Source organism: Streptomyces xylophagus (assembly GCF_000716435.1).
Classification (GTDB): Bacteria; Actinomycetota; Actinomycetes; order Streptomycetales; family Streptomycetaceae; genus Streptomyces; species Streptomyces xylophagus.
The window spans coordinates 229,765-283,174 of record NZ_JNWO01000010.1 but is presented as its reverse complement, the minus strand read 5'-3'; the positions used below and the strand labels follow the sequence as shown (position 1 = coordinate 283,174).

Here is a 53,410-nt window from a genome sequence, read left to right as displayed (position 1 = left end):
CGGCCATCCAGAGGTGTACATCATCGCCCTGCCGTTCTTCGGCATCATCTCCGAGGTCATCCCGGTCTTCTCCCGCAAGCCGATGTTCGGCTACATGGGCCTGGTCGCGGCCACGATCTCCATCGCCGGCCTCTCCGTGACCGTGTGGGCCCACCACATGTACGTCACCGGCGGAGTGCTGCTGCCGTTCTTCTCCTTCATGACGTTCCTCATCGCCGTGCCAACGGGCGTGAAGTTCTTCAACTGGATCGGAACGATGTGGAAGGGGTCCTTGAGTTTCGAGACCCCGATGCTCTGGGCCACCGGCTTCCTGATGACCGGCAAGATGCTCGACGAGCGCCTCGGCAAGATCACCTTCTGGACGCTGTTCATCGGCTTCCACGGCACCTTCCTCGTCCAGCACTGGCTGGGTGCCGAGGGCATGCCCCGTCGTTACGCGGACTATCTCGCGGCCGACGGCTTCACCGCCCTGAACACGATCTCGACGATCAGCTCCTTCCTGCTCGGCCTGTCGATCCTGCCGTTCCTCTACAACGTCTGGAAGACGGCCAAGTACGGCAAGAAGGTCGAGGTCGACGACCCGTGGGGCTACGGCCGTTCGCTGGAGTGGGCGACATCCTGCCCGCCCCCGCGGCACAACTTCCTCACGCTGCCCCGCATCCGCAGCGAATCCCCGGCGTTCGACCTGCACCACCCGGAGATCGCCGCTCTCGACCAGCTCGAGAACGCGCACCACGCTGACAAGGCCCTCGCCGGCGGCAAGGAGGCGGGCAAGTGAAGGTCCAGGGCAGGATGTTCATGTGGCTGGCCGTCTTCGTGCTGGTCATGGCGATCGTCTACGGCGTCTGGTCCAAGGAGGCGGCCGGTACCACGGCCCTCTTCATGGCCTTCGGCCTGTGCATCATGGTCGGCTTCTACCTGGGCTTCACGGCCCGGCGGATCGACACCCTCGCACAGGACAACAAGGAGGCCGACGTCGCGGACGAGGCCGGCGAGGTGGGCTTCTTCAGCCCGCACAGCTGGCAGCCCCTCGCCCTCGGTGTCGGTGGCGCACTGGCCTTCCTGTCGATCGCGATCGGCTGGTGGCTGCTGTACTTCTCCGCCCCGATCATCATGATCGGCCTGTACGGCTGGGTCTTCGAGTACTACCGCGGTGAAGACCGCACCCAGTAGCACGTGCTGAGCGCTCGCGAGCCCGGACACTCCGTCAGGAGGGTCCGGGCTCGTGCTTTTGCCGCAACGTGGGTCCCTCGTCCGAGTTACCCACCGCGCCGAGCTTGACGAAGCTTCATAGCCTCACCTCATGAGCCACACTCCGCGCACCCGCACCGTCGTCGGCTGCACCCTGCTGGTGATCTCGCTCGGCGCGGGCTTCACCGCCTGCGGGTCCGACGGCGGCAACCCGCTGTCTGCCAAGCCGTACGACGCGGCGGGGCAGATCTCCTTCAACGGCCCGTCCGGCAAGGGCAAGAAGGCCGACCCCGACAAGCCCCTGGTGGTCACCGCCTCCGGTGACGACGGGCGCATCACGGACGTCACGGCCATGGACGCCACGGGACGCTACGTCACGGGCGAACTCGCCGCCGACGGCAGTCGCTGGCACAGCACCTCCCCGCTGGCCGCCAACGCCCACTACACGGTGCGGGTGAGCACGGAGGACGAGGACGGCGCCCCCGGCCGCAAGGTCCTCACCTTCGACACCACCAAGCCGACCTCGAAGAAGAGCCTGACGGTGAAGTTCGGTCCGGACGCGGGCAAGTACGGCGTCGGCCAGCCGGTCACCGCCGAACTCAGCAAGCCCGTCAAGGACAAGGCACAGCGGGCCATCGTGGAACGCGCCCTCAGGGTGGACTCCACGCCCGCCGTGGAGGGCGCCTGGCACTGGGTGGACGACGAGACACTCCACTACCGCCCCAAGGAGTACTGGCCCACCCACGCCACCATCCAGGTCCACAGCGACCTCGACGGCGTGAAGATCAGCGACCGCCTGTGGGGCGGCAGGTCCAAGCCGCTCAAGCTCACCACGGGCGACAAGATCATCGCCGTGACGGACGCCTCGTCCCACTCGATGACGGTCTACAAGAACGGCGAGGAGATCAACGAACTCCCCGTCACCACCGGCAAGCCCGGCTTCGAGACCCGAAACGGCGTCAAGGTCGTACTGGGCAAGGAGTACTTCGTACGGATGCGCGGTACCACCGTCGGCATCTCCGAGGGCTCCTCGGACTCGTACGACCTCCCCGTGTACTACGCGACCCGCGTCACCTGGAGCGGCGAGTACGTCCACGCCGCCCCCTGGTCCGTCGGCTCCCAGGGCTCCGAGAACGTCAGCCACGGCTGCACCGGCATGAGCACCAGCAACGCCGAGTGGTTCTTCGACACCATCCACGAGGGCGACGTAGTCAAGGTCGTCAACTCCAACGGCGACGAAATGGAACCCTTCGGCAACGGCTTCGGCGACTGGAACCTAGGCTGGAAGAACTGGCGAAGCGGCAGCGCGCTGGTAGGGGGGACCCCTGACGGTCCCAAGCCTGAAGACGCGGCACGCTTGCGGCCAGAGTCCGTGTGAAGCGCGCCCCAAAGGGGCGCGGGGAACTGCGCGAGCAACCACAACCGGCCCGCAGCCGCAAAGCTACGGGCCGCCCCACCCCACTAGGCGCTCAAAGCAGGCTTCTGACGCAACAGGGCAGCCAGCGACGCCGCGAACTCGACAGGGTCAACCGGCAACGTCACAGCAGCATCCGCACGGCTCCACGTGGCCAGCCACGCATCCTGAGGCCGCCCAATAAGGACAAGCACCGGCGGGCAGTTGAACACCTCGTCCTTCACCTGCCGGCACAACCCCATGCCACCCATCGGCACGGACTCACCGTCGAAGACACAGACGTCGATCCCACCCCGGTCCAGCTCCTTGACGACCGCCGCCTGCGTCGCACACTCCAGGAACTCGACCAACGGCGCGTCCGGAGCCGGCCGGCGCCCCGTGGCAAGCCGCACTTGCTCGCGGGTGTTGGAGTCATCGCTGTAGACCAGCACCGTGGCGGTCGGCTGCATGCTTCCTCCGAAGGTCCGTTCCAAGGTCCGTTGCGCGGATGCTACTCCCTTGAACACCCCGTCAACACCTGTTGGAACACCCCTGCGATGGGCCATACGGGCAGTACACACGCTGCGAACACTCCGAACGGCACCCCCCGGAGTGAGGGCGGGATAAGCGACCGACATAATGTCGGTCGTGGCGACAGCAACGACAGTAGAAACCGGGCACGCGCACCCGTCGGTCAACCGGCCGAACCTCACCAGCGTCGGAACCATCATCTGGCTGAGTTCCGAGCTGATGTTCTTCGCGGCCCTCTTCGCGATGTACTTCACCCTGCGATCGGTGACCGGTCCGGATCACTGGAAGGAGATGGCGAGCCATCTCAACCTTCCGTTCTCCGCGACCAACACCACGATCCTGGTGCTCTCCTCCCTCACCTGCCAGCTCGGCGTCTTCGCCGCCGAGCGCGGGGACGTGAAGAAGCTCAGGGGCTGGTTCATCATCACGTTCGTGATGGGTGCGATCTTCATCGGCGGTCAGATCTTCGAGTACACGGAGCTGGTGAAGAAGGACGGCCTGTCGCTGTCCTCCGACCCGTACGGCTCGGTGTTCTACCTGACCACCGGCTTCCACGGCATGCACGTGACGGGCGGCCTCATCGCCTTCCTGTTCGTCCTCGGCCGCACCTACGCGGCGAAGAGGTTCACCCACGAACAGGCGACCGCGGCCATCGTCGTGTCCTACTACTGGCACTTCGTCGATGTCGTCTGGATCGGCCTCTTCGCCACGATCTACTTGATCAAGTAGTCGGGCCCGATCCCGCGCGCGCCCAAGAAGCGCACATTCCAGAAGCATCGACGCAGAAGATCCTGACACCGGGGTAATCCGTGAAAAAGCTCTCCACACGACGACGCCATCCGCTGGCGGCGGTCGTCGTACTCCTCCTCGCGCTGGCGGCAACTGGGGGGCTGTACGCCGCGTTCGCGCCCGCGAGCAAGGCGCAGGCCGACGAGTCCGCCCAGTCCCTCGCCATCGACGAGGGCAAGAAGCTCTACGCCGTCGGCTGCGCCAGCTGCCACGGCACCGGCGGTCAGGGCTCCTCCGACGCTCCGAGCCTCGTCGGCGTCGGGTCCGCGGCGGTCGACTTCCAGGTCGGCACCGGCCGGATGCCGGCCCAGCAGCCGGGCGCTCAGATCCCGGCCAAGAAGGTCATCTACTCGCAGGCCGAGATCGACCAGCTCGCGGCGTACATCGCCTCGCTGGGCGCCGGTCCGGTCATCCCGACGAAGAACGAGTACGGGCCGGAGGGATCGGACATCGCCAAGGGTGGCGAGCTGTTCCGCACCAACTGCGCCCAGTGCCACAACTTCACCGGCAAGGGCGGCGCGCTGACGCACGGCAAGTTCGCGCCGAGCCTTGAGGGTGTTGCCCCCAAGCACATCTACGAGGCCATGCAGACCGGCCCGCAGAACATGCCTTCCTTCCCCGACACCACGCTGTCGTCGAAGAACAAGAAGGACATCATCGCGTACCTCAACGCGGTCAACGGCGACAACACCGAGAGCCCCGGCGGTCTTGAGCTGGGTGGTCTCGGTCCGGTCAGTGAGGGTCTCTTCGCCTGGATCTTCGGTCTGGGCGCGCTGATCGCGGTAGCCGTCTGGGTCGCCGCTCGGACCGCAAAGGCCAAGAAGTCATGAGTAGCCAAGACATTCCAGAAGAGAACCTGCCCGCTGAGCAGGACGCGCACGGCGCGGTGTCGGTCGCGGACGAGCACGACCCGTTTGCCGACCCCGGCCTGCCGCCGCACGAGCACCGTGTCCAGGACATCGACGAGCGGGCCGCCAAGCGGTCCGAGCGCGTCGTCGCCTTCCTGTTCACCGTGTCGATGCTGGCCACCGTCGCCTTCATCGCCTCGTACGTGGCGATCCCGCACGACAAGGCGATCTTCGTCTTCCCGATCGGTCACATCAACGCGCTCAACTTCGCGCTGGGTCTGACCCTCGGTGTGGCGCTCTTTACCATCGGCGCGGGCGCGGTCCACTGGGCCCGCACCCTGATGTCCGACGTGGAGATCGCCGACGAGCGGCACGCGATCGAGGCGCCCCCCGAGGTCAAGGCCAAGGTTCTGGCCGACTTCAAGCAGGGTGCCAAGGAGTCGGCGCTCGGCCGTCGCAAGCTGATCCGCAACACGATGTTCGGCGCGCTGGCCCTGTTCCCGCTCTCCGGCGTCATGCTGCTGCGCGACCTGGGCCCGCTGCCGGGGACGAAGCTCCGCCACACCCTGTGGTCCAAGGGCAAGCTCCTCGTCAACATGAACACGAACCTGCCGCTGCGTCCCTCGGACGTGGCCGTCGGCTCGCTCACCTTCGCCAAGCCCGAGGGCCTGGAGGAGACCGACGAGGAGTTCCAGACCGAGATCGCCAAGTCGGCGCTGATGATCGTCCGGCTGCAGCCGGACAACATCAAGGACAAGCGCGAGCTGGAGTGGGCGCACGAGGGCATCGTGGCCTTCTCGAAGATCTGCACCCACGTGGGCTGCCCGATCTCCCTGTACGAGCAGCAGACGCACCACGTGCTGTGCCCGTGCCACCAGTCCACCTTCGACCTCTCCGACGGTGCCCGAGTGATCTTCGGCCCGGCCGGTCACGCCCTGCCGCAGCTGCGCATCGGCGTGAGCGACGAGGGCTACCTCCAGGCGCTCGGCGACTTCGAGGAGCCCGTCGGTCCTGCATTCTGGGAGCGCGGATGAGCACTACGACGAACACAGACTCGCGTGCGCGCGAGAAAGCACCGGCCGGCGAGAAGATCGCCGACTGGGCGGACGGACGGCTCGGGATCTACTCCCTCGCCAAGTCCAACATGCGCAAGATCTTCCCCGACCACTGGTCGTTCATGCTGGGCGAGGTCTGCCTCTACAGCTTCATCATCATCATCCTCACGGGTGTGTATCTGACGCTGTTCTTCCACCCGTCGATGAACGAGGTGACGTACCACGGCAGCTATGTCCCGCTCCAGGGGCAGCTGATGTCGGAGGCGTTCAACTCGACGATGCACATCTCCTTCGATGTGCGCGGTGGTCTGCTGATCCGTCAGATCCACCACTGGGCGGCGCTGATCTTCCTCGCCGCCATGTTCGTGCACATGATGCGCGTGTTCTTCACGGGTGCGTTCCGCAAGCCGCGTGAGGTCAACTGGCTGTTCGGCTTCCTGCTGTTCGTCCTGGGCATGTTCACCGGCTTCACCGGTTACTCGCTCCCGGACGACCTGCTCTCCGGCACCGGTGTCCGCTTCATGGAGGGCGCGGTCCTGTCCGTGCCGATCGTCGGCACGTACCTGTCGTTCTTCCTCTTCGGCGGCGAGTTCCCGGGCGGCGACTTCGTCGCACGGTTCTACTCGATCCACATCCTGCTGCTGCCGGGCATCATGCTCGGCCTGGTGGTCGGCCACCTGATCCTGGTCTTCTACCACAAGCACACGCAGTTCGCGGGCCCCGGAAAGACGAACAACAACGTCGTCGGCATGCCGCTGCTGCCGGTCTACATGGCCAAGGCCGGAGGCTTCTTCTTCCTGGTCTTCGGTGTCATCGCGGCCGTCGCGGCGATCGCCTCGATCAACCCGATCTGGGCCATGGGTCCCTACCGTCCCGACATGGTGTCCACGGGCGCGCAGCCCGACTGGTACATGGGCTTCTCCGAGGGCCTGATCCGTGTCATGCCGGGCTGGGAGATCAACGTCTGGGGTCACACGCTCGTCCTGGGTGTGTTCATCCCGCTGATCATCTTCCCGCTGGTCCTGGTCGCGATCGCGGTCTACCCGTTCATCGAGTCCTGGGTCACCGGCGACAAGAGCGAGCACCACATCCTGGACCGCCCGCGCAACGTCCCGACCCGTACGGCCTTCGGTGCCGCGTGGATCTCGTGGTACTTCGTCCTGCTCGTCGGTGGCGGCAACGACATCTGGGCCACGCACTTCCACCTGTCGATCAACTCGATCACCTGGTTCGTGCGCGTCGGCTTCTTCGTGGTGCCGGTGCTGGTGTTCATCGCGACCAAGCGGGTCTGCCTCGGCCTCCAGCGTCGCGACCGGGACAAGGTGCTGCACGGCCGCGAGTCGGGCATCATCAAGCGCCTGCCGCACGGTGAGTTCGTGGAGATCCACGAGCCGCTCAGCCAGGACGCGCTGCACACGCTCACCGCGCACGAGCAGTACGTCCCGGCCGCGATCGGCGCGACCGTCGACGAGAACGGTGTCGAGCGCAAGGTGAAGGGTTCCGAGAAGCTGCGCGCCAAGCTGAGCGAGGCGTACTACGGCGAGGACTCCCAGATCCCCAAGCCCACCGTCGAGGAGTACAAGGAGATCACGAGCGGCCACGGCCACCACTGATCGCTGAGGCGTCGCCACGCCGCGGTCGAAGGGCCCCGTCCGAACACCGGACGGGGCCCTTCGCCGTGCCTGCGGCTGGATAGGGTGGGGGAGGTCTTTCGAACCATGGTTTCTACGACACTCAGGAGCGGCCGTATGAGCGCTGTGACCCCCGCTGGAGGCGACACCGCGGCGGCCCGTTCCTGGCCCGACGTACTGAGCGCGCTGCTGGCCGGACAGGACCTGAGCACCGCCGGCACGGCGTGGGCGATGGACCGGATCATGAGCGGGGAGGCGGCGGACGCGCAGATCGCCGGTTTCCTGGTGGCGCTGCGGGCCAAGGGCGAGACGGTCGAGGAGATCACCGGTCTCGTCGAGGCGATGTACGCCCACGCGAAGCCGCTGGACATCCCGGGACCGGCCGTCGACATCGTCGGTACGGGCGGCGACCGGGCCAAGACGGTCAACATCTCGACGATGTCCGCGATCGTGATCGCCGGGACCGGCGCGAAGGTCGTCAAGCACGGCAACCGCGCCTCCTCCTCGGCGAGCGGCTCCTCCGACGTCCTGGAGAAGCTCGGCATCAACCTCGACCTGCCGACCGAGCAGGTGGCGCGGGTGGCGGAGGAGGCCGGGATCACGTTCTGTTTCGCGGCCAAGTTCCATCCCGCGATGCGGTTCGCCGGCGCGGTCCGGCGGGATCTGGGCATCCCGACCGCGTTCAACCTCCTCGGCCCGCTCACCAACCCGGCCCGGGTCACCACCTCGGCGGTCGGCTGCTTCGACACCCGCATGGCCGGGCTCATCGCCGGAGTGCTCGCCGAACGTGGCTCCTCCGCGCTGGTGTTCCGCGGTGACGACGGCCTGGACGAGCTGACGACCACCGCGACCTCACGGGTGTGGATCGTCCGCGACGGCAAGGTCACCGAGGAGTCCTTCGACCCGAGGGACGTCGGCCTCGAACTGGTCCCCGTGGAGGCCCTGCGCGGTGCAGACCCCGAGTACAACGCGGGCGTGGCCCGTCGTCTCCTGGACGGCGAGACGGGCCCGGTACGGGACGCCGTACTCCTGAACTCGGCGGCTGCCCTGGTGGCGCTTGAGGCGGGTGACGGGCCGCTGGCGGACCGGATCAGGGCCGGGATGGCGAAGGCCGCGGAGTCGATCGACTCGGGTGCGGCCAAGCGGACGCTGGAGCGCTGGGCCGCCGCCACGCACGCGTAGCAGGTGTCGGTCGTCGTCCCGCGATCCGGACACGGGTTGCGGGGCGACGATCACATCGCGTAGGTTTTTGGACCAGGTCATGAGTGACAGTCATGAGGCCCCGGCCGACTGTCCGGCAACCCTCCGTCCGTGGCGGGGTGCCCCGGGTGAAGACCAGGCCGTAGGCAGCGAGGTCTACGGCAAGCGCGGGCCCCTCGAAAGACACCAGGGGTCCTGGTCATCGAGGGAGCCCTCTGTGAGCAAGCGAATGCGATAGGGCGTCGAGCCCCGCCTCCGCATACCCCCTTTCACCCCCTCCGTGCTGGAGCCGTTCCCGCTCGCACGGCGGAACCGCCTTGCCTCTCACAGGAGTTCGCCATGTCTGTCTCCACCGCTGCCGCCGCCCAGACCATTTGTGCCCAGCTGCCCGTTCTCGGCCGGGATGTCACCGTCCCGCTCGTCACGGGCGGCGAGGTCACCTACGCGGCGCTCGACTACGCGGCCAGCGCCCCCGCCCTCCAGCGCGTCTGGGACGACGTGGCGGCCTACGCCCCGTACTACGGCAGCGTCCACCGAGGCGCCGGCTACCTCTCGCAGCTCTCCACCGACCTCTTCGAGAACGCCCGCAAGACGGTCGAGGAGTTCCTGGACTGCCGCCCGGACGACCAGCTGATCTTCACCCGCTCCACGACGGACTCCCTCAACCTCCTCGCCGCCGCGCTCCCCGCCGACTGCCAGGTCTTCGTCTTCGAGACGGAGCACCACGCGTCCCTCCTCCCCTGGAAGGACGCCCAGGTCACCTACCTCAACGCCCCGCGCACCCCGGCCCAGGCGGTCGAGACCCTGGAGCGAGCCCTCGCCGCCCGCGACCCCCAGGGCCCGGCCCTGGTCTGCGTGACGGGCGCCTCGAACGTCACCGGTGAGCTGTGGCCGGTCCGCGAACTGGCCGCCGCGGCTCACGCCCACGGCGCCCGGATCGTCCTGGACGCCGCCCAACTCGCCCCGCACCACCCGGTGTCCGTCCAGGATCTCGACGTCGACTGGATCGCCTTCTCCGGCCACAAGCTCTACGCCCCCTTCGGCTCCGGCGTCCTCGCCGGCCGCGCCGACTGGCTCCAGGCGGCCGACCCCTACCTCGCGGGCGGCGGCGCCAGCCGCAAGGTCACCCGGCGCGAGGACGGGGGAGTGGACGTGGAGTGGCACGACAGCGCCGCCCGGCACGAGGCAGGCTCCCCGAACGTCATCGGCGCCTACTCCATCGCGTCGGCCTGCAAGGCCCTCACGGAGGCGGGCTTCGACACGCTGGTCGCCCGCGAGCAGCACCTGATCGAGAAGGTACGGGCGGGCTTGGCAGAGGTTCCGGAGGTGCGCGTGTTGTCGTTGTTCGGCGACGACGCCCCGCGCGTGGGCGTGATCTCCTTCGTCGTCGACGGCTGGAACAGCTCCCACTTCGCCGCCGCCCTCTCCGCCGAGTACGGCATCGGCGTCCGCGACGGCCTCTTCTGCGCCCACCCGCTGGTCCGCACCCTCCTGGGCAGCGACCCCCAGACCCAGGGCGAATGCGGAGCCCCCGAGGCGGCCCCCGGCGAAAAGTCCCTCAACGCGATCCGAGTCAGCTTCGGCGCGGGCACCCCGGACGAGCACGTCGAGCGCTTCGTAGGCGCGGTACGCGAACTGGTGACCAAGGGCGCCAAGTGGACCTACCACACGGAGAACGGCCGCTGCGTCCCGGCAGTGTGAGGTAAGCGCGGTCCGATGCAAATGCCCTTCGGGGCAGCACCCTCAGGGGCGCGGGGAACTGCGCGACCAGCCACGACGGACCGAAAGTCGCAGTCCATCCGCGCCCCGCAGACGATTAGGCGCTCAACCTCACGAGTCCAACCCGATCGCAAAAGCCGCCTCAAGGTCATGCTGCGAGTAAGTCCGAAACGCCACGTGCGTATCCGTCCCCTCCACCCCGGGGATCTTGGAGATCCGCCCAGGGATCACCTCGGCCAGATCCTCGTGCTGCCGCACACGCACCATCGCGATCAAGTCATACGTACCGGTGACGGAGAAGACCTCGCTCACAGATTCGAGCGCGGCGATCGACTCGGCGATCTCGGGGATCCGGTCCACGCTGGTCTTGATGAGGACGATCGCGGTGATCACGGCTGGTTCTCTCCCTCGGGGACCTGTGCTGGGGCGGGTTTCACTCTAGTCGCACGACCGAACCGCACCCACGCGTAGCCGAACCCCAGCGTGAAGCCGACGAGGTGGGCGAGGTACGCCACCCCCGGCCCCTGTGCGGCCTGGCCCGCCGCCAGCCACTGCAGGGCGGCCCAGAAGGGCAGCACGACCCACGCGGGGAAGCGCAGCGGCAGGAAGAAGAGGAAGGGCAGGAGACTCGTCACGCGGGCCCGGGGGAACAAGTACAGGAACGCCCCGAGGACCGCCGAGATCGCCCCGGACGCGCCGACGAGTGACTGTTCGGAGTCGGCGTTGGCGGCCGCGTAGCCCAGCAGGGCCAGGTAGCCGCAGACCACGTAGAACAGGGTGAACTCGACTCGGCCCAGCCGTTCCTCGGTCATCGCTCCGAAGACGTAGAGGAAGAGCATGTTGCCGAGGAGATGGATCCAGCTGCCGTGGATGAAGAGGGCGGTGACCGGAGTCAGCGCCTCCCGGGCGGGGGCGGCGAACAGGTCGGCCGGCACCACGCCCCAGCGGCGGAAGTACGCCCGCTGCGCCACCAGCAGCGCGTCCCCCGTGCCGTAGGACGGGACGAAGCCCGAGGCCGGGCCGAGGACGAAGATCAGACAGCACAGGCCGATCAGGGTGTACGTCATGGGCGCCGAGGTGCCGCGGAACGTCCTGACGAGTGCCGAGCCCCAGTTGCTGATCATGGACACAGAGCATGACGTAACGGGACGCAGCAGCACAGACCGCCTCGCCGCCGGAGGGGCCCTGTGGACGGCCGAGCGGCGAGTACCCGCCAGGCCGTAGGGTTACGAGCCACACTCGCCGGGGAAACCGGCGATCACGGAAACTGGAACAAGAAGGAAGCGAACAGCCACGATGACGGTTCCCCTGCCGACTGCCTCCACGCGGTGGCGCTGCACCCTCTGCGGCAACCTCACGCGCTTCGACGTGACGCGTTCGTCGAAGGTCGTGGAGTACCTCCACCTGGACCTGGCCGGTGAGCCGAAGGTGGAGGAGCGCGAGGTGGTCAGTGAGACCATCGAGTCGGTGCGCTGCCGCTGGTGCAACGCCGTGGATCAGGTGGAACTCGTGGACAGGCCGGGCGCCGGCTCCTGAGAGGGAGTGGCCCCGCACAGGTATTGGGGTGTGAGGGATGGTGGAGAACTCAGGCGGGGGGCCGGGCGACGGCGCCGCCGAGGTGCTCGACCGCCCGCTGCCCGACGGCGTGCGGAGAAGAGTCGTACAGATCGTGTCGGACGGCTTCGGCGGTCTCACGGTCGCCGAACTGCCCCCGCAGCTACGACAGTACGCCCGCTTCGCCCCCAACCGGCGCGCCAAGTTCGCCGGCAACGCCATGGCCGCCGCCCTGGAGACCGATCCGCTGTTCCGGCAGCGGATCGGGGAGAAACTGAGAGAGGCCCAGGCGGAACTCGCGGGCGCCGTCGACTCCGGCTCGCCGCCCCCGGCCGCGGATCCGCTCGATGTGGCGGCCGCGGCCTATGTTCTGCGCCCCACCGGCTGGGTGAAACTCGTGACCGCCGCCGGCGAGGAGGCGCTGCGCGCCGACGCCGAGCGCGCCGACGAGGAGAACCGGGCCGAACTGGAGCGGCTGCGCGAGGAGTTGGCCCAGGCGCGGGACGCCACCCGGACCGAGACCGAGCGGCTGCGCACCGAGCTGGACGCGGCGAAGAAGGAAGCGGAATCGCTTCACCGCAAGCTGCGCTCCGCCCACAGCGACATCAAGCGCGGCGAGGCCGCCCTGCGCAAGCTGCGGGCCGAGACGGACGCCGCGCGCGCCGAGGGGCAGACCCAGCTGTCCGCCGCCGAGAGCGAGGGCCGACGCCTCAAGGCGCGGCTCAGCGAGGCGGAGGCGTCCCTGGAGGCCACCCGCAAGGCGGCCCGCGAGGGGCGCAGCGTCGAGGACATGCGGGTACGGCTGCTGCTCGACACCGTGCTGGAGGCGGCTCAGGGGCTGCGCAGGGAACTGGCGCTCCCCCCTGTCTCCGTACGGCCCGCCGAGACCGTGGACGCGGTCGAACCGGGACGAATGACCCCGAAGGACATCGCCGCGCGGGCGCTGTCGGAGAACGACCCCGCGATCCTGGACCAGTTGCTCGCGCTGCCGCAGGCCCACCTGGTCGTCGACGGCTACAACGTCACCAAGACCGGCTATCCCCAAATGCCCCTGGAGAAGCAGCGGTTGAGGCTTCTGGGGCAGCTGTCGCAGCTCGCCGCGCAGACCGGGGCCGAGGTCACCTGTGTCTTCGACGGGGCCGAGCTGGCCGCGCCCGTGCTGCTCGCGCCGCCGCGCGGAGTGCGGGTGCTGTTCTCCAAACCGGGCGTCACCGCCGACGAGTTGATCCGCCAGCTGGTGCGCGCGGAGCCGCCGGGCCGGCCGGTCATCGTCGCGTCGACCGACCGCGAGGTCGCCGACGGCATCGCGAAGGCGGGCGCCCGGCCCGTCGCTTCTGCGGTACTCCTCAAGCGACTGTCGTGAAGGTCAACGTACAGGTTTAATGCCGGAATTGACCGAACCGTCACGCAACGTAGCGTCAATCGACCATCACTGCATGTTGGTTATGTGCAAAGAATGCTTTGAGTGACGGCATTTTTTCGTGTGAGGATTTGAACTGATCACAGGAACGTCACTAGGGTCATGCCTCGAACCTCCGAACGGGTGATCACTCAATAGAAGGAGCTCGACTCCGTGGCGTCCCATCGTCGACCGAAGCAGCCGAGCCGCACGCGTGTCACCGTGCTGACCACCGCAGCCGCTGCCGCCGTTGCCTTCAGCGCTCAGGCGGCCAATGCCGCGCCGAGCGAGAAGCCCAGCAAGGACGAGGTCAAGGCGAAGGTCGACGCCCTCTACGAGCAGGCCGAGCAGGCCACCGAGAAGCTCGACGGGGCTCAGGAGAAGCAGGACAAGCTCCAGAAAGAGATCTCGACCATCCAGGACAACGTCGCCCGCGGCCAGGAGGAGCTCAACAAGCTCCGCGACGGCCTCGGCACGATGGCGAGCGCCCAGTACCGCACCGGTGGCATCGACCCCTCGATCCAGCTGTTCCTGTCCTCGAACCCGGACGACTACCTCGACAAGGCGTCCACGATGGACCAGTTGAGCAGTCAGCAGGTCGAGGCGCTCACGAAGATCCAGGGCAAGCAGCGCGAACTCGCCCAGGAGCGCGCGGAGGCGAGCAGCAAGCTCAAGGACCTCTCCGCGACCCGCACCGAGCTCAAGAAGAAGAAGGACGAGGTCAAGACCAAGCTGGCCGCGGCCCAGAAGCTGCTCAACACGCTGACGGCCAAGGAGAAGGCGGCCCTCGACGCCCAGCAGGCGCAGGCCGCCAACCGCTCCAGCTCGCGTGTGAACCTCGGCAGCACCGGTTCCGCCTCCAGCCGTGCCGCAGCGGCCTTCGCCGCCGCCCAGTCGGTCCTCGGCTCCCCGTACGTCTACGGCGCCTCCGGCCCGTCCTCCTTCGACTGCTCCGGCCTGACCTCCTGGGCCTACGCGCAGGCGGGTGTCTCCATACCCCGCACGTCCGAGGCGCAGGCGAGCGCCGGCACCCGGATCTACAGCGAGAGCGACCTCAAGGTCGGCGACCTCGTCATCTTCTACGGCGACTACCACCACGTCGGCCTGTACGCGGGCAACGGCCAGGTGCTGCACGCCCCGCACACCGGTGCCGTGGTGCGCTACGAGTCGATCGGCAACATGACGTTCGAGTTCGGCGTCCGGATCTGATCCGTCCTCGTCCGGTCCCCTCCGGTCGTTCTCCGGCCCTTGTGCACCGCCCGAACGGGCGAATTGCGACACACCAGGCTGACTCCACGCCCCGCCGATGACCTGCGTCATAGGCGGGGCGTCACGTTGTGTGCCCGCGCCGGTCTTTGGCCCGCACCCCTTCACAGAGCTACTGTCTGGCGCGTTTCCCCGCACCGGGGGAGCGGTCCGTGTCAGCCAGCGGAAGGAAGTGCGGCTTCCCGTGGGATCCCGTCGTCGCCCTGCACCGTCCGGGTTCGACCGAGGCGCCAGTGCCGCGGTCTGCGTCTTGAGCGCCGCCGCGGCCGCCCTCGGCGCCCTGCCGGCCGGCTCCGCCGTGGCCGCGCCGCACGACGACAGCCGGGCCGAGGTGGACCGGCTCTACCAGGAGGCCGAGAAGGCGACCGAGGCCTTCGACAAGGCCGACGAGCGCGCCGGGCAGCTGCACCGGCAGGTGAGCGACGCCCAGGACCGCATCGCCCGGCAGCAGCAGCGCATCAACACCATGCGGGACGCGCTGGGTTCGCTCGCCGGCGCCCAGTACCGCTCCGGCGGCATCGACCCCACCGTCGCGCTGCTCTTCTCCGACGACCCGGCCGACTACCTCGACAAGGCCTCCGTCCTCGACCGCATCACCACCCAGCAGGCCGACGAGCTCAAGGACCTCCAGGAGGCCATGCGCGAACTCGCCCAGGAGCGCACCGAGGCCGCCGGACACCTCGCCGAACTCGAGCGCAGCCGCAAGGCCGTCGCCACCCACAAGAAGACCGTCGAGCAGAAGCTCGCCAAGGCCCGGCAACTGCTCAACCGGATGCCCCTCGGCGAACGCGCCGCCTTCGACCGGGCCTCCCGCTCCTCCCGCCAGGACATCCCCGACCTCGGCGCCGGCGTCCCCTCCTCGGGCCGCGCCGCGGCCGCCGTGGCCGCGGCCCAGTCCGCACTCGGCAAGCCGTACATCTGGGGCGCCAACGGCCCCGGCGGCTTCGACTGCTCCGGCCTGATGCAGTGGTCGTACGCCCGGGCGGGCGTCCACCTCCCGCGCACCTCGCAGGAACAGCGCTACGCCGGGCACCAGATCCCGCTCTCCCAGGCCCAGCCCGGCGATCTGGTCGTCTACCGCTCCGACGCCAGCCATGTCGCGATGTACGTCGGCAACGGCCAGGTGATCCACGCGCCCTACCCCGGCGCGCCCGTGCGCTACGACCCGGTCGGCATGATGCCGGTCTCGTCGGTCACGCGGGTCTGAACCGGCGCGAAAGGGTCGTACGATCGGGAAGTGACTGGTCGTAGGCGGGCGTCGCGCTCCGGAGTGCTCGCGCTGTGTCTGCTGTTCGGCTCGCTGGTGGGGTGCGGCGGGCAGCCGGCGGCGAACAGCGCGAAGGCGGAGGTCCAGAGCCTCCTCGACCGTCGGTCCACGGCCGTCCTGCACCACGACGAGACGGCGTACACACGGACCGGCGCACGCACGGCGTACGAGAACCTGAGCGCCGTACCACTGGCGTCCTGGTCCTACCGGCTCACCTCGCTGCACCGCACCGGCGCCACCGCGACGGCCGACGCCGAACTGAGCTACCGCGTCAAGGGCTACGACACCTCGCCGGTCACGGTCGGGCGCACGCTCACGCTCCGCCTCACCGCCGACGGGCAGTGGTACGTCGACTCCGACAAGCCCGCGAAGAAGTCCGGCCAACAGCTGTGGGACCAGGGCAAGGTGAGCGTCGTCAAAGGCGCGCACAGCCTGGTGATGGGAGTCGGTCAGGACGCCGCGACCCTCCGCGACTACCGCTCCCTCGCCGACCACGCCGTACCGGCCGTGTCGGCCGTCTGGGGCACGGACTGGACCCGGCACGTCGTCGTGCTCGTCCCCGGCTCCCTGGACGGCATGGCGGGGCTCCTGGGCGCACCGGCCGCGTCCTACCGGGGCATCGCCGCGGTGACGACGGGGGAGGCGGGCGGTTCGGGCAGCGCGCCCGCCGACCGGATCATCGTCAACCCGGACGCGTACGCGCTGCTGGGCTCGGTCGGCAAGCAGGTCGTGCTGACGCATGAGACGACTCACGTGGCCACCCGCGCGCACACCACCCCCGCCACCCCCCTCTGGCTCTCGGAGGGCTACGCCGACTGGATCGGCTACCGGGGCACCGGCCGCACCCCGACCCAGGCCGCGCCGGAGCTGTACCGCGCGGTCCATGACGGCGACCTTCCCACCGCCCTTCCCGCCGACAAGGACTTCGGCTTCAGCAGCGAGGCGACCGAGCTGGCGCAGGCCTACGAGGGCGGCTGGCTGGCCTGCCGGATGATCGACGACCGGTGGGGAGTGGGCCGACTGGGCAAGTTCTACCGGGCTGTCGGCGCGCACAAGAAGCGGGCGGGGGCGGTGGAGGACGCGATGAAGAGCGTCCTCGGGGTGAGCCTGGACGACTTCACCGCGCAGTGGCGGGACTATCTCAAGACTCAACTCGCCTGATCCAGCTGGGCGATGGCCTCCGTGAGCCACTCCCGCTCCGCCGCGCCCGTCGCCCGAGCAACCCTCAACATGCCCTGCCGGAACAGGTCTTGGGTCTCCTCCGCCCGTACGGGCTCGCCGTCCCGGTAGAAGAAGCTCGCCGGGGTCTGGAGGAACTCCAGCCGGCGGCGCAGCACGTCCGCCTGCTCCCGCCGGTCCGGCAGGTGCCGTAGGAAGGCCAGGACCGTGTTGAAGCGGACGTGGTCGGTGATCTCGGGCTGTCTGGGGTGCCGGAGCCGCTCCAGGAGGTCCTCGCGGCCCTTCTCGGTGAGGGACAGGACCCGGCGCGGGGCCGCGCTCGCGCCCTCCTCCGTGTGCTGGTCGAGCTTGCCGGCGGTGACCAGGCGGGTGATCGCCGGGTAGAGCGCGCCGTCGCTGACCGGGCGGACATGGCCGCTGAGTGCCTTGATGCGTTCCTTCAACTCGTAGCCGTGCAACGGCTGTTCGGCCAGGAAGCCGAGGATCGACAGCTCCAGCATGTTTCTCCTTGCGGACGCGGTGAGCCCATGGTACCTCTTATCGAGCTACCTCGAATAGAGGTAGCTCGTATCGAGACAGTTTGTATCCAGGGGGCCCGGTCGCCGTGAACAGTCACCGCAAGCAGCTCATATCGCTCGCCCACCCCGTCTACCTCTCGCTCCTCGCCTCCGTCGCCGCCGGGATCATCAACACCGTCTGGGTCTCCCGGCTCGGCGGCCCGGCCGTCGCCGCCGTGGCCGTCGCGACCAACACCGAGAACGTGCTCCTCGGCGTCGCCCTGGTCTTCGCCTCCGGTACGACGGTGCTGGTGGCCCACGCGAGGGGAGCCCGCGACCCGGGCGCGCTGCGCTCGGCGGTACGCGGCGGCTGGGCCCTGTGCGCGCTGGTCACCCCGGTGGTCGTCACGGCCGGTTTCCTGGTCCGCGAACCACTGGCCCGCCTGCTCCTCGGCGGCACGGGCCCCGAACTCCCGCTCGCGGTCGGCTACTTCACCATCTCCCTGCCGGGCATCGCCGTCTTCTACGCCCAGCAACTCGTCGACGGCATTCTCAAGGGCACCGGCGACACCAGGACCCCGATGCGCCTGGCCCTCCTGGCCAACGGCCTGATCCTGGTCTGCGACCCGTTCCTCATCCACCTCTACGGCGTCCGGGGCGCCGCCGTCTCGACCGTGCTGTGCCGGATGGTCGCGCTGGCGGTGGGGCTGCGTGCGCTGCGCCGCAACGCCCTGCTGCGCACGAAGGCACGGCCGGCCGAGTCCGTCCCCGCCGCACTGCGCCGGACGCTCACGACCGGCCTGCCCATGTCCGCCGACTTCACCGTCCGGCAGACCGGAACGCTGGTGCTGGTCGCGATCGTGGCGCGGCTCGGGGTGACGGCGGTGGCCGCGTACGCCATCGCCTACAAGGTCCTGTACGTCGCGACGATGGCCTTCTACTCCGTGCGCCAGGCCGCCGCCATCCACACCTCGCAGCTGCGCGGGGCGGGACGGGACGAGCGGCGGGAGGTCGGCCGGGAGGCGCTGCTGGTGTCCGGCACGGTGGGCGCGACGGCGGCCGTCCTGCTCGGCGTCACCGCCCCCTGGATCATGGCCGCCTTCGGCGCCGGACCCCAAGTCGCCCATGAGGGCACGCTGTTCCTGCGCTGCATCGGCCCCTACCTGCTGCTGATGGCCTGCTTCATCGCACTCGGCGGAGTCTTCGAGGGGAGCGGCGGAGCACCGGCGCTGCTACGGGTGACCCTGCTCGGCACGGCGGTCCAACTCCCGCTGGCGTACGCGCTGTCGGGGCTCGGCCTGCCCGGGGTGTGCCTGGCGCTGGCGCTCGCGATGGGGGTGCAGTGCGCGGTGGTCGCGGTGCTCTTCGGCCGTGCCCGGTCTCAGGAGGACGCCGAGGTCGCCTTCGAGCGGGTCGCCTGACTCGGGAGCGGCGGTACGTCCGCCCAGGTGACCGAGGCCCGCCACAACTCCCGTGCGCCGGTGATCGCCGCGGCCACCAGCAGGCCGTTGCGCACCAGGAGCAGGACGATGCCCAGGCCGTCGCTGGCGACCACGTCGGCGAACCAGATCGGGAACTCCAGGACCGTCACGAAGGCCGCTGCCAGGACCAGGGCGACCGGGAGTCTCATGCGGCTGGCGCGGAAGCAGGAGCAGACGGCCGCGAGGCCGATGAGCCAGACGACGTACTGGGGGCTGATGACCCGGCTGGTGACCGTGAACATGAGCACCGCCACGAAGGCCGCGTCCGCGAGGGTGTGGGGGAGGAAGCGGGCCGCCATCAGGCGCCAGAACACGAGCCAGCCGAAGGCGATCGCGGTGAGGCCGAGGGCGGCCGTGCTGACCCAGTTGACGTAGGGGCCGACGAACTCGACCGAGCCGTAGTTCAGGAGCACCTCGCCCTGCCAGCCGAAGTGCCGGGCCACGTGGAAGGCCAGGGAGCCGAGCGACTCCACCTCCGTGCCCCGCTCGCGCTGGAAGGTGAGGAAGGCGAACGCGCCCGGCATGGACACCGCGAAGAGAGCGGCGATCGCGACCACCGTCACCGCCGCCGCTCCCCACGCGCGGCGCTTGACCGCGCCGAGCAGGAGCAGCGCCGGCCACACCTTCAGCAGCGCCCCGAACCCGGCCAACGCGCCCATCACGCGCGGGTGCCGGGCGCCGGCGAGCACCGCGGCCACGGCGACCGCGGTCACCATCACGTCGTAGCGCGCGTACACGGTCGGGCCGAGGAGCGGGACGCCCGCCACCCACACCCAGGCGCCGCGCAGCGTCCTGCCGGGGCGCAGGCCCGTGTACAGGAGCAGGGCCAGGACGGTCAGGTCGGCCAGGAAGGCCAGGACGAAGAACGCCGACGCGTAGTCGAGGAAGCCCAGCAGCGCGGGGGAGAGGATCGGGAGGGCGGCGGCGGGCGGGTACTGCCAGGTGACGTCGTCCAGCGGGAAGGAGCCGTGGCGGAGCGTCTCGTACCAGCCCTGGTAGATCACCGACACGTCGCTGGTGACGTCCGGACCCGGGAACACGAACACCTTGAAGACGAACAGCAGGAGGACGACTCGGGTCAGACCCCAGGTCCCCAGCAGCAGCGCCAGCCGCCGTCTCGCGCCCGCAATCTCCACCTGTGCCCCTGTTCCGTACCGTGCCCGCCGGGTGAGGGCCACATGTTCTCCCGATCTGCTGTGCGATGGCCATGAAGCGCGGCCGTGGCGGACTGTGACCACTCGCCCGGTAGGGTCTGCCGCGTGCGCAAGACCCTGATCGTGACCAATGACTTTCCGCCCCGGCCCGGTGGCATCCAGGCTTTTCTGCACAACATGGCGCTGCGCCTGGAGCCCGAGCGGCTCGTCGTCTACGCCTCGACCTGGAAGCGCGGCCGGGAAGGTGCCGAGGCGACGGCCGCCTTCGACGCCGAGCAGCCGTTCACCGTCGTACGCGACTCCACGACCATGCTGCTGCCGACGCCCGCCGCGACCCGCACGGCCGTCGGGCTGCTCCGTGAACACGGGTGTACGGCGGTGTGGTTCGGGGCGGCGGCGCCGCTCGGGCTGATGGCGCCGGCGCTGCGCAAGGCCGGTGCCGAGCGGCTGGTGGCCACCACGCACGGGCACGAGGCCGGGTGGGCGCAGCTGCCCGCCTCGCGTCAACTCCTGCACCGCATCGGGGAGTCGACGGACACGATCACCTACCTCGGGGAGTACACGCGCTCGCGGATCGCCGCCGCGCTGACCCCGGAGGCGGCCGGGCGGATGGTCCAACTGCCGCCCGGTGTCGACGAGAAGGTCTTCCATCCGGGGTCGGGTGGTGCCGAAATCCGGGCGCGGCTCGGGCTCACCGACCGGCCCGTCGTCGTGTGCGTGTCCCGGCTCGTGCCGCGCAAGGGGCAGGACACGCTGATCCTCGCCATGCCGCGCATCCTGGCCCGGCAGCCCGACGCCGTACTGCTGATCGTGGGCGGCGGGCCGTACGAGAAGGACCTGCGGCGGCTCGCACGGGAGACCGGCGTCACCGACTCCGTGCGCTTCACGGGCGCCGTGCCCTGGTCCGAACTGCCCGCGCACTACGGCGCCGGTGACGTCTTCGCGATGCCGTGCAGGACCCGGCGCGGCGGTCTCGACGTGGAGGGGCTCGGGATCGTCTACCTGGAGGCGTCCGCCACCGGGCTGCCCGTCGTCGCCGGTGACTCCGGGGGCGCGCCCGACGCCGTGCTCGACGGCGAGACCGGGTGGGTCGTGCGGGGCGGTTCCCCGGAGGAGGCCGCCGACCGGATCGTCGCGCTGCTCGGTGACCCGGAGTTGCGGCAGAACATGGGCGAGCGGGGCCGGCAGTGGGTCGAGGAGCGATGGCGCTGGGATCTCCTCGCGGAGAGGCTCCGGGCGTTGCTGTAGCAGCCGTCTGTCACCTCTGTAGAAGCCGTCCGTCACCTCTGTGGAAGCCCTCTGTCAAAAGCTGCGCCAAAGGTCCGATCCATACTCGGCAGTACCTCTAGGCGGAACTCAATAATCCGCAGATGCTGCGCGCATGACAGCAAAACTGACGCAGCATCAGCTGACGAGACGTCAAATCCTGGGCATGATCGCCCTCCAGACCGCCGCCACCGCCGGTCTCACCCGTATCGGCCTGCAGTCCGCGCAGGCCGTCGAACCCGCCGCCGTCACCACCGCGACCGCGATCGTCGTCGGCTCCGGCTACGGCGGTGCGGTCGCCGCCCTCCGCCTCGGCCAGGCCGGTATCACCACCGTCGTCCTGGAGATGGGCAGGCTCTGGAACACCCCGGGCGCGGACGGCAAGATCTTCTGCAACACCGCCAACCCGGACCAGCGGTCGATGTGGTTCAAGACCCGCACCGAGGCCCCGCTCGCCAGCTTCCTGTGGCTGGACGTCGTCAACAAGGACATCACCCCGTACCCGGGCGCCCTGGACCGCGTGCACTACGACAGCATGTCCGTCTACGTCGGCCGGGGCGTCGGCGGCGGCTCCCTGGTCAACGGCGGCATGGCGGTCACCCCGCGCCAGTCGTACTTCACCGAGCAGTTCCCCACCGTGGACGCCACCGCGATGTACAACACGTACTTCCCGCGCGCCCGCACCATGCTCGGCGTCAACACCATCGACCCGACGTGGTTCGAGTCGACGGAGTGGTACCAGTTCACCCGCACCTCGCGGAAGGCCGCCACGAACACCGGCCTGACGACCACCTTCGTGCCCAACGTCTACGACTTCGGGTACATGCAGCAGGAGGCGGCAGGCACCGCCACCAAGTCGGCGCTCGCCCAGGAGGTCATCTACGGCAACAACTACGGCAAGAAGAGCCTCGACAAGACCTACCTCGCCTCGGCGCTCGGCACCGGCAAGGTCACCATCCACACCATGGAGAAGGTCAAGGCAGTCACGCGGGCGAGCGACGGGTCGTACGTCCTGACCGTCGACCGGATCGACGACACCGGCACGGTCGTCGAGACCAAGCAGTACAGCTGCACCTATCTGTTCCTCGGCGGCGGCAGCCTCGGCACCACCGAACTCCTCGTCCGCGCCCGGGACACGGGCACGCTGCCCGCGCTCAACTCCTCGGTCGGGGCGGGCTGGGGGCCCAACGGCAACACCATGCTGGGCCGCGCCAACCACATCTGGGACACCACAGGCGCCAACCAGTCGACGATGCCGGTCATGGGCATCGACGACTGGGCCAACACCGACAACCCGGTCTTCGCGGAGATCGCCCCACTGCCCATCGGGTTCGAGACCTGGGTGAGCCTCTATCTGGCGATCACCAAGAACCCCCAACGGGCGTCCTTCACCTACGACTCGGCGAGCGGCACGGTGAAGCTGGGCTGGACCGCGGCCCAGAGCGCGGTCTCGGTCGCCATGGCCAAGAAGCTGTTCGACCGGATCAACTCGGCCAACGCGACGATCTACCGCTCCGACCTGTTCGGCACGCCCAGCAAGGTCTTCGCGGACGACTTCTGCTATCACCCGCTGGGCGGCTGTGTGTTGGGCAACGCGACCGACAACTACGGCCGGGTGAAGGGGTATTCGAAGCTGTACGTCACGGACGGCTCACTGGTGCCGGGCAATATCGGCGTGAACCCGTTCGTCACCATCACCGCGCTCGCCGAGCGCACGCTGGAACGGGTCCTCGCCGAGGACTTCTGAGCCCCGAAAGCTCCAACTACCCGTCAGTCAGGCCCCAACTACCCGTCTACTTCTGGTAGATGGCCTCGATCTCGTCCGCGTAGTCCCTCGCCACCACATTGCGCTTGAGCTTCAGGGACGGCGTCAGGTGGCCCGACTCCTCCGTGAACTGGGAGGACAGAATGCGGAACTTCCGCACCGATTCCGCCTTCGACACCGCGGCGTTGCCGTCGTCGACGGCGTCCTGGATCGCCTGCAAGAGATCCGGGTCGTCTCGCAGCGACGCCGCGGTGGCACCCGCCGGCTTGCCGTGCTCGGCCGCCCAGCGGCCCAGGAACTCGTCGTCGATCGTGATCAGCGCGCCCACGAAGGGCCGCCCGTCACCGACGACCATGCACTCCGCGACCAGCGCGTGCGCGCGGATGCGGTCCTCGATCACGGCCGGGGCGACGTTCTTGCCGCCCGCGGTGACGATGATCTCCTTCTTGCGGCCGGTGATCCTGAGGTAGCCGTCCTCGTCGAGGGTGCCGATGTCGCCGGTGTGGAACCAGCCGTCGGCGAGCGCCTCGGCCGTAGCGGCCTCGTTGTTCCAGTAGCCCTTGAACAGGTGCTCGCCGTGCAGCAGCACCTCGCCGTCGTCCGCGATGCGCACGACCGAGCCGGGCAGCGGCTGGCCGACCGTGCCGATCTTCGTCCGGTCCCAGGGGTTGAAGGCGGTGGCGGCACAGGACTCGGTCAGCCCGTAGCCCTCAAGGACGGTGAAGCCGATCCCCCGGAAGAAGTGCCCGAGACGCTCGCCCAGCGGGGCGCCGCCGGAGATCGCGTACTCGCCCTTGCCGCCGAGCACCGCGCGCAGCTTGCTGTAGACGAGCTTGTCGAAGGTCTTGTACTTGATCTTCAGACCGAGGGACGGACCCGCCGGCGTGTCCAGCGCGCGGCTGTACGCGATCGCGGTGTCGGCCGCCTTGTCGAAGATCTTGCCCTTGCCGTCCGCCTGCGCCTTGGCGCGCGCCGAGTTGTAGACCTTCTCGAAGACACGCGGCACACCGAGGATCAACGTCGGCCGGAACGAGGCGAGTTCGTCGGTGAGGTTCTTGATGTCCGGGACCAGGCCCAGCTTGATCGGCGCCATCATCGGCGCGATCTGCACCAGCCGCCCGAAGACGTGCGCGAGCGGCAGGAACAGCAGCACCGAGCACTCGCCGGTGCGGAACAGCGGGCGCAGCCGCTCCACGATGTTGCCGCACTCGGCGAAGAAGCTGCGGTGGGTGAGCACACAGCCCTTGGGTCGGCCGGTGGTGCCACTCGTGTACACGATGGTCGCCGGGTCGTCGGCCTTCGCCTGCGAGCTGCGCTCCTCGACGGTCGCGTCGGTGACGTCCTTGCCCGCGCGGTCCAGCTCGTCGATCGCGCCGGCGTCGATCTGCCAGACGTGCTTGAGCGCGGGCAGCTGCGCGCGCACCGACTCGACGGCGGCGGCGTGCCCGTCCTGTTCCACGATGACGGCGGTGGCGCCCGAGTCGCTCAGGATCCACTGCACCTGCTCCGGCGAGCTGGTCTCGTACACCGGCACGGTGATCGCGCCCGCGCTCCAGATCGCGAAGTCGAGCAGCGTCCACTCGTACCGCGTGCGGGACATCAGGCCGACGCGGTCGCCGGGCTGGACGCCGGAGGCGATGAGCCCCTTGGCGGCGGCGTGCACCTCGGCGAGGAAGACCGTGGCGGTCACGTCCTGCCAGGCACCGTTCGCCTTGCGGGCGATGACGGCGACATCTGGGTGCTGCGCGGCGTTTCTGCGGACGATGTCGGTCAGGTTGCCGTCCGCGGGGACCTCGTACAAAGCCGGAAGGCTGAACTCGCGCAAGACTGCTGCTCCTCATAGGGCGCCGGCGCCACGACGTTGTGTGATGCGACGGTCCGGTCCAAGGCTCGGGCAGGTGCGTCAGGACCGGTGGTTGAAATCCTGAGCACGACTGGACTGCCCGGACGTTACCCGTCGGTATGGGTCCTACGACAGGGGGGTCCGGCGAGATGTTCGCTGCGTCACACAGATTGGTGTTTCCTCGCGCACAGTAGTCCACGCCTTTCTTGACTGGCCAGTAACCGCAAGCATGGCCGCCACTGTTCACGTTTGCCGCACACGCCTACGCTTGATCGTCATGGCACCCACACCATCCGGTAACTCCCGGACGCGCGTACATGTGGTCAGCGACGTGCACGGCAACGCCCGTGACCTGGCCGGAGCCGGCGAGGGTGCCGACGCCCTGATCTGCCTGGGCGACCTGGTCCTCTTCCTCGACTACGCCGACCACTCGCGCGGGATCTTCCCCGAGCTGTTCGGCGAGGAGAACGCCGACCGCCTGGTCGAGCTGCGCACCGCCCGCCGCTTCGAGGAGGCCCGCGAACTCGGCACCCGCCTCTGGGCCGGGGTCGGCGGCGACCGAGCGGCCCTGATCGAGAAGGCGGTGCGCAAACAGTACGCCGAGATGTTCGCCGCCTTCCCCACCCCGACGTACGCCACCTACGGCAATGTCGACATGCCGACCCTCTGGCCCGAGTACGCCACCCCCGGGACGACCGTGCTCGACGGCGAACGCGTCGAGATCGGCGGCCGCACCTTCGGCTTCGTCGGCGGCGGCCTGCGCACCCCCATGCGCACGCCGTACGAGATCAGCGACGAGGAGTACGCCGCGAAGATCGAGGCCGTCGGCGAGGTCGACGTCCTGTGCACGCACATCCCGCCCGAGGTCCCCGAGCTGGTCTACGACACCGTCGCGCGCCGCTTCGAACGCGGCAGCCGGGCCCTCCTGGACGCCATCCGCCGTACCAGGCCCCGGTATGCGTTGTTCGGCCACGTCCACCAGCCGCTCGTGCGGCGCATGCGGATCGGGGCGACCGAGTGCGTGAACGTGGGGCACTTCGCGGGCAGCGGCAAGCCCTGGGCCCTGGAATGGTGACCACCCCCTGATGTCCGCAGGTAGGGGGTGAAGTGGGGCGGTCGGCAGCGCGGTAGCCTTCACGCTGCATGCACACGTGCACGACGACGTCCCACCGGCCCGCATCTGGAGGAGCCACAGCGATGGCGGAACACACCAGCTCGAGCATCACGATCGAGGCGGCACCGGCCGACGTCATGGAGGTGATCGCCGACTTCGCCCGCTACCCGGACTGGACCGGTGAGGTGAAGGAGGCCGACGTCCTCAAGACCGACGAGCGGGGCCGCGCCGAACAGGTCCGGCTCGTCATGGACGCCGGCGCGATCAAGGACGACCAGACCCTCGCGTACACCTGGACCGGCGACAACGAGGTCTCCTGGACCCTCGTCAAGTCCCAGATGCTGCGCTCCCTGGACGGCTCCTACCTCCTCAAGCCGACGGCCGCGGGCGCCACGGAGGTCACCTACCTCCTCACCGTGGACGTCAAGATCCCGATGCTGGGCATGATCAAGCGCAAGGCGGAGAAGGTCATCATCGACCGGGCGCTGGCGGGGTTGAAGAAGCGGGTGGAGTCGGGGGAGAAGTAGGGGTTTTTGAAGTAGGGGGACTTTTTCAGCGCCGGTTGTTTTCCAGCCCGTGCGGTGCCTTTCTGACGCAGGCCGGCATCATCCAGCCCTGCGGCGCTTTTCAGCACAGGCCGGCAATCATCAGCCCGTCCGGCGCCTTCCGAACGCGGGCCGGTATTTCTCAGCCCGTCCGGCGTTTGAGGACGAGGCCCCTTCAGGGCCGAAGCGGGGGCCTGGGGGCGGCAGCCCCCAGCAACGGCGCCCAACCCCCACCGAGCGACTACCGTTCACTCATATGCGCACCCTCCTGATCACCGGCCCCGGCGGCAGCGGCCGCAGCACCCTCGCCGCAGCCACCGCCCAAGCCGCCGCAGGCAACCGCACACGGACACTGCTCCTCGGTGCCGACCGCGGCGACACCCTAGGCGCCGCCCTGGGCGTGGTGACAGGCGCGGCGCCCGTACGGATCACCGAACACCTCACCGCCTGGCGCCCCGACGCCACGGAGTCGTTCCGCGCCGACCTCACCGCCTTCCAGGAACGCGCCTCCTCCGCCCTCCAACTCCTGGGCGCCGCACGCCTCGACGCGGAGGAACTCACCCCCCTCCCCGGCGCCGAGGAACTCACCCTCCTGCGCGCCCTGCGCGACGCGGCCCTCTCCGAGGCCTACGACCTGCTCGTCGTGGACCTCCCGCCCACCCCGCAGGCGCTCGCCCTCCTCGCCCTCCCCGAGGAACTCCGCCGCTATCTCCGCCGCCTCCTCCCCGCCGAGCGGCAAGCGGCCCGCGCGCTCCGCCCGGTCCTCGGCCGCCTCGCCGGCGTCCCGATGCCCTCGGAATGGCTCTACGACACGGCAGGCCGCTGGGACGTAGAACTGGCCGCCGTCGAAGCCGTCCTCGCCGACCGGAACACCGCCGTACGCCTGGTCGCCGAGCCCGGACCGGCCGGCGCCGACGCCGTCCGCGAGGCCGGTCTCGCCCTCGCCCTGCGCGGCCTGCGCCCCGACCTGCTGGTCGCCAACCGGGTGCTGCCCGAGTCCGTCGAGGACACCTGGCTGGCCGGCCTGGGCGTACAGCAGCGCAAGACCCTGGACGAGTGGCGGGAGACGCACGACGTTCGGCACGTCCCGCACCTCGGCCACGACCCGCGCGGCACCGACGACCTCGCCGCGCTCGCCGTGCCCGGCGTCAACGCGGCCGGTTCCACGGTCGAGTGGCCGGTGGTCGACCGGCTGACCGAGGACGGCGGCGACAGGGTCCTCGTCTGGCACATCCCGCTGCCCGGCGCCATACGCGACGAACTGGACCTCGTCCGCCGGGGCGACGAACTCGTCGTCACCGTCGGCCGGTTCCGCCGGATCGTGCCGCTCCCGTCGGCCCTGCGCCGCTGCACCGTGGCCGGTGCCGCCCTGCGCGAGGGTGAACTCCGTATCCGTTTCGCGCCCGACCCGGACCTGTGGCCACAGGGAAAGTGACCGAGTGCGGATTTGTGGGGCCGGACCCCGTGAAGCACGTACGCCCATTCGGGTAACGTCGTAGAGACGAACCGTAGTCAGGAGTCCGTCATGAGCGAAGAGCTCCCCCCGTCCGACGCCGGCAAGGAAGAGGCGCTCGACGAGGTGCGGGCGACCGACGCCGACGCCTGGGCGACGGCGGCCGCTGAAGACCTCGCGGCGGAGAAGGCCCGCCGCCGCACCCAGTACGGCTCGCCCCCGGGCTCGGCCGCCGAGGAACTGCGCAAGCTCGTCGACACCGTTACGGGCAAGCTGTCCGGCCTCCAGTCACCGCTGCTCGGCCAGGTCGCGGGACCGGCCGCCCAGCAGGTGGTGAAGCAGGTCGTCCAGCAGGCCCGCGCCGCCGTCGAGCCCGTCATCGAACGCAACCCGGACGTCTTCGACCACCTCGCGGCGGCCGGAAACGAACTCCTCGCCGCATACCGCTCCGCGGTCCAGGCCCAGGAACAACGCTGGACGGCACGCGACAGCGAACTGAAGAACCTGCGCGACCCGGGAGAGGACTCCGGCCCGGGGGAGCGCATCGACCTGGACTAGAAGCCCCTCGGGTACGGTGGGCCGTAGCGGGGCTCGACCGAAACTGAGGGATTCATGGGACTCACCATCGGCGTCGATATCGGCGGCACCAAGATCGCGGCCGGGGTGGTCGACGAGGAAGGCAACATCCTCTCGACCCACAAGGTGCCGACTCCGGGTACGCCCGAGGGCATCGTGGACGCCATCGCCGCCGCAGTCGACGGAGCGCGCGCCGGGCACGAGATCGTCGGCGTGGGCATCGGTGCCGCGGGCTACGTCAACCGTCAGCGCTCCACGGTCTACTTCGCGCCGAACATCGACTGGCGCCAGGAGCCGCTGAAGGACAAGGTCGAGGCCCGCGTGGGCCTCCCCGTCGTCGTGGAGAACGACGCGAACGCCGCGGCCTGGGGCGAGTACAAGTTCGGCGCCGGCAAGGGCCACCGCAACGTCATCTGCATCACGCTCGGCACCGGCCTCGGCGGCGGCATCATCATCGGCAACAAGCTGCGCCGCGGGCACTTCGGGGTGGCCGCCGAGTTCGGCCACATCCGCATGGTCCCGGACGGCCTGCTGTGCGGCTGCGGTTCGCAGGGCTGCTGGGAGCAGTACGCGTCGGGCCGGGCCCTCGTCCGCTACGCCAAGCAGCGCGCCAACGCGACCCCCGAGGCCGCCGAGGTGCTCCTCTCCCTCGGCGACGGCACCCCCGAGGGCATCGAGGGCAAGCACATCTCCATGGCCGCCCGCCAGGGCGACCCGGTGGCCGTCGACTCCTACCGCGAACTGGCCCGCTGGGCCGGCGCCGGCCTCGCCGACCTCGCCTCCCTCTTCGACCCCTCCGCGTTCATCGTCGGCGGCGGCCTCTCCGACGAGGGCGAACTGGTCCTCGACCCGATCCGCAAGTCCTACAAGCGCTGGCTGGTAGGCGGCAACTGGCGCCCGGTCGCCGACGTGATCGCGGCCCAACTGGGCAACAAGGCCGGGATGGTCGGAGCAGCAGACCTGGCGAGGGAGCCGGACCCGATCATGTGAGGCTCACTTCTTGAGCTACGTCGGTTCCCCGCGCCCTGCTTTTGTTTTCAGGGGCGCGGGGAACTGCGCGACCAGCCACGACGCACCCGCAGTCGACACCCGACCCGCGCATCCCCATGCTTGGTCGTATCTTGATCCGCATGGCGACGACCCCGCTCCCCAACTCCCGCACAGACCCCGACGGTTCCGCGACCATCCGCGTCCTGAGCTACAACATCCGCTCGATGCGCGACGACACGGACGCCCTGGCCCGGGTCATCAGGGCCTGCGCCCCGGACCTCGTCCTCGTCCAGGAAGCCCCCCGCTTCTTCCGCTGGCGCAAAAAGCTCGCCCGACTGGCATCCGCATCCGACCTGGTCGTCCTCACCGGCGGCGGCTCCGCCGCGGGCCCCGCCCTGCTCTGCTCACTCCGCGCGACAGTCGAACGCACGGAGGACGTACTCCTGCCACTGACCCCCGGCGAACACCGCCGAGGCTTCGCGACAGCGGTCGTACGATTCGGAGCCGCCCGCCTGGGCGTCCTCAGCTGCCATCTCAGCCTCCGCCAGGACGAGCGCTACGAGCAGGGCGGCATGCTGCTCGACCGGTTGGCCGGCATGGGCGTGGACCACGTGATCGCGGGCGGCGACCTGAACGACCGCCCCGACGGCCGCACCTTCACGCGGCTGGCCAAGGACCTCCAGGACTGCTGGGCCACCGCCCCCTGGGGCGACGAGTACACCTGGACCCCCGGCAACCCCTTCCAGCGCATCGACGCGATCTTCGCGACGCAGGGCATCGAGGTACTCGGGTGCGGGGTCCCGCTCGGACAACCTGGAGTGACGGAGACGGACTTGAGGGCGGCCACGGACCACTTCCCGGTCCTGGCCGCCCTCAAAATCCCCGTGAACTCCCGGAGTTAGACGACCGCGCCCCGCCCCGGATCGTCCCCGTCCTCCTCGTCCGTGCGCATCCGCATCACCAGCGTGCCGAAGCCGCCGAGGAAGCCGCCGATGCCGATGGTCGTCAGCCACCAGGTCATGTCCCAGCCGAGCAGCACCGCCAGCAGCAGGAGGATCGGGCCGCCGATCACCCCGAGCCAGGCGAACTTGGCCGTCGTGTCGGCGGCGGGCAGCGCGGGCGGCTCCGGCGGCACGAAGTGGCCCTCGTCGTCCTCGTCGAAGTCCTCCTCGGAGGAGTCCGGCGCGGTGTAGTCGCGGGGGCCGCCGACGCCGGGCGCGAAGGAGACCGAGCTGCCCAGCGGCTTGGCGGGCGGCGGCTCCTCCGTGCCTTTGTCCTTGTCCTTGCTCTTGGGCTGCTCCTTGGCCTTGGGCTGCTCGTCGTTCTTCTCGGGATCGAGCAGCGCCAGGTCCTCGATCGACTTGAACGGCTTGGCGCCCGGCGGATCCTTGGGCTCGTCGCCGTACCCGGCGACGATCGCGGCCCACGCGGCCTCCTCGTCGAACGGGACGCCCTGCTCGTCCGGTTCGAGGCCCTCGCGGTCGGAGTCGTGCTCAGCCACCTGTGGCCGTCCCTTCTTGCTCGCTCACCCGGCCCGTGTCGGACACCTGCTTGCCGGCACTGGGTGCGAGCCGGCCGATGAACGCGAAGCTCTCCTCGAAAATCCGGTCCGCGTCGTGGTCCAACGTCGCGACGTGGTAGCTCTGTTCCAGCAGGATCTCCGTCACGTCCACCGAGGAAACCCGACTGAGGACACGGGCCGAGTCGGCCGGCGGCACCACATGGTCCTGGGGGCTGTGCAGCAGCAGGAGCGGCTGGGTGACCTGCGGCAGCTCGCGGTCGACCAGCCGGAAGAAATTCCGCAGGGAATGCGCGGAGTGCAGCGGCACCTTGTCGTACCCGACCTCCTCGCTGCCCTCCTTCGCGATGTCGCTCGCGATGCCCGGCGCCGTACGCACCAGGTGGCGGGCCACCGGAAGGGCGTACGCGGCGAGGCCGTGCACCTTGATACCGGGGTTGACGACCACGACACCGCTGATCTCGTCGCCGTGCTTCGCGGCCAGCCGCAGCGCCAGCGCGCCGCCCATCGACAGGCCCGCGACGAAGACCTGCGAGCAGCGCTCGCGCAGGGCGCGCAGCTCGCGGTCCACCTCCGCGTACCAGTCCTGCCAGCCGGTGAGCTGCATGTCCTCCCAGCGCGTGCCGTGCCCGGGCAGCAGCGGCAGCGACACGGTGAGGCCACGCTCGGCCAGATGCTCCGCCCAGGGGCGCAGCGACTGCGGGGAACCGGTGAAGCCGTGGCAGAGGAGAACTCCGACCTCCCCGCCCTCGTGGCGGTACGGCTCGGCTCCGGGGAGGACCGGCACCTTCGGTCTCCTGTTCATGAGAGGGGCGTGTTGGTGAGACGCGTGTTCATGAGAGGGGTGTGAACAAGTCCAGGTGCGGTTAACCGTACGCGACCGCACTGACACCGACCAGGGTCGTCGGGTCCTTTGCGGGTGCTCCGGGTTAAGGTCTGATCGACAGACACGGGAGGCACTCGCTTGTTGTACGGCACGATGAAGGTCGCCATCGGGGGACCGCTGAAGGTCGCCTTCCGGCCCTGGGTGGAGGGCCTCGAGAACATTCCGGCCGAGGGCGCCGCGATCTTGGCGAGCAATCACCTCTCGTTCTCGGACTCGTTCTTCCTGCCCGCGGTCCTCGACCGCAAGGTGACCTTCATCGCGAAGGCCGAGTACTTCACGACACCCGGGGTGAAGGGCAAGCTGACGGCCGCGTTCTTCAAGGGCGCCGGCCAGCTTCCGGTGGACCGCTCCGGTGCGCGCGGGGCGGGCGAGGCCGCGATCAAGGCCGGGATCGACGTCCTGGAGCGCGGTGAGCTGTTCGGTATCTATCCCGAGGGCACGCGCTCCCCGGACGGCCGTCTGTACCGGGGCAAGCCCGGTGGCCTCGCGCGCGTGGCGCTCGCCTCCGGCGCGCCGGTCATCCCGGTCGCGATGATCGACACGGAGAAGATCCAGCCGCCGGGGAAGGTGATGCCGAAGCTGATGCGGCCCGGCATCCGGATCGGCAAGCCGCTCGACTTCAGCCGGTACAACGGCATGGAGCACGACCGTTTCGTCCTCCGCGCGGTGACCGACGAGGTCATGTACGAGATCATGAAGCTCTCCGGCCAGGAGTACGTCGACATCTACGCGACCGCCGCCAAGCGGCAGATCGCGGAGGCGGCGAAGGCCGACAAGGAAGCGGAGAAGGCGGCCAAGGCCGCACTCACGCAAGCGGAGAAGGAACAGACCAGCCCTTAGACAGGGCAGTCTGTGTCGGGGGTGGTGGGGGACATGACCAAACGCGTGCGTGTCATCAGAATGTCGGTCGAGCAGCCGCTGTGGCGTGCGCTGAGCGGCTACCGGGTGCTGACCATGCTGTACGCGGTCGGCCTGTTCGCCTCCGAGTACGACCAGTTCGACCGTCCGGGCATCGCCATCGCCTTCTACGTCGTCCTGTTCGTCTGGACGCTCGCGACCCTGCCCCGGGTCCAGAGCGCGGTCGCCTGCACCAAGCGCTTCCTCGCCGTCGACCTCTCGATCGCGCTGATCGGCATCGTCCTCACCCCGATCGCCGCCGACGACCACCACATACAGAGCGGCGGCCCCACCCTGCCCTCGATATGGACCGCCGGCTCGGTCCTCGCGTTCGCCATCAAGGGCGGCTGGCGCTGGGCCGCGTTCGCCTCCACACCGGTCGCCGTCGCCAACCTGATCGAGCGCGGCTCCCCGGCCCGCGACACCGTCCACAACGTCGTCCTCGTCTGGGTCGCCTCCATCGCCATCGGCTACGTCGTGGAGGTCGCCCGCGCCTCCGAGCGCACCCTCGCCCGCGCCCTGGAGATCGAGGCGACCACCCGGGAACGCGAGCGGCTCGCCCGCGACATCCACGACGGCGTCCTCCAGGTACTGGCCATGGTGCAGCGGCGCGGTGCCGTGCTCGGCGGCGAGGCGAGCGAGCTGGGCCGGATGGCGGGCGAGCAGGAGGTCGCGCTGCGCACCCTGGTCTCCGGCGGCCTGGTCCCGGTCTCCCGGGTCTCGCTGGACGCGGCGGAGGGCGCGGTCGTGAGGGCCGTAGAGGAAGAATCCGATGATGACGGCGACGGCCCGGTCGATCTGCGTTCCCTGCTCGCCCCCTACGCCGCCGCGAAGGTGAGTTTCGCCGAGCCCGGCGCTCCGGTGCCGTTGCCCGCGCCCGCCGCGAAGGAGCTGGCCGCCGCTGTCGGTGCCGCCCTGGACAATGTGCGCAGGCACGCCGGTGAGGACGCCCGTGCCTGGATTCTGGTCGAGGACGAGCCCGGGGAGGTCGTGGTGACCGTACGGGACGACGGGCCCGGTATCCCCGAGGGGCGGCTCGCGCAGGCCGAGGGGGAGGGGAGGCTCGGGGTCGCCCTGTCGATCCGGGGGCGGCTGCGGGATCTCGGCGGCAGCGCCGAGCTGGTCTCGATTCCCGGGCAGGGCACGGAAGTTGAGCTGAAGGTACCGAAGTCGCGGGGGAAGGCGGGGACACGATGAGTGAGCAGCAGGGCCCGATCAGGGTCATGGTGGTCGACGACCACCCGATGTGGCGCGACGCCGTCGCCCGCGACCTGGCCGAGTCCGGCTTCGACGTGGTCGCCACCGCCGGTGACGGCGAGCAGGCGGTGCGCCGCGCCAGGGCCGCAGCCCCCGACGTCCTCGTCCTCGACCTGAACCTGCCGGCGATGCCCGGCGTCCAGGTCTGCAAGGAACTCGTCGGCGCCAACCCGGCGTTGCGCGTCCTGGTCCTCTCCGCGAGCGGCGAACACGCCGACGTACTGGAGGCGGTGAAGTCGGGAGCGACCGGCTATCTGCTCAAGTCGGCGTCCACGGAAGAGCTGTTGGACGCGGTGCGCCGCACGGCGGTCGGCGACCCGGTGTTCACCCCCGGCCTCGCCGGACTGGTCCTCGGCGAGTACCGTCGGCTGGCCTCCGACCCGGCACCGGCCGCCGACAGCGACGAGCCCAAGGCGCCCCAACTCACCGACAGGGAAACCGAAGTACTCCGGCTGGTCGCCAAGGGCCTGAGCTACAAGCAGATCGCCGAACGCCTGGTCATCTCGCACCGCACGGTCCAGAACCACGTCCAGAACACGCTCGGCAAGCTCCAGTTGCACAACCGGGTGGAGCTGGTGAGGTACGCGATAGAGCGCGGCCTCGACGACGCGTAGCCGGCCCGCTAGATCAACTCCCTGACAATTCACCGGAATTGATCTCCGAATTGACCTTCCCGCCCATCCCTCTGTGACCTGGATCACCATTAGCGTGGCTGTCACAGGAAACCGCGGCGAAGGGACACTTCCATGCGCGTCGGAGTACTGACCGGAGGCGGCGACTGCCCCGGACTCAACGCCGTCATCCGGGGCATCGTCCGCAAGGGCGTGCAGGAGTACGGCTACGGCTTCGTCGGCTACCGGGACGGCTGGCGAGGCCCACTCGAAGGTGACACCGTCCGGCTCGACATCCCCGCGGTGCGCGGCATCCTGCCCCGCGGCGGCACCATCCTCGGCTCCTCCCGCACCAACCCGCTGAAGCTGGAGAACGGCATCAGCCGGATCAAGGCCAACCTCGCCGCGCAGGAGGTCGACGCGCTCATCGTGATCGGCGGCGAGGACACCCTCGGGGTGGCCGCGCGGCTGTGGGACGAGAGCGGGGTGCCCTGCGTCGGTGTACCGAAGACCATCGACAACGACCTGTCCGCCACCGACTACACCTTCGGCTTCGACACCGCCGTCGGCATCGCCACCGAGGCCATCGACCGGCTGCACACCACCGCCGAGTCGCACATGCGCATCCTGGTCTGCGAGGTGATGGGCCGGCACACCGGCTGGATCGCCATCCACTCCGGCCTCGCGGGCGGCGCGAACGTCATCCTCATCCCCGAGCAGCGCTTCGACGTGGACCAGGTGTGCGCCTGGATCACCTCCCGCTTCAAGGCGTCGTACGCCCCGATCGTGGTCGTCGCGGAGGGGGCCATGCCCAAGGACGGCGATGTCGTACTGAAGGACGGGTCCCTCGACTCCTTCGGGCACGTCCGCCTTTCCGGGGTGGGCGAGTGGCTGGCCAAGGAGCTGGAGAAGCGCACCGGCAAGGAGGCCCGCACCACCGTCCTCGGACACGTCCAGCGCGGCGGCACCCCGAGCGCCTTCGACCGCTGGCTCGCCACCCGCTTCGGCCTGCACGCCATCGAGGCCGTCCGCGACGGCGACTGGGGCAAGATGGTCGCCCTGCGCGGCACGGACATCGTCCGCGTACCGATCGCGGAGGCCACGGCCCAGCTGAAGACGGTCGACCCGAAGCTGTACGAGGAGGTCGGGGTGTTCTTCGGCTGAGCCGTGGCCGCACTCCGGGCGTCGGCCGGGCCCCTCAGCCCGTCCGGCGCTCCACCGACCCCGCACCCGTCCCGCGCAACTGCCCCACCAACTCCCGTACGACAGCAGCCCCGTTGAGCGTCAGCACCGACTCGGGGTGGAACTGGACGCCCGCGAAGCCAGGCCCCCGTAGCGCATGCACCTCGTCCGACCCGCTCCGGCTCACCTCCACGCCATGGGCACCCAGCTCGGTGGCGGCCTCGTCGTCGCACCGCGCCACGAAGCTGTTGTAGAAGCCGACGGTCTCCTCCCGACCGAACAGATCGATCGCCGTCTGCGCCCCCTGGTACGGAACCTCCTTCCGTACGATCTCCAGCCCCAGCTCCGCCGCGATCAGCTCGTGCCCGAGGCACACGCCGAGGACGCCGTGTCGGTTCTCGCGGACGACCTCGGCGGTCAGCGCGCGCAGGAACCGCATCTTCGGGTCGGCCATGTCGGAGGGATCACCGGGCCCGGGCCCCAGCACCACAGGACCCTCGTGCGCGAGCACCGCCTCCCGCAGCCCCTCCTCGTCGTACCGCCGCACGGTCACCTCCAGGCCGCTCGACCGCAGCACGTGCGCGAGCATCGCCGTGAAGGTGTCCTCCCCGTCGACGACCAGCGCGTGCCCGGTCAGCTCCTCGGACCGCTCCTGCATCCGCAGCCAGAAGGGGGCGAGGGAAGTGCGGCGGCCGTCGAGCGCGGCGCGCACCCGGGGGTCGTCGGCCAGCCGGGGGCGGGTGTCCTCGTCGCGCGGCCGGGACGGTCGTACGCCAAGAGCCGTCAGCACTCCCGCCGCCTTCGCGTGGGTCTCCGCGACCTCGCTCGCAGGGTCGGAGCCGCGGACGAGGGTGGCGCCGACCGGTACCCGCAGCCGGCCGGACGGGTCGATGTCGGCGGTGCGGATGAGGATGGGGGAGTCGAGGGTCTGGGCGCCGCCGGAGTCCCGGCCGAGCAGGGCGAGGGCGGCGCCGTAGTAGCCGCGTCCGCCGACCTCGTGCCGTTCGATGACCCGGCAGGCGTTCTGCACCGGCGAGCCGGTGACGGTCGCCGCGAACATCGTCTCCTTCAGGACCTCGCGCACATCCAGCGAGGAACGGCCGCGCAACTCGTACTCGGTGTGCGCGAGATGGGCCATCTCTTTCAGCCGCGGGCCGACGACGACCCCGCCCATGTCGCCCACTGTGCACATCATCTTGAGTTCCTCGTCGACGACCATCGACAGCTCCTCGATCTCCTTGCCGTCGGCGAGGAAGGCGAGGAGGTGCTCGGGCGTCGGGCCTTCGGCCGGATAGCGGTACGTCCCGCTGATCGGGTTCATCACGACGGTCCCGCCCGACATCCGCACATGCACCTCGGGACTCGCCCCCACGAGCGTCCGCTCCCCGGTGTGCACGACGAAGGTCCAGTACGCCCCCGCTCACCCACCAGCAGCCGCCGGAACAGCGCCAGCGCGTCGGCCCTGCCGTACCCCGGGATCTCGCCCTCGTACGTCCGCCGGATGACGAAGTTGGCGCCCTCGCCGCGCCCGATCTCCTCCCGGAGCACCCGCCCGACGATCTCGCCGTACGCCTCGTCGTCGACGTCGAAGCCACCGCCCTCGACCCGCACGGCGTGCGTCGGCAGCTGTTCCAGGGCGTCGGCGAGCGGGATCGCGTGCGACTCCTCGGGGGTGAGGAAGGCCAGCGGGGTGCCGTCGTCGCGGACGTCGAAGCCGCGTTCGCGGATCTGGCGGTACGGGATCAGGGCCAGGCCCTCGTCGGGGAGGTCGGCGAGGCGGTCGTAGGTGGTGACCGGGCCGAGCAGCACCTCGACCGTGCTCTGGTCGTGGCCCGGCGTGCGGCGGCGCAGCAGGGCGAAGGGGCGGTCGTCGTGGAGCAGCTGTGTCAGGTCCATGGTTCCTCTGCCATCGATGGATGAGGAACGGCCCCGGAAACGCCGAAGGCCGCCCTCAGGCGGCCTTCGCGAAGTACTGGGAGTACGCGCAGTCAGTGGGCCGCCGGATGAGCGGTCCACCACCAGTTCTGGATCGAGTTCTGGGTCGAGTGCGCGAACATGCGAGGCACCCTACCCCACGCGCACCTGAGCGTGCGGGTGTCTCACCTGTCGAGCCGTGCGAAAACGACTCGACACGACCCCGTAATGTTGAGGTCGTGACCGTGAACGCTAAGACCAGCGCCAGCGCTGGCAACACCTGGCGAGACCTGCCCGCGGCGCAGCAGCCCGAGTACCCCGACACCGAGGCTCTGCGCGCAGTGATCGCGGACCTCGCGTCGTATCCGCCGCTCGTCTTCGCGGGCGAGTGCGACCAGCTGCGTGCCCGGTTGGCGGCCGTCGCCAAGGGAGAGGCGTTCCTCCTCCAGGGCGGCGACTGCGCCGAGGCCTTCGACGCGGTGTCCGCCGACCACATCCGCAACAAGCTGAAGACCCTGCTCCAGATGGGCGCCGTACTCACGTACGCCGCCTCGGTGCCGGTGGTCAAGGTCGGCCGTATCGCCGGCCAGTACTCCAAGCCGCGCTCGAAGGGCACCGAGACCCGTGACGGCGTGACGCTGCCGACGTACCGGGGCGACTCGGTCAACGGCTTCGCCTTCGACGAGAAGTCCCGCATCCCGGACCCCGAGCGCCTGAAGCGGATGTACAACGCGTCCGCGTCCACGCTCAACCTGGTGCGCGCCTTCACCACCGGTGGTTACGCGGACCTGCGCCAGGTGCACGCCTGGAACCAGGACTTCGTGAAGTCGTCCCCGTCCGGCCAGCGCTACGAGCAGCTCGCGCGGGAGATCGACAACGCGCTGAACTTCATGCGGGCCTGCGGGACGGACCCGGAGGAGTTCAAGACCGTCGAGTTCTACGCCTCGCACGAGGCGCTGCTGCTGGACTACGAGTCGGCCCTGACCCGCGTCGACTCCCGCACCGGCAAGCTCTACGACGTCTCCGGGCACATGGTGTGGATCGGCGAGCGCACCCGTCAACTGGACGGCGCGCACATCGAGTTCGCCTCCCAGATCCGCAACCCGATCGGCATCAAGCTCGGTCCGACGACGACCGCCGAGGACGCGCTGCAGTACATCGAGCGCCTCGACCCGGACCGCGAGCCGGGCCGGCTCACCTTCATCGTGCGGATGGGCGCGGACAAGGTCCGCGACAAGCTGCCCGAGCTGGTCGAGAAGGTCACCGCGTCCGGCGCGACCGTCGCCTGGATCACCGACCCGATGCACGGCAACACGTACGAGGCGGCCTCCGGTCACAAGACCCGCCGCTTCGACGACGTGCTCGACGAGGTGAAGGGCTTCTTCGAGGTCCACAAGGGCCTCGGCACCCACCCTGGCGGCATCCACGTCGAGCTCACCGGTGACGATGTCACCGAGTGCGTGGGCGGCGGCGACGAGATCTTCGTCGACGACCTGCACCAGCGCTACGAGACGGCCTGCGACCCGCGCCTGAATCGCAGCCAGTCCCTTGACCTGGCCTTCCTCGTCGCCGAGATGTACAGGGACCAGTAACCGTTTCACCTGTTACAGCAGTGTGCCGTGGGGCGGGGATCACATACGATCCCCGCCCCACGGCACTTTTGCGGCACCTGCGCGGCGGGTAAGGTTAGGTTAGCCTCACCGATTATCGGGATGGCACGACTACTTCGATCCCCGTCCGGGAGGTGACCCGCGTGTACGTCTGCAACTGCTTCGGTGTGACCGAGGCGCAGGTCGCGAAGCACGCGGAGGGCGGTGCCTGCACCCCCCGGCAGATAGCGTCGGCCTGCAAGGCGGGCACCGACTGCGGGTCGTGCGTACGCCGTATCCAGGCCCTGCTGGGCCGGGGTGCCTGCCCGCGCCGCGAGGCGGCCGACCAGGGCGAGTCGATACTCACCGAGCTGACCGGAGTGGCCGCGATGGCCGATCTGGAAGACGCTGCCTAGCAGGCTCTAGCTGGGCTGCTCGATCTGCTGCGCGATGTAGAGCGCCTCGCCGAGCTGCTCGATCAGCTGGAGCTGGGTGTCGAGGTAGTCGATGTGGTGCTCCTCGTCCTCGAGGATGTCCTCGAAGATGTTCGCCGACGTGATGTCGCCCTTCGTGCGCATCACCTCGATCCCGCGCTTGAGGCGGTCGATCGCCTCGACCTCCACCTGCCGGTCCGCCTGGAACATCTCGGTGACCGTCTGACCGACCCGGACGTGGAACAGCCGCTGGTAGTTCGGCAGACCGTCGAGCATCAGGATGCGCTCGGTGATCTTGTCCGCGTGCTTCATCTCATCGATGGACTCTTCACGCGTGTACTTGGCGAGCTTGGTCCAGCCGTTGTTGTCCTGGATGCGGTAGTGCAGCCAGTACTGGTTGATCGCGGTCAGCTCACCGGTGAGCTGCTCGTTCAGGAACTCGAGGACCTCGGGGTCGCCCTGCATCGCAGAGGCTCCTTCCAAAACGGGGGAACTGGCGGGTTGCGCCGCATGATTGCACCGGCGCGAAGAGATCGTCCAGTAAGTGCATGCTTAGTAGGAGTTGCCCGAATCCGCCCAGAGCCGGTCATGTGCACCGCCCCCGGTCTGTCAGGATGGAGTCATGGGTCAGAGAGGGGTCGAACAGTCCGAGCTGCCACCGGGCCAGCGGCTCCAGCGCGGCTGGCCGGTCACCCACTACGGCCCGGTCCCCAAGTTCCGCCCCGAACGCTGGGAGTTCAGGGTCTTCGGCGCCACCGCCGACGCCGACAAGCACTGCTGGAACCACGAAGAGTTCACTGCTCTGCCCTACGACTCCGTCGTGGCCGATCTGCACTGCGTCACGAAGTTCAGCATGCTCGGCGCCGAATGGGGCGGCATCCCCGCCCGCACGATCCTGGAGACGGCCCCGCCGGCACCGGCCGTCACCCACGTCATGGTCTGGGCGGAGTACGGCTTCAGCGCCAACCTCCGCCTCGCCGACTTCGCCGCCGACGGCACCATCTTCGCCACCCACAAGGACGGCGAACTCCTCACCGCGGAACACGGTTTCCCCCTCCGCCTGGTCGTCCCCCACCTGTACGCCTGGAAGGGCCCGAAGTGGGTCCGCGGCGTCGAGTACATGACGGCGGACCGGCGGGGGTTCTGGGAGGAACGCGGGTATCACAACGTGGGGGATCCGTGGAAGGAGCAGCGGTTCTCGTACCAGGAGGGGCCCGGGGAAGGCCCCGAACTCTGACTTCCCTCACTCGCCGTGGTGTCAAGGTCGCATTCCGGTAACTAGGGGCGCATTCCGTGCCGAGGGCGCTACTCTGAGTGCCTCGCTTGGCGGGCGAGGCCACGGACGCACGTAGTTCACCGGGCCCCGCCGCATTCCGCTTGGCGACCATCGGGGGATATGGGTCGGGGGACGACGGTGGGGCTGTTCGGCGAGCGCCATACCTTTTTGGGCGGTCTCGGTACCGCGGATCGCGCGGCCCTTGCCGCACTCGGCACCCGACATCCGTACGCGTCCCAGGACCCCCTCATGGCCGAGGGGGAGCGCACCACGTTCGCCGTGGTCGTGCTCAGCGGCTGGTGCACCGTGTGGTCGACGACCGAGCGGGGCGGACGGCTGATCCTGGGGTTGCGCCAGGCCGGTGAGGTCGTCGGCGACATGGCGGCCCTCGACGGCCGACCGCGCAGTGCCTCGGTGAGCGCGCTCGGCCCGGTCACGGGTCTGGTCATCACGGCGGAACGGTTCCGCCGGTTCCTCGCCGCACGGCCGCACGCCAACGCCCTGCTGGTGGGACAGCTCACCGAACGACTGCGCAGCGCCGACCACGAGCGGCGGGCCCTGGCCTCCATGACCGTGCTGCAGAGGCTGTCGGAGCGACTGGTCGAACTCGCCGACCGCACCGGCCGACCCGAAGGCGCGGGCGTCACGATCAGACTGCCCCTCGCCCAGCACGAACTGGCCGCTTCCGTGGGATCCACGCGCGAGGCCGTGGCCAAGGCACTGCGACTCCTGCGCGAGCAGGGCCTGGTCCGCACCGGCCCCGGCACCCTCGCGGTCGCCGACCTGGAACCACTCCGGCTGCTCGCGAGCGGGGACCATCGCGAGCAGGACACCTGACACGGGCGACACGGAAGTCCCGCGCTGTGTAAACGGCTACAGCGGCGACTCGTCGGGCCCGGGAACATCGCAGGGGTCCGGGGTCGCCGGAACGGCAGGGAGGGGAAAATGATGGAGGGGGAAGCCGAGTACGGCTTCATCGTGAATCTGGACGCTCAGGGGTCGGGGCTGTTGTCGGACTCGGAGAAACCGGACATGCGGGCCAGGCTCTACGAGGTGTCGGGCCGTGCTTTCGAACAGGCCGGCATTCGGGCGCCGCGCCTGTACCAGGAAGACCGGGGGGACGGCATCCTCAGCATCCTGACGTCCACCGTGCCGCCCAAGCGGGTGGTGGGCGAATGGCTGGAGTATCTCCACCAGAATCTGCGCGAGAGCAACGACCGGGCCAAGGCCCGGCTCAGACTCCGCGTCGGCATGCACATCGGCCCGGTCACCGCCGACACCCACGGCCGCTCCGGCCGCGCCGTCGACCTGGCCTGCCGCCTCGGCGACTGCGCCACCGCGAAGGCCGTCCTCGAACTGGCCCCGCAGGCGGCCCTGGTCGCCGTGGTCTCCGACCGGCTGTACGAAGAGGTGGTACGGCCCGGAGGGCGCTGGGTGGAGCCGGAGCAGTACGGCTGCCGCGAGGTGCAGCTCAAGGAAGGGCCCCAGACCGCGTGGTTCATGGTCCCGGGGTTGCCGCAGCCGCCGTTGCCGGAACCCGGGGCGCCGTCGCCGAGCCCAGCCGGCTCGCCACCGGAACCGGCCGCACCGGCCTCGGGGCGAGTGGTGAACCAACACGTCTACGGAGACGGGCAGGCCATCTCCGGCGAACAGATCGGCACGATCAACATCGGCCGGTCGCCGTCGCCCCCCTCGTCTCCGTCGTCCTCCTCATCTCCGGGCAGTGAGCGGTGAACGCGCAGAACCCGGCGCCCCCCGGACCCAACCCGAAGCCCAACCCCGGAGGGCAGCCCGCGGGCGCCGGGCCCCAGAACCCCCAGCAGGACCAGCCGCCGAAGCCGGAGCAGCCCGGCGCCGGGTCCGAGCCGACGCCGGACGTCATCGGAGGCGCCGCCGCCGACCCGCTGGCGGGGGAGGGGCTGGGGTCAGGCGCGGCGGCGTCCCGCGTCTACCGGTCCGCCGGCCCCAGCTTCACCTCGCACGGGTCGAGCACCCTCATCAGCGGCGGTTCCATCGGAGCCATCAACCTGTTCGGGCAGCAGGGACCACGCCTGCTCGCGGGCCCGGTGCCCGAGGAGGAACTGCTCAAGCTGCGCCAGGTCTTCCAGGAGCCCGAGGGGTATGGCGAACTCAAGGAGCAACTGCGGTCCCGGCGGCTGCTGTTGCTGTGCGGACAGCCCGGAACCGGCCGGATGTACACGGCCTTGTCCCTGCTGGACGATCGGACCCGGGGCAAGGTGTCCCGGCTCGACCCCGAGACCGACCTGGACAAGCTGGAGGCCGAACAGATCCACGAAGGCCACGGCTATGTCCTGGAGTCCTCGACCGCCGGACTGCCGGGCGAGGCCGCACTGGACCGGTTGTGCGCCTTCCTCGGTGACTGCGAGGCGTACGCGGTCCTGCTGGCCGTGCCCGAACTCGGCGACCTCTACTCCCAGGGCGGTCGCTACCACTACCTCCACACACCGGCCGCCGCCGACGACGTACTGGAGAAGCACCTCGCGAACGAGCTCGAGGAGGAGCCGCTCGCGACTCAGAGCACGGCACGGTCGGCCGCGAGCGCCCCGGACGTGACCGCGGCGCTCGGAATCGGCGAACTCCGGCCGCGGGAGGCGGCCCGGCTGGCGGTTCTGGTCGCCAAGTACGCGCGCGGATTCCGTACCCATGCCGAACTCCTCGACGAATGCCGTGAGTTCGCCAAGGCCCAGGCGGCCGAATGGTTCGTGGGAGGCCCACAGTCCGAGACTCCGCAGCGACTGCGGGACGCGGCGTACCGGATCGCCGTGGCGGTCCTCGGCGGGGCTTCGCTGAGCGCCGTCGCCGAGGCCGCGGAGATCCTCGCCTGGGAACTGGCCGTCACCGTGGATCCGGAGTCGGCGCCGGGCCGCCCGCTGTTCAGCGACGGCGTGGACGCCCGGCTCGTCTCCGCCCGGGCCGTGGCCGAACTCGGTGTGGAACAGGTCGGTGACGAGGACGTTCCGGTGCGCACCGTCCGGTTCCGCGGCGAGTCCCTCGCCGCCGCTGTCCTCATCCACCTCTGGGAGCACCGGCACAATGTGCGCGGTCCCGTGCTGCGCTGGCTGTCCGGGCTGTGCGAGGACGGCCGTCCCCAGGTCTGGGTGCGGGCCGCGGTCGCGGCGGGACAGCTGTGCCGACTCGACTGCTCGCACACCGTGCAGGAACTGGTCCAGCCGATGGGCCAGGCCGACCAGCTCCGCCGACGGGTCTTCGCCGCCAACGTGCTCGACGTGGCCGTGGCCTCTCCGGAGGTCGGCAGTGCGATCCGGGCCCTGGTCGGTCTGTGGGCGCGCGAGGGGGAGGAGAACCTGCGCTGGACGGCTGCCGCGGTGCTCGGCCGGGGCCGGGCCACCGTCACCGTCCGGGATTCGCTCGACCTCCTCGGTGGCATCGGTGTCTGGGAGGACGGGAAGCTGAGGACCGTGGCCTCGGCCCAGACCGCCCACTTCAGTGGCGCGAACTGTGACCCGGCGACCTTCCGGCGGATCCGCCTTTGGCTCTCCGACGAGCGGCGTCCACAGCAGGACCTCGGCCTGCAGAGCGCGATCTACCTGGCCGGACTCTCCGTGGTCGACCTGTGGAACCAGCACCCGGACCTGGAGGGCTACGGCGACTGGCCGCTCATGCTGGCACTCGCCGCCGTGCGGCCCGAACTCGCCCCGGAACTGGCCGGGTTGCTGTGGACCGCGCTACAGACCGGCCGGTCCTACGAGGCGGCCGTGGACACCGTGGCGGACTGGCTGCGCGGCTGCTCGGGCCGCCCCTGGGCGGAGGCACTGGAGCGGTTCCTGCCGCTGCTCGTGCATGTGCCGGACGACCGGCACCGGTTGCTGTCACTGATCAAAGAACTGTCGGAAGACCCCGACAATCCGTTGGACGACCAGCAGGTCCGCCGCATGTGGGAGGCGGTCCAGGGAGCGGGAACACCATGAGCAACAACACGTGGGGCCAACAGTCCTGGCAGCCCCAGAACCCTCAGGGGGAGTTCGTCCTTCCGCACAACATCAGAGGGCCCTTCGTCACCGAGTTCACCCCGACGGGCCCGTACCGGCACCGCAGCAGCCAGGTCGCCTCGGTGCTCTTCTACCGCAACGGCGGATACAGCGTCATCACGGTCCGCGGGGCCGAGCACTACAACAAACCGCTGATGGGCAAGCCGACTTCGGTCTGCTGGATCGCCCGCGGCCAGCACCAGGTCTCCTTCCAGCTGGAACTTCCCACCTACGGGGACCGGTCACGGTTCAAGGCAGGCGCCGACGTCAACTGGGAGGTGCACGACTTCCGTCTGGCCGCCGAGAAGCGGGTGGTGGACGTGGAGCGGATGCTCCGCCCGCCGCTTGAGGCCCGGCTGCGCGGGATCAGCAGGCGGCACAACCTGGACTCCGCCCAGCAGGCGGACGAGGCGATCCAGGACGAACTGGCGAGCGGTCGCTGGAACGACTTCGGGTCCGAACTGGGCCTGATCACCCAGGTGTTCATCCGCATCGACCTGGGCCAGGCCGCTTCCGACCACCACGCCAACATGATGGCGGTGCAGTCGGACAGCGAGGTCCAGAGGGCCATGGACGCCGCCAACAACGCGCGGATCGAGGCGAACATGGAGGTCGCCCGGGGGCTCATCGCCGCCGGCGAGGCCGAACAGTACGCCCATGTACTGGCTCAGGACCCGTCCCGTGCGCAGGACATCCTCGGCGCACTCCAGTTGCAGGCCCGGGAGCAGCGGCAGGGCGCCCTGGACTATCTCACCAACCTGATCAACCAGGGTGTCGTGCAGCGGCACCAGATCGACGACCAGGTCCAGGCCCTCATCGACTTCAGCCGCACGGCCGCCCACGGTGTCTTCCAGAACGGACTGCCACCCGCCCCCACCGCCCTGCCCGTTCCGCCGACGCCCCTCGCACCGCCGATGCCTCCGGCGCCGCTGCTCCCGCCGCCGGCCGTGACGGGGACCCTGCCGGTGCCGCCCGCCGCGCCGAAGCCGTACACCGACGAGCCGGAGGACACCGCGCCGGACACCGGCAGGGACGAATCCGGCGGCCGGACGTGAACTCACCGGAGCCCGTAGTGCCGGATTCCGACACCGACGCCCGGTACGTCGCCGAACGGCTGCTGCTCACCGTACGGGAGGACCTGGGCAGGGCGGACGTGAAGGCGTCCGTGCTGCTCTCCGGTGCCCTGGCGGTGCCGGCGCTGCTGATCGGCGGCGGCCGGGCGCCGGCCGGCCTCTCCGGCACCGGCCAGGTGCTGCTCGCGGGTGCCGCGGTGCTGTGGGCGGCCGGGACAGTCCTGCTGCTCGGGGTGATCCTGCCCCGCACCTGGACGGTACGGCGGACCCTGGGCCCGACGTTCTACGCCGACGCGGTCGAGGCCCGGGACGACCCCGAGGCACTGCTGCGCGGTGTCACCGAGGCAGGCCGGGACCCGGTGCGCTGGCTGCTCACGCAGTTCCAGGACGTCAGCGTGATCCTCGCGGCGAAGTACCGCTTTCTGCGGGGGGCGTTGGCGCTGTTGGGCGCGGGGCTGGCGGTGGGGGCGTACGCGCTGGGTACCGGCTGACTTCAGCCGTCCCGCAGCTTCTTCAGCCGCTCCACATCCGCCGCATGCCCCTCCTTGCCGCCCGGCGTCTCGATGATCAGCGGTACGCCCGCGGTCGCCGGGTGGGTCATCAGGGCGCGGAAGGGGTCCTCGCCGATGTGGCCGGAGCCGATGTTCTCGTGGCGGTCCTTGTGGGCGCCGACGACGTCCTTGGAATCGTTGGCGTGGATCAGTTTCAGCCGGCCCTCGCCGACCGTGTCGACCAGCAGGTCGAGCGTCTGGTGCATCCCGCTCGGGCCGGTCAGGTCGTGCCCCGCGGCGAAGATGTGGCACGTGTCCAGGCACACGCCCAGCTTCGGGTGGGCGTCCAGCGCCTCGAAGTACGGTCCGAAGTCCCAGGTGCGGGAGCAGAGGGAGGCGCCCTGACCGGCCGTCGACTCGAGGAGCAGGAACGGGTCGTCGTCGTGGGTCAACTCGTCGAGCAGCGGCAGCAGATGCTCCCGCACCTGCGCCAGCGCCACGGACCGCTCCCGCCCGCCGGTCGCGCTCCCCGTGTGTACGACCACGCCGAGGGCGCCGATCTCGCGTCCGCGCCGCAGCGAGTGCCGTAGCGACTCCACCGACTTCTCGACCGTCGCCTCGGTGTGCGAGCCGAAGTTGATCAGGTACGGGGCGTGCACGTACGCCGGGATCGACTCGGTCTCGCAGACCGCGCGGAACTCCTCGTCCTGGCGCGGGTTCCCGACCGGTGTGGCCCAGCCGCGCGGGTTGGCGACGAAGACCTGCACGGTCTCGGCGGCCAGCTCACGGGCGTAGGACAGGCCCACGGAGTGGAGGCCGCCGGCGACCGGGACATGGCCGCCGACCGGGTTGCGGGAAGGGAACTCGGGGGCGCTGGAAGGGGACTCGCTGCTCACCCGCCCAGGGTGTCACGCGCGCGTGCCGCTCCCGTCACCGGATGGTGATCGTGATCGTCGACCCCTTGGGGGCCTGCTCGCCCGCGTCCACGGACTGGCTCTTCACGGTGTCGCCGAACAGGCCGAGCAGACCGCGGTCCTCCTTGACCTTGAAGCCGGACTGCTCAAGGAGCTTCGTCGCGGCGTCCACTGAAGCGCCGACCACGCTCGGGACCTCGACCATCTCCGGGCCCTTGGACAGCGTCAGCGTCACCGTGTCGCCCTCGGCGGCCTGGCTGTCGCCGGCCGGGGTCTGCTGGGCCACCTGGCCCGCGTCGTACTCGGAGTTGACCTCGGTGTCCGACACCTTCACGATGAGACCGGCGTCCTGGAGGTCGGACTTCGCCTCGTCCAAGTCCTCACCGGTGACGTCGGGCACGTCGATCGCGCTGCCCTTGCTGACGGTCAGGGCTATCGCCGAACCCGCGTGGCGCTCGGTGCCCGCCTCCGGGTCCGTGCTGATCACGAAGCCCTTGGGGACGTCGTCGCTGAACTCTCTGGTGACCATGCCGGCCGCGAGCCCGTCCCGCTTCAGCAGGGCCTGCGCCTTGCTCAGGAGGTAGCCCGTCAGGTCGGGCACCTTCACGGTCTCCGGGCCGTCCGAGATGGTCAGGGCCACCGAGTCGTTGTTCCGGATGCGGGCGCCGGCCACCGGGTCGGTGCTGATGACGGTGCCGCGCTTCACGGTGTCGCTGTACGCGTGGTCGACCTTCTTGACGTCGAGACCGGCGTCTTTCAGCCGCTCCCGCGCCTGTGCCTCGGTCTTCGCCAGCAGCGGCGGGACCTTGGTGAACTGGCCTGAGTTGATGTACCAGACGCCCGCCCCGACCCCGAGGATCAGCAGGACGGCGGCGACGATCGCCAGCAGTCCGCGCCGGGGCCGCCGCGCGTCGCGCCGTCGGGGCGGCAGTGGCGGCCCGCTCTCGAACCGGCTGGTCCGGTTGAGCGGGTCACCGGGCTCGTCGTCCTCGTTGACGGGCAGCGGACGCGGGACTGTCAGCGAGCGCGGGATCACACTCGTACGGTTCTCGGCGTTGGGATGCTCCGAGGCCAGTGCCTGCGGCGGCACCGCGTCCAACTGCTCGGTGCTCAGCCCGGACCGCGCCTCGCGGACGAGACTGAACAGCGCGACCGCGTCGTACGGCCGGATGTCCGGGGTGCGCGCGGTGGCCGCGGCGACCAGCTCGTCCAGCTCGTACGCCAGTCCCGGTACGACGGCCGAGGGCGGCGGGACGTCCTCGTGCAGGTGCTTGTAGAGCACGATCGCGGGGGAGTCCCCGTCGTGCGGCTTCTGGCCGGTCAGCATCTCGTACAGGACGACACCACACGCGTACACGTCGACCCGGGGAGACGCCGTGCCGCCCTCGATCTGCTCCGGCGCGAGATACGAGACCGTGCCGAGCAGGGACCCGGTGGTGCTGGTCACCGTGTCCACGGACCTGACCAGCCCGAAGTCGGCGACCTTGACCCGGCCGTCGTCCCCTATGAGCACGTTCTCCGGCTTCATGTCCCGGTGCACGAACCCGGCCCGGTGCGCGGCACCGAGCGCGGCCAGCACCGGCTCCAGGATGTCGAGAGCGGCGCGCGGCTGCAGCGCCCCGCGCTCGCGCAGCACGTCCCGCAGGGTGCAGCCGGCGACGTACTCCATGGCCAGATAGACGTACGACCCGTCGGCGCCCTGGTCGAAGACCTGCACCACGTTCGGATGAGCCAGCCGCGCCACCGACTTGGCCTCGCGGATGAACCTGTCGACGAAGGTGGCGTCGGCCGCCAGCGTCGGGTGCATCACCTTGAGCGCGAGAACCCGGTCCAGGCGGGTGTCCACGGCCCGATAGACCGTGGCCATCCCGCCGACGGCGATCCGCGCGTCGACGCGATACCGGCCGTCGAGCAGCTGCCCGACGAGAGGGTCATGAAGGGTCGTATCCACGCAGGTGAGTGTACGAGCCGACGCTGACAGCACCGCCTTTTCGGCCAGGATCGGGGCGGTACTGAAGCGGACCTGTGACGCATCGCACGCACGGGAGACCGCCGACGGCGAGGACCCCCACGGGAAAGGTCCACCACTCGACGAGGTGGAAACGGGCGGTGCGCGGGTGGGAGAAAAAACGGGAGGGCAGCGCAGGGCACCTAGAAGGCGGGCCGCTCAGGATCCAGCACGGCCAGCCCCTCCGCAGGAGAAGACGCCGAGGCGAAATACCGACGGGGGATACGCCCAGCCCGGAACGCCAACCTCCCCGCGTCCACCGCACCCCGCATCGCCGAAGCCATCAGCACCGGTTCCTGCGCCCGCGTCACCGCCGACGCAAGCATCACACCGGAACACCCCAGCTCCATCGCGAACGCCGCGTCGGACGCCGTACCGGCCCCCGCGTCCAGAATCACCGGCACACGCGCGTGCTCGGTGATCAGCTGGAAGTTGTGCGGGTTGCGGATCCCGAGCCCGGACCCGATCGGCGAGCCCAGCGGCATGATCGCCGCGCACCCGACGTCCTCCAGCTTCCGCGCCAGCACGGGATCGTCGTTCGTGTACGGCAGCACGGTGAAGCCGTCGTCGACCAGGGTCTCGGCGGCGTCCAGCAGCTCGATCGGGTCCGGCAGCAGTGTCCGCTCGTCCGCGATGACCTCCAGCTTGACCAGGTCCGTCCCGAGCGCCTCCCGGGCCAGCCGCGCCGTCAGCACCGCCTCGCCCGCCGTGAAACAGCCCGCGGTGTTGGGCAGCACCCGGATGCCGAGCCGCTCCAGGACGGACAGCACCGAACCGTGCACGGAAGCGTTCACGCGCCGCATCGCGACCGTGGTGAGTTCGGTCCCGGAGGCCACCAGCGCGCGCTCCAGGACGTCGAGGCTGGGTGCGCCTCCGGTGCCCATGATCAGCCGGGACGTGAAGGACGTACCACCGAGGACGAAGGGGTCGTCGGCCATGGGTCAGCCTCCTTGGACGGCGGTGAGGACCTCGACGCGGTCTCCCTCGGAGAGGGACGTCGACGGCCACTCCGCGCGCGGGACGACGGTTTCGTTGAGGGCGGCGGCCACACCGGAGGGGGCCGGGGTCAGGGCGCGCACCAGGGTGTCGAGAGCCGTGCCGGGAGCGATCTCCCGGGGCTCCCCGTTGACGGAGACGTTCATACGGGCTGCTCCACGAGTGCTCCGGCGCCGAACCGCTTCGGCGTGAACGGGCGTGCCTCGTCCGGGAGTTCACCGGTGACCAGCGCGTGCGCCAGGGCGTCGCCGGTGACCGGCGTGAGCAGCACGCCGTTGCGGTAGTGCCCAGTGGCCAGCAGCAGTCCCGGCAGTGCGGTCGGGCCGAGCAGCGGCGCGTTGTCGGGGGATCCGGGGCGCAGCCCGGCCCGGGTCTCGGTGAGCGGGAGTTCGGTGATCCCGGGGACCAACTCGTGGGCGTCGCGCAGCAGTTCGTAGACACCGCCGGCCGTCACGGTCGTATCCCAGCCCAGTTCCTCGCTGGTCGCGCCGACGACCAGTTCGCCGTTCTCGCGCGGCACCAGATAGACATGACTGCCGCGCACCACCGCCCGCACGGTCCGGTTCAGGAACGGCGCGTGGTGCTCCGGCACGGTCAGCCGCAGCACCTGCCCCTTCACGGGCCGTACGGGCGGCAGGACGTCGTCCGGGACCCCCTTCAGCCGCCCGCTGAGGCTGCCGCCCGCGAGCACCACTTGGCCCGCGCCCAGCACCTCGCCCTCGCGCGTGACGACGCCCGTGGCGCGGTCCCGCTCGACCGTGAGCCGCTCGGCCCACGTCCGGTGGAGGACGACCCCGGAACGCTCGCAGGCGGCCACCAGCGCGCCCGCCAGTCGCCGCGGGTCGACCTGGTGGTCCCCGTCGACCCGGAGCCCCCCACGCACCCCCGGCGCGAGCATCGGCTCCAGGCGCCGGCACTCGCGTCCGGACAGCCACTCGGAGTCGAGCCCCGACTGGTGCTGCAGGGCGTGCAGTTCCCGCAGATGGGCACGGTCGTCGGCGTCCAGCGCGACGGCGAGCGTGCCGCAGCGGCGGTAGCCGAGGTCGAGGCCGGTGAGGTCGGTCAGCTCGGCCGCGAAGTCCGGGTAGCGCTGCGCCGAGGCGAGGTTCAGGGCGAGCAGGGTCTGTTCGCCGTAGTGCAGTTCGGTGACGGCGGCCAGCATGCCGGCGGCCACCTGCGCGGCGCCGCCGCCCGGCTCGGGGTCCACGACGGCCGTGGCGAACCCGCGTTGGGCCGCCCGCCAGGCCGTGACCAGGCCGATGATTCCGCCCCCGACGACGAGGACGTCTGACGTACGTGTAGGCATGGGCGTCCAGCCCCTCCCTTCGCCGGCATGACCCGGATCAGGTTCGTACGGTCGGAGGCCGCCAGCCTCCCTCTCAGCCCGGTGCGTCCGGACTCCCGCGAGTGCTTGTACGTTGGCCACCCTAGCCCGTACCTCATGTCCCAGTAAGGGAGCCTCCGTCCATGGCCCGCTCGCTCGACGGCCTCGTGTTCGCCCCCGTCGCGGACCAGGCACCGGGTCAGGTCGGTACGCACACCCGGTTCACGTACCACGAGAAGGACGGCGAGATCTGGGCCGAGTACGCGGGCGGGGATGTCGTACGCGGCCATCTCGTCGGCACGCGCGCGGGGGACCGACTCGACTTCCGGTACGTGCAGTTGAAGCGGGACGGGACGACGTCCTCCGGGCACTGCGTGTCCGAAGTGGTCGAGTTGCCCGACGGCCGCGTGCGCCTGGAGGAGACCTGGGAATGGGAGTCCCAGGAGGGAAACGGAACCAGCATTGTGGAACAGGTCACTGAACGCGCCCGCTGACTGACAAATTGTCAGGTGTCTATGGTGATCGGGTGAGCGAGCAGACGCGGGAACAGAGTGCGGTGGCGGGGCGGCGCGTGGTCGTCGTCGGCGCGGGCATGGCCGGGGTGCAGACCGCGGTCGCCCTCCGGGAACAGGGCTTCACCGGCACCGTCACACTGATCGGCGCGGAACCCCATCAGCCCTACGACCGGCCGCCGCTGTCCAAGGCCGTCCTGCTCGGCAAGGCCGAGGGCTCCGCCTTCGACGTCGACTTCGAGGCGCTCGGCATCGAAGTGCGGCTGGGGCGCGAGGTGTTGGGCGTGCGCCCCGCCGACCACGAACTGGACACCGCCGAGGGCCCGGTGCCCTACGACGTCCTCGTGCTCGCCACCGGCGCCGAACCGATCCGGCTGCCGGGCGCCGACGGCGTCCCCGGCGTGCATCTGCTGCGCACCCTGGACGACGCCGAACGGCTGCGCCCGGTGCTCGCCCGCCAGCACGACATCGTGGTCGTCGGCGCGGGCTGGATCGGCGCCGAGTTCGCCACGGCCGCGCGCGAGGCGGGCTGCGCGGTGACCGTCGTAGAGGCTGCCGACCGGCCGCTCGCGGGCGCGCTGCCCGCCGAGGTGGCCGCGCCGATGGCCGCCTGGTACGGGGGCGCCGGAGCCGTACTGCGGACGCACGCACGCGTGAAGCACGTCGAACCCGGCGAAGTGGTGCTCGACGACGGCTCGCGGCTGCCCGCGGGTGCCGTCGTGGTCGGCATCGGCGCCCGCCCCGCCACCGCCTGGCTGACCGGCTCCGGCATCGAACTCGGCGCACACCGCGAGGTCCTGGCCGACGACGG

General features: G+C 70.0%; 52 protein-coding genes, 1 pseudogene and 2 riboswitches (1 of these 55 cut by a window edge). Of the genes and pseudogenes, 37 read left to right on the top strand and 16 right to left on the bottom strand.

Annotated elements, in window-relative coordinates; translation table 11 throughout:
• The 3 genes from OO70_RS24790 to OO70_RS24780 form a co-directional block, all read left to right on the top strand.
• Positions 1-778, top strand: a 778-nt coding sequence (locus tag OO70_RS24790; RefSeq protein WP_043675632.1) for a cytochrome c oxidase subunit I, incomplete at its 5' end; no start/stop codon positions are given.
• A complete protein-coding gene (locus tag OO70_RS24785; protein ID WP_019062392.1) occupies positions 775-1,173 on the top strand; it encodes a cytochrome c oxidase subunit 4 in 399 nt (132 codons plus the stop codon). The genes OO70_RS24790 and OO70_RS24785, both read left to right, overlap by 4 nt.
• 130 nt (positions 1,174-1,303) lie before the next feature.
• Positions 1,304-2,569, top strand: a complete 1,266-nt coding sequence (locus tag OO70_RS24780) for a L,D-transpeptidase (RefSeq protein WP_043675547.1) — start codon at positions 1,304-1,306, stop codon at positions 2,567-2,569.
• Positions 2,570-2,652: 83 nt separating this feature from the next.
• Here the strand turns inward: OO70_RS24780 and OO70_RS24775 are convergent, their stop codons facing one another.
• A complete protein-coding gene (locus OO70_RS24775; RefSeq protein WP_043675544.1) occupies positions 2,653-3,054 on the bottom strand; it encodes a response regulator in 402 nt (133 codons plus the stop codon).
• Positions 3,055-3,223: 169 nt separating this feature from the next.
• Between OO70_RS24775 and ctaE the strand changes: the two genes are divergently transcribed.
• The 6 genes from ctaE (at position 3,224) to OO70_RS24745 (ending at position 10,339) form a co-directional block, all read left to right on the top strand.
• Complete coding sequence (ctaE, locus tag OO70_RS24770; RefSeq protein ID WP_019067823.1) at positions 3,224-3,844, top strand: aa3-type cytochrome oxidase subunit III; 621 nt, start codon at positions 3,224-3,226, stop codon at positions 3,842-3,844.
• A gap of 80 nt (positions 3,845-3,924) precedes the next feature.
• A complete protein-coding gene (qcrC, locus tag OO70_RS24765; RefSeq protein WP_043675541.1) occupies positions 3,925-4,734 on the top strand; it encodes a cytochrome bc1 complex diheme cytochrome c subunit in 810 nt (269 codons plus the stop codon).
• Positions 4,731-5,786, top strand: a complete 1,056-nt coding sequence (gene qcrA / locus OO70_RS24760; protein ID WP_043675538.1) for a cytochrome bc1 complex Rieske iron-sulfur subunit — start codon at positions 4,731-4,733, stop codon at positions 5,784-5,786. Before qcrC ends, qcrA begins: the two co-directional genes overlap by 4 nt.
• A complete protein-coding gene (gene qcrB, locus OO70_RS24755) occupies positions 5,783-7,420 on the top strand; it encodes a cytochrome bc1 complex cytochrome b subunit (RefSeq protein WP_043675535.1) in 1,638 nt (545 codons plus the stop codon). Before qcrA ends, qcrB begins: the two co-directional genes overlap by 4 nt.
• Positions 7,421-7,555: 135 nt before the next feature.
• Positions 7,556-8,620, top strand: a complete 1,065-nt coding sequence (trpD, locus tag OO70_RS24750; RefSeq protein WP_043675532.1) for an anthranilate phosphoribosyltransferase — start codon at positions 7,556-7,558, stop codon at positions 8,618-8,620.
• Positions 8,621-8,695: 75 nt separating this feature from the next.
• A riboswitch (SAM riboswitch) is annotated at positions 8,696-8,812 on the top strand.
• A 165-nt stretch (positions 8,813-8,977) separates the two neighbouring features.
• A complete protein-coding gene (locus tag OO70_RS24745; RefSeq protein WP_043675529.1) occupies positions 8,978-10,339 on the top strand; it encodes an aminotransferase class V-fold PLP-dependent enzyme in 1,362 nt (453 codons plus the stop codon).
• A 129-nt stretch (positions 10,340-10,468) separates the two neighbouring features.
• On the opposite strand, the gene OO70_RS24740 is transcribed toward OO70_RS24745, so the two are convergent.
• Both OO70_RS24740 and OO70_RS24735 read right to left on the bottom strand, forming a co-directional pair.
• Entirely contained in the window at positions 10,469-10,750 is a 282-nt protein-coding gene (locus OO70_RS24740) for an Lrp/AsnC family transcriptional regulator (protein ID WP_019062383.1), read from the bottom strand.
• Entirely contained in the window at positions 10,747-11,481 is a 735-nt protein-coding gene (locus OO70_RS24735; RefSeq protein ID WP_043675526.1) for a rhomboid family intramembrane serine protease, read from the bottom strand. The genes OO70_RS24740 and OO70_RS24735 overlap by 4 nt, the downstream gene beginning before the upstream one ends.
• A 172-nt stretch (positions 11,482-11,653) precedes the next feature.
• Here OO70_RS24735 and OO70_RS24730 point away from each other — a divergent pair, with 172 nt between their 5' ends.
• The 5 genes from OO70_RS24730 to OO70_RS24710 all read left to right on the top strand — a co-directional run bounded on the left by OO70_RS24730 (position 11,654) and on the right by OO70_RS24710 (position 17,004).
• Positions 11,654-11,893, top strand: a complete 240-nt coding sequence (locus OO70_RS24730) for a hypothetical protein (protein ID WP_019067815.1) — start codon at positions 11,654-11,656, stop codon at positions 11,891-11,893.
• 37 nt (positions 11,894-11,930) lie between these two features.
• Positions 11,931-13,274 (top strand): NYN domain-containing protein, encoded by a 1,344-nt coding sequence (locus OO70_RS24725; protein WP_043675521.1) that lies wholly within the window; start codon positions 11,931-11,933, stop codon positions 13,272-13,274.
• Between the two features lie 210 nt (positions 13,275-13,484).
• Entirely contained in the window at positions 13,485-14,519 is a 1,035-nt protein-coding gene (locus OO70_RS24720) for a C40 family peptidase (protein WP_043675519.1), read from the top strand.
• Between the two features lie 241 nt (positions 14,520-14,760).
• Positions 14,761-15,783: a C40 family peptidase gene (locus tag OO70_RS24715; RefSeq protein ID WP_043675516.1), complete on the top strand. Its 1,023-nt coding sequence runs from the start codon at positions 14,761-14,763 to the stop codon at positions 15,781-15,783.
• Between the two features lie 30 nt (positions 15,784-15,813).
• A complete protein-coding gene (locus tag OO70_RS24710; protein WP_234336918.1) occupies positions 15,814-17,004 on the top strand; it encodes a hypothetical protein in 1,191 nt (396 codons plus the stop codon).
• Here OO70_RS24710 and OO70_RS24705 read toward each other — a convergent pair.
• Positions 16,992-17,522, bottom strand: a complete 531-nt coding sequence (locus OO70_RS24705) for a PadR family transcriptional regulator (RefSeq protein ID WP_043675511.1) — start codon at positions 17,520-17,522, stop codon at positions 16,992-16,994. The genes OO70_RS24710 and OO70_RS24705 overlap by 13 nt on opposite strands.
• A 104-nt stretch (positions 17,523-17,626) precedes the next feature.
• Here OO70_RS24705 and OO70_RS24700 point away from each other — a divergent pair, with 104 nt between their 5' ends.
• Entirely contained in the window at positions 17,627-18,940 is a 1,314-nt protein-coding gene (locus OO70_RS24700; RefSeq protein WP_043675508.1) for an MATE family efflux transporter, read from the top strand.
• Here OO70_RS24700 and OO70_RS24695 read toward each other — a convergent pair.
• Positions 18,901-20,136 (bottom strand): glycosyltransferase 87 family protein, encoded by a 1,236-nt coding sequence (locus tag OO70_RS24695; protein ID WP_043675505.1) that lies wholly within the window; start codon positions 20,134-20,136, stop codon positions 18,901-18,903. The two genes, OO70_RS24700 and OO70_RS24695, sit on opposite strands and share 40 nt — an antisense overlap.
• A 123-nt stretch (positions 20,137-20,259) precedes the next feature.
• Between OO70_RS24695 and OO70_RS24690 the strand changes: the two genes are divergently transcribed.
• Complete coding sequence (locus tag OO70_RS24690) at positions 20,260-21,402, top strand: glycosyltransferase family 4 protein (protein WP_043675502.1); 1,143 nt, start codon at positions 20,260-20,262, stop codon at positions 21,400-21,402.
• A 133-nt stretch (positions 21,403-21,535) separates the two neighbouring features.
• A complete protein-coding gene (locus OO70_RS24685; protein ID WP_456113480.1) occupies positions 21,536-23,167 on the top strand; it encodes a GMC oxidoreductase in 1,632 nt (543 codons plus the stop codon).
• Between the two features lie 46 nt (positions 23,168-23,213).
• Here the strand turns inward: OO70_RS24685 and OO70_RS24680 are convergent, their stop codons facing one another.
• On the bottom strand, positions 23,214-25,010 hold the full coding sequence (locus tag OO70_RS24680; RefSeq protein WP_043675496.1) for an AMP-dependent synthetase/ligase: 1,797 nt from the start codon (positions 25,008-25,010) through the stop codon (positions 23,214-23,216).
• A gap of 337 nt (positions 25,011-25,347) precedes the next feature.
• Between OO70_RS24680 and OO70_RS24675 the strand changes: the two genes are divergently transcribed.
• From OO70_RS24675 to OO70_RS24650, 6 genes are all read left to right on the top strand, one after another.
• Positions 25,348-26,103, top strand: coding sequence for a metallophosphoesterase family protein (locus OO70_RS24675; RefSeq protein ID WP_043675493.1), 756 nt, complete (start codon positions 25,348-25,350; stop codon positions 26,101-26,103).
• Between the two features lie 122 nt (positions 26,104-26,225).
• Positions 26,226-26,669, top strand: a complete 444-nt coding sequence (locus tag OO70_RS24670; protein WP_043675490.1) for an SRPBCC family protein — start codon at positions 26,226-26,228, stop codon at positions 26,667-26,669.
• 274 nt (positions 26,670-26,943) lie between these two features.
• Positions 26,944-28,122, top strand: a complete 1,179-nt coding sequence (locus OO70_RS24665) for an ArsA family ATPase (protein ID WP_043675488.1) — start codon at positions 26,944-26,946, stop codon at positions 28,120-28,122.
• Positions 28,123-28,212: 90 nt separating this feature from the next.
• The gene (locus OO70_RS24660) at positions 28,213-28,698 is read left to right on the top strand and encodes a DUF5304 domain-containing protein (protein WP_043675485.1); all 486 of its coding nucleotides are present in this window, start codon (positions 28,213-28,215) and stop codon (positions 28,696-28,698) included.
• A 54-nt stretch (positions 28,699-28,752) separates the two neighbouring features.
• A complete protein-coding gene (locus OO70_RS24655; RefSeq protein ID WP_043675483.1) occupies positions 28,753-29,706 on the top strand; it encodes an ROK family glucokinase in 954 nt (317 codons plus the stop codon).
• 140 nt (positions 29,707-29,846) lie between these two features.
• Entirely contained in the window at positions 29,847-30,608 is a 762-nt protein-coding gene (locus OO70_RS24650; protein WP_043675480.1) for an endonuclease/exonuclease/phosphatase family protein, read from the top strand.
• Here OO70_RS24650 and OO70_RS24645 read toward each other — a convergent pair.
• Together OO70_RS24645 and OO70_RS24640 are read right to left on the bottom strand one after the other, a co-directional pair.
• The gene (locus tag OO70_RS24645; protein ID WP_043675476.1) at positions 30,605-31,207 is read right to left on the bottom strand and encodes a hypothetical protein; all 603 of its coding nucleotides are present in this window, start codon (positions 31,205-31,207) and stop codon (positions 30,605-30,607) included. The genes OO70_RS24650 and OO70_RS24645 overlap by 4 nt on opposite strands.
• Positions 31,200-32,012 carry an alpha/beta hydrolase gene (locus OO70_RS24640; protein ID WP_043675473.1) on the bottom strand — a complete coding sequence of 271 codons (813 nt, stop codon included), beginning with the start codon at positions 32,010-32,012 and terminating at the stop codon, positions 31,200-31,202. The genes OO70_RS24645 and OO70_RS24640 overlap by 8 nt, the downstream gene beginning before the upstream one ends.
• Before the next feature lie 192 nt (positions 32,013-32,204).
• Between OO70_RS24640 and OO70_RS24635 the strand changes: the two genes are divergently transcribed.
• The 4 genes from OO70_RS24635 (at position 32,205) to OO70_RS24620 (ending at position 36,040) form a co-directional block, all read left to right on the top strand.
• Positions 32,205-32,951, top strand: a complete 747-nt coding sequence (locus OO70_RS24635) for a lysophospholipid acyltransferase family protein (RefSeq protein ID WP_043675630.1) — start codon at positions 32,205-32,207, stop codon at positions 32,949-32,951.
• Positions 32,952-32,984: 33 nt separating this feature from the next.
• The gene (gene macS, locus OO70_RS24630) at positions 32,985-34,205 is read left to right on the top strand and encodes a MacS family sensor histidine kinase (protein WP_043675628.1); all 1,221 of its coding nucleotides are present in this window, start codon (positions 32,985-32,987) and stop codon (positions 34,203-34,205) included.
• Positions 34,202-34,879 (top strand): response regulator, encoded by a 678-nt coding sequence (locus OO70_RS24625; RefSeq protein WP_043675470.1) that lies wholly within the window; start codon positions 34,202-34,204, stop codon positions 34,877-34,879. Before macS ends, OO70_RS24625 begins: the two co-directional genes overlap by 4 nt.
• Positions 34,880-35,011: 132 nt before the next feature.
• Positions 35,012-36,040 carry a 6-phosphofructokinase gene (locus tag OO70_RS24620; RefSeq protein WP_043675467.1) on the top strand — a complete coding sequence of 343 codons (1,029 nt, stop codon included), beginning with the start codon at positions 35,012-35,014 and terminating at the stop codon, positions 36,038-36,040.
• 34 nt (positions 36,041-36,074) lie between these two features.
• Here the strand turns inward: OO70_RS24620 and OO70_RS24615 are convergent.
• Positions 36,075-37,954 (bottom strand): annotated as a pseudogene (locus tag OO70_RS24615) (anthranilate synthase family protein).
• Between the two features lie 92 nt (positions 37,955-38,046).
• Positions 38,047-38,115: a trp operon leader peptide gene (locus tag OO70_RS57085; RefSeq protein WP_106971759.1), complete on the bottom strand. Its 69-nt coding sequence runs from the start codon at positions 38,113-38,115 to the stop codon at positions 38,047-38,049.
• A gap of 96 nt (positions 38,116-38,211) precedes the next feature.
• Between OO70_RS57085 and OO70_RS24610 the strand changes: the two genes are divergently transcribed.
• Both OO70_RS24610 and OO70_RS24605 read left to right on the top strand, forming a co-directional pair.
• Positions 38,212-39,564 carry a class II 3-deoxy-7-phosphoheptulonate synthase gene (locus OO70_RS24610; protein ID WP_043675465.1) on the top strand — a complete coding sequence of 451 codons (1,353 nt, stop codon included), beginning with the start codon at positions 38,212-38,214 and terminating at the stop codon, positions 39,562-39,564.
• Between the two features lie 152 nt (positions 39,565-39,716).
• A complete protein-coding gene (locus OO70_RS24605) occupies positions 39,717-39,977 on the top strand; it encodes a (2Fe-2S)-binding protein (protein WP_078623126.1) in 261 nt (86 codons plus the stop codon).
• A 6-nt stretch (positions 39,978-39,983) separates the two neighbouring features.
• On the opposite strand, the gene bfr is transcribed toward OO70_RS24605, so the two are convergent.
• Entirely contained in the window at positions 39,984-40,460 is a 477-nt protein-coding gene (bfr, locus tag OO70_RS24600) for a bacterioferritin (RefSeq protein ID WP_019062355.1), read from the bottom strand.
• Between the two features lie 157 nt (positions 40,461-40,617).
• Between bfr and OO70_RS24595 the strand changes: the two genes are divergently transcribed.
• From OO70_RS24595 to OO70_RS24570, 6 genes are all read left to right on the top strand, one after another.
• Complete coding sequence (locus tag OO70_RS24595) at positions 40,618-41,232, top strand: sulfite oxidase-like oxidoreductase (RefSeq protein WP_043675462.1); 615 nt, start codon at positions 40,618-40,620, stop codon at positions 41,230-41,232.
• Positions 41,233-41,409: 177 nt separating this feature from the next.
• A complete protein-coding gene (locus OO70_RS24590; protein ID WP_043675460.1) occupies positions 41,410-42,108 on the top strand; it encodes a Crp/Fnr family transcriptional regulator in 699 nt (232 codons plus the stop codon).
• A 108-nt stretch (positions 42,109-42,216) separates the two neighbouring features.
• Complete coding sequence (locus tag OO70_RS24585) at positions 42,217-43,005, top strand: nucleotidyl cyclase domain-containing protein (protein ID WP_051741556.1); 789 nt, start codon at positions 42,217-42,219, stop codon at positions 43,003-43,005.
• On the top strand, positions 43,002-45,221 hold the full coding sequence (locus OO70_RS24580) for a hypothetical protein (RefSeq protein ID WP_051741554.1): 2,220 nt from the start codon (positions 43,002-43,004) through the stop codon (positions 45,219-45,221). The genes OO70_RS24585 and OO70_RS24580 overlap by 4 nt, the downstream gene beginning before the upstream one ends.
• On the top strand, positions 45,218-46,336 hold the full coding sequence (locus OO70_RS24575) for a hypothetical protein (protein WP_043675457.1): 1,119 nt from the start codon (positions 45,218-45,220) through the stop codon (positions 46,334-46,336). The genes OO70_RS24580 and OO70_RS24575 overlap by 4 nt, the downstream gene beginning before the upstream one ends.
• A gap of 17 nt (positions 46,337-46,353) precedes the next feature.
• On the top strand, positions 46,354-46,845 hold the full coding sequence (locus OO70_RS24570) for a Pycsar system effector family protein (protein WP_078651539.1): 492 nt from the start codon (positions 46,354-46,356) through the stop codon (positions 46,843-46,845).
• Positions 46,846-46,847: 2 nt separating this feature from the next.
• Here the strand turns inward: OO70_RS24570 and OO70_RS24565 are convergent, their stop codons facing one another.
• The 5 genes from OO70_RS24565 to thiO all read right to left on the bottom strand — a co-directional run bounded on the left by OO70_RS24565 (position 46,848) and on the right by thiO (position 52,069).
• Positions 46,848-47,741 (bottom strand): deoxyribonuclease IV, encoded by an 894-nt coding sequence (locus OO70_RS24565; RefSeq protein ID WP_043675454.1) that lies wholly within the window; start codon positions 47,739-47,741, stop codon positions 46,848-46,850.
• Between the two features lie 34 nt (positions 47,742-47,775).
• The gene (gene pknB / locus OO70_RS24560) at positions 47,776-49,710 is read right to left on the bottom strand and encodes a Stk1 family PASTA domain-containing Ser/Thr kinase (protein WP_043675453.1); all 1,935 of its coding nucleotides are present in this window, start codon (positions 49,708-49,710) and stop codon (positions 47,776-47,778) included.
• Between the two features lie 200 nt (positions 49,711-49,910).
• Entirely contained in the window at positions 49,911-50,705 is a 795-nt protein-coding gene (locus OO70_RS24555) for a thiazole synthase (protein ID WP_043675451.1), read from the bottom strand.
• A 3-nt stretch (positions 50,706-50,708) separates the two neighbouring features.
• Positions 50,709-50,909 (bottom strand): sulfur carrier protein ThiS, encoded by a 201-nt coding sequence (gene thiS / locus OO70_RS24550; protein WP_019062350.1) that lies wholly within the window; start codon positions 50,907-50,909, stop codon positions 50,709-50,711.
• The gene (gene thiO, locus OO70_RS24545) at positions 50,906-52,069 is read right to left on the bottom strand and encodes a glycine oxidase ThiO (protein WP_043675448.1); all 1,164 of its coding nucleotides are present in this window, start codon (positions 52,067-52,069) and stop codon (positions 50,906-50,908) included. Before thiO ends, thiS begins: the two co-directional genes overlap by 4 nt.
• A riboswitch (TPP riboswitch) is annotated at positions 52,067-52,178 on the bottom strand. Its footprint overlaps the gene before it by 3 nt.
• Before the next feature lie 52 nt (positions 52,179-52,230).
• On the opposite strand from thiO, the gene OO70_RS24540 reads away from it, so the two are divergent.
• Positions 52,231-52,581, top strand: a complete 351-nt coding sequence (locus tag OO70_RS24540; protein ID WP_043675445.1) for a hypothetical protein — start codon at positions 52,231-52,233, stop codon at positions 52,579-52,581.
• Between the two features lie 32 nt (positions 52,582-52,613).
• Positions 52,614-53,410, top strand: partial view of an NAD(P)/FAD-dependent oxidoreductase gene (locus tag OO70_RS24535; protein WP_043675442.1) — the 5' portion only. It continues 433 nt past the right edge of the window; 797 of the gene's 1,230 nt are visible here — the first part of the coding sequence; it begins with the start codon at positions 52,614-52,616; its stop codon lies off the right edge, out of view.

Coding starts and splice junctions, on each gene's coding strand:
- OO70_RS24655 (WP_043675483.1), top strand. CDS start 28,753: ATGGGACTCACCATCGGCGTCGATATCGGCGGCACCAAGATCGCGGCC.
- OO70_RS24650 (WP_043675480.1), top strand. CDS start 29,847: ATGGCGACGACCCCGCTCCCCAACTCCCGCACAGACCCCGACGGTTCC.
- OO70_RS24735 (WP_043675526.1), bottom strand. CDS start 11,481: ATGATCAGCAACTGGGGCTCGGCACTCGTCAGGACGTTCCGCGGCACC.
- OO70_RS24705 (WP_043675511.1), bottom strand. CDS start 17,522: ATGCTGGAGCTGTCGATCCTCGGCTTCCTGGCCGAACAGCCGTTGCAC.
- OO70_RS24540 (WP_043675445.1), top strand. CDS start 52,231: ATGGCCCGCTCGCTCGACGGCCTCGTGTTCGCCCCCGTCGCGGACCAG.
- OO70_RS24625 (WP_043675470.1), top strand. CDS start 34,202: ATGAGTGAGCAGCAGGGCCCGATCAGGGTCATGGTGGTCGACGACCAC.
- OO70_RS24585 (WP_051741556.1), top strand. CDS start 42,217: ATGATGGAGGGGGAAGCCGAGTACGGCTTCATCGTGAATCTGGACGCT.
- OO70_RS24660 (WP_043675485.1), top strand. CDS start 28,213: ATGAGCGAAGAGCTCCCCCCGTCCGACGCCGGCAAGGAAGAGGCGCTC.
- qcrA (WP_043675538.1), top strand. CDS start 4,731: ATGAGTAGCCAAGACATTCCAGAAGAGAACCTGCCCGCTGAGCAGGAC.
- thiO (WP_043675448.1), bottom strand. CDS start 52,069: ATGCCTACACGTACGTCAGACGTCCTCGTCGTCGGGGGCGGAATCATC.
- OO70_RS24745 (WP_043675529.1), top strand. CDS start 8,978: ATGTCTGTCTCCACCGCTGCCGCCGCCCAGACCATTTGTGCCCAGCTG.
- OO70_RS24595 (WP_043675462.1), top strand. CDS start 40,618: ATGGGTCAGAGAGGGGTCGAACAGTCCGAGCTGCCACCGGGCCAGCGG.
- OO70_RS24775 (WP_043675544.1), bottom strand. CDS start 3,054: ATGCAGCCGACCGCCACGGTGCTGGTCTACAGCGATGACTCCAACACC.
- thiS (WP_019062350.1), bottom strand. CDS start 50,909: ATGAACGTCTCCGTCAACGGGGAGCCCCGGGAGATCGCTCCCGGCACG.
- ctaE (WP_019067823.1), top strand. CDS start 3,224: ATGTCGGTCGTGGCGACAGCAACGACAGTAGAAACCGGGCACGCGCAC.
- OO70_RS24730 (WP_019067815.1), top strand. CDS start 11,654: ATGACGGTTCCCCTGCCGACTGCCTCCACGCGGTGGCGCTGCACCCTC.
- OO70_RS24575 (WP_043675457.1), top strand. CDS start 45,218: ATGAGCAACAACACGTGGGGCCAACAGTCCTGGCAGCCCCAGAACCCT.
- OO70_RS24620 (WP_043675467.1), top strand. CDS start 35,012: ATGCGCGTCGGAGTACTGACCGGAGGCGGCGACTGCCCCGGACTCAAC.
- OO70_RS24725 (WP_043675521.1), top strand. CDS start 11,931: ATGGTGGAGAACTCAGGCGGGGGGCCGGGCGACGGCGCCGCCGAGGTG.
- OO70_RS24555 (WP_043675451.1), bottom strand. CDS start 50,705: ATGGCCGACGACCCCTTCGTCCTCGGTGGTACGTCCTTCACGTCCCGG.
- trpD (WP_043675532.1), top strand. CDS start 7,556: ATGAGCGCTGTGACCCCCGCTGGAGGCGACACCGCGGCGGCCCGTTCC.
- OO70_RS24665 (WP_043675488.1), top strand. CDS start 26,944: ATGCGCACCCTCCTGATCACCGGCCCCGGCGGCAGCGGCCGCAGCACC.
- OO70_RS24635 (WP_043675630.1), top strand. CDS start 32,205: ATGAAGGTCGCCATCGGGGGACCGCTGAAGGTCGCCTTCCGGCCCTGG.
- OO70_RS24670 (WP_043675490.1), top strand. CDS start 26,226: ATGGCGGAACACACCAGCTCGAGCATCACGATCGAGGCGGCACCGGCC.
- OO70_RS24780 (WP_043675547.1), top strand. CDS start 1,304: ATGAGCCACACTCCGCGCACCCGCACCGTCGTCGGCTGCACCCTGCTG.
- qcrB (WP_043675535.1), top strand. CDS start 5,783: ATGAGCACTACGACGAACACAGACTCGCGTGCGCGCGAGAAAGCACCG.
- macS (WP_043675628.1), top strand. CDS start 32,985: ATGACCAAACGCGTGCGTGTCATCAGAATGTCGGTCGAGCAGCCGCTG.
- bfr (WP_019062355.1), bottom strand. CDS start 40,460: ATGCAGGGCGACCCCGAGGTCCTCGAGTTCCTGAACGAGCAGCTCACC.
- OO70_RS24685 (WP_456113480.1), top strand. CDS start 21,536: ATGACAGCAAAACTGACGCAGCATCAGCTGACGAGACGTCAAATCCTG.